The 52215-nt window shown below is 65.5% G+C and carries 63 protein-coding genes, 2 tRNA genes and 1 riboswitch (1 of these 66 only partly in view); of the genes, 25 read left to right on the forward strand and 40 right to left on the reverse strand.

The features are described from left to right. The 3 genes in view from G6N67_RS38420 to prpD are tightly spaced (each overlapping or abutting the next) and all read right to left on the reverse strand, a layout consistent with a single transcriptional unit that may run on beyond the window. Positions 1 to 478 carry the beginning of a bifunctional 2-methylcitrate synthase/citrate synthase gene (locus G6N67_RS38420; protein WP_036442450.1) on the reverse strand. The gene continues 650 nt to the left of window position 1, outside the view, so the window shows 478 of its 1128 coding nt (coding positions 1-478); it begins with the start codon at positions 476 to 478; the stop codon falls past the left edge of the window. Further along, positions 475 to 1380 carry a methylisocitrate lyase gene (prpB, locus tag G6N67_RS38425; RefSeq protein WP_036442448.1) on the reverse strand — a complete coding sequence of 302 codons (906 nt, stop codon included), beginning with the start codon at positions 1378 to 1380 and terminating at the stop codon, positions 475 to 477. The genes G6N67_RS38420 and prpB overlap by 4 nt, the downstream gene beginning before the upstream one ends. Beyond that, positions 1380 to 2885 carry a 2-methylcitrate dehydratase PrpD gene (gene prpD / locus G6N67_RS38430; RefSeq protein WP_036442446.1) on the reverse strand — a complete coding sequence of 502 codons (1506 nt, stop codon included), beginning with the start codon at positions 2883 to 2885 and terminating at the stop codon, positions 1380 to 1382. Before prpD ends, prpB begins: the two co-directional genes overlap by 1 nt. Before the next feature lie 120 nt (positions 2886 to 3005). Between prpD and G6N67_RS38435 the strand changes: the two genes are divergently transcribed. Continuing rightward, positions 3006 to 4412: a short-chain fatty acyl-CoA regulator family protein gene (locus G6N67_RS38435; protein ID WP_036443296.1), complete on the forward strand. Its 1407-nt coding sequence runs from the start codon at positions 3006 to 3008 to the stop codon at positions 4410 to 4412. Positions 4413 to 4448: 36 nt separating this feature from the next. On the opposite strand, the gene metE is transcribed toward G6N67_RS38435, so the two are convergent. From metE to G6N67_RS38450, 3 genes are all read right to left on the reverse strand, one after another. Continuing rightward, positions 4449 to 6722 carry a 5-methyltetrahydropteroyltriglutamate--homocysteine S-methyltransferase gene (gene metE / locus G6N67_RS38440; RefSeq protein ID WP_036442444.1) on the reverse strand — a complete coding sequence of 758 codons (2274 nt, stop codon included), beginning with the start codon at positions 6720 to 6722 and terminating at the stop codon, positions 4449 to 4451. A gap of 143 nt (positions 6723 to 6865) precedes the next feature. Then, positions 6866 to 7030, reverse strand: a riboswitch (cobalamin riboswitch). 93 nt (positions 7031 to 7123) lie between these two features. Next, positions 7124 to 7786: a sensor domain-containing protein gene (locus G6N67_RS38445; RefSeq protein ID WP_230021859.1), complete on the reverse strand. Its 663-nt coding sequence runs from the start codon at positions 7784 to 7786 to the stop codon at positions 7124 to 7126. Between the two features lie 31 nt (positions 7787 to 7817). Continuing rightward, a complete protein-coding gene (locus G6N67_RS38450; RefSeq protein WP_051579296.1) occupies positions 7818 to 8381 on the reverse strand; it encodes an Rv2240c family protein in 564 nt (187 codons plus the stop codon). Positions 8382 to 8791: 410 nt separating this feature from the next. Here G6N67_RS38450 and G6N67_RS38455 point away from each other — a divergent pair, with 410 nt between their 5' ends. The 4 genes from G6N67_RS38455 (at position 8792) to G6N67_RS38470 (ending at position 11626) form a co-directional block, all read left to right on the forward strand. Next, on the forward strand, positions 8792 to 9487 hold the full coding sequence (locus G6N67_RS38455; RefSeq protein WP_036443551.1) for an MspA family porin: 696 nt from the start codon (positions 8792 to 8794) through the stop codon (positions 9485 to 9487). Between the two features lie 342 nt (positions 9488 to 9829). Beyond that, positions 9830 to 10516, forward strand: a complete 687-nt coding sequence (locus tag G6N67_RS38460) for an MspA family porin (protein ID WP_036443287.1) — start codon at positions 9830 to 9832, stop codon at positions 10514 to 10516. A gap of 30 nt (positions 10517 to 10546) precedes the next feature. Next, the gene (locus tag G6N67_RS38465; protein ID WP_229479201.1) at positions 10547 to 11167 is read left to right on the forward strand and encodes a hypothetical protein; all 621 of its coding nucleotides are present in this window, start codon (positions 10547 to 10549) and stop codon (positions 11165 to 11167) included. Between the two features lie 150 nt (positions 11168 to 11317). Beyond that, the gene (locus G6N67_RS38470) at positions 11318 to 11626 is read left to right on the forward strand and encodes a hypothetical protein (RefSeq protein ID WP_370466312.1); all 309 of its coding nucleotides are present in this window, start codon (positions 11318 to 11320) and stop codon (positions 11624 to 11626) included. A gap of 17 nt (positions 11627 to 11643) precedes the next feature. Here G6N67_RS38470 and G6N67_RS38475 read toward each other — a convergent pair whose 3' ends face one another. Continuing rightward, a complete protein-coding gene (locus G6N67_RS38475; RefSeq protein WP_131524871.1) occupies positions 11644 to 12027 on the reverse strand; it encodes a hypothetical protein in 384 nt (127 codons plus the stop codon). Further along, positions 12017 to 12568, reverse strand: a complete 552-nt coding sequence (locus G6N67_RS38480; RefSeq protein ID WP_081812863.1) for a signal peptidase II — start codon at positions 12566 to 12568, stop codon at positions 12017 to 12019. The genes G6N67_RS38475 and G6N67_RS38480 overlap by 11 nt, the downstream gene beginning before the upstream one ends. Before the next feature lie 109 nt (positions 12569 to 12677). On the opposite strand from G6N67_RS38480, the gene G6N67_RS38485 reads away from it, so the two are divergent. Further along, complete coding sequence (locus tag G6N67_RS38485; RefSeq protein ID WP_036442441.1) at positions 12678 to 13292, forward strand: class I SAM-dependent methyltransferase; 615 nt, start codon at positions 12678 to 12680, stop codon at positions 13290 to 13292. 9 nt (positions 13293 to 13301) lie between these two features. Next, positions 13302 to 14054 (forward strand): enoyl-CoA hydratase, encoded by a 753-nt coding sequence (locus G6N67_RS38490; protein WP_036442438.1) that lies wholly within the window; start codon positions 13302 to 13304, stop codon positions 14052 to 14054. A 2-nt stretch (positions 14055 to 14056) separates the two neighbouring features. Here G6N67_RS38490 and G6N67_RS38495 read toward each other — a convergent pair whose 3' ends face one another. The 8 genes from G6N67_RS38495 to G6N67_RS38530 form a co-directional block, all read right to left on the reverse strand. Further along, positions 14057 to 15250: a dihydrolipoamide acetyltransferase family protein gene (locus tag G6N67_RS38495; protein WP_036442436.1), complete on the reverse strand. Its 1194-nt coding sequence runs from the start codon at positions 15248 to 15250 to the stop codon at positions 14057 to 14059. After that, positions 15247 to 16305, reverse strand: coding sequence for an alpha-ketoacid dehydrogenase subunit beta (locus G6N67_RS38500; RefSeq protein WP_036442434.1), 1059 nt, complete (start codon positions 16303 to 16305; stop codon positions 15247 to 15249). Before G6N67_RS38500 ends, G6N67_RS38495 begins: the two co-directional genes overlap by 4 nt. A gap of 6 nt (positions 16306 to 16311) precedes the next feature. Next, positions 16312 to 17403: a pyruvate dehydrogenase (acetyl-transferring) E1 component subunit alpha gene (gene pdhA, locus G6N67_RS38505; RefSeq protein WP_036442431.1), complete on the reverse strand. Its 1092-nt coding sequence runs from the start codon at positions 17401 to 17403 to the stop codon at positions 16312 to 16314. A 238-nt stretch (positions 17404 to 17641) separates the two neighbouring features. Beyond that, a complete protein-coding gene (locus G6N67_RS38510; RefSeq protein ID WP_036442429.1) occupies positions 17642 to 18454 on the reverse strand; it encodes an HpcH/HpaI aldolase/citrate lyase family protein in 813 nt (270 codons plus the stop codon). Next, entirely contained in the window at positions 18454 to 18942 is a 489-nt protein-coding gene (locus G6N67_RS38515) for a MaoC family dehydratase (RefSeq protein WP_036442427.1), read from the reverse strand. The genes G6N67_RS38510 and G6N67_RS38515 overlap by 1 nt, the downstream gene beginning before the upstream one ends. Next, entirely contained in the window at positions 18939 to 20102 is a 1164-nt protein-coding gene (locus G6N67_RS38520; protein WP_036442425.1) for an acyl-CoA dehydrogenase family protein, read from the reverse strand. Before G6N67_RS38520 ends, G6N67_RS38515 begins: the two co-directional genes overlap by 4 nt. Further along, a complete protein-coding gene (locus G6N67_RS38525; RefSeq protein WP_036442422.1) occupies positions 20099 to 22096 on the reverse strand; it encodes an acetyl-CoA carboxylase biotin carboxylase subunit in 1998 nt (665 codons plus the stop codon). The genes G6N67_RS38520 and G6N67_RS38525 overlap by 4 nt, the downstream gene beginning before the upstream one ends. 2 nt (positions 22097 to 22098) lie before the next feature. After that, a complete protein-coding gene (locus G6N67_RS38530) occupies positions 22099 to 23652 on the reverse strand; it encodes a carboxyl transferase domain-containing protein (protein ID WP_036442419.1) in 1554 nt (517 codons plus the stop codon). A gap of 71 nt (positions 23653 to 23723) precedes the next feature. Here G6N67_RS38530 and G6N67_RS38535 point away from each other — a divergent pair, with 71 nt between their 5' ends. After that, positions 23724 to 24329 carry an SACE_7040 family transcriptional regulator gene (locus G6N67_RS38535; protein WP_036442417.1) on the forward strand — a complete coding sequence of 202 codons (606 nt, stop codon included), beginning with the start codon at positions 23724 to 23726 and terminating at the stop codon, positions 24327 to 24329. A 120-nt stretch (positions 24330 to 24449) separates the two neighbouring features. After that, the gene (locus tag G6N67_RS38540) at positions 24450 to 25238 is read left to right on the forward strand and encodes an MmpS family transport accessory protein (protein WP_036443276.1); all 789 of its coding nucleotides are present in this window, start codon (positions 24450 to 24452) and stop codon (positions 25236 to 25238) included. On the opposite strand, the gene G6N67_RS38545 is transcribed toward G6N67_RS38540, so the two are convergent. Then, on the reverse strand, positions 25235 to 26524 hold the full coding sequence (locus G6N67_RS38545; RefSeq protein ID WP_036442415.1) for an MFS transporter: 1290 nt from the start codon (positions 26522 to 26524) through the stop codon (positions 25235 to 25237). The genes G6N67_RS38540 and G6N67_RS38545 overlap by 4 nt on opposite strands. 33 nt (positions 26525 to 26557) lie before the next feature. Here G6N67_RS38545 and cmrA point away from each other — a divergent pair, with 33 nt between their 5' ends. Then, entirely contained in the window at positions 26558 to 27364 is an 807-nt protein-coding gene (gene cmrA / locus G6N67_RS38550) for a mycolate reductase (protein ID WP_036442413.1), read from the forward strand. 84 nt (positions 27365 to 27448) lie between these two features. On the opposite strand, the gene G6N67_RS38555 is transcribed toward cmrA, so the two are convergent. Next, positions 27449 to 29032 carry a helicase HerA-like domain-containing protein gene (locus tag G6N67_RS38555; protein WP_036442411.1) on the reverse strand — a complete coding sequence of 528 codons (1584 nt, stop codon included), beginning with the start codon at positions 29030 to 29032 and terminating at the stop codon, positions 27449 to 27451. A 114-nt stretch (positions 29033 to 29146) separates the two neighbouring features. On the opposite strand from G6N67_RS38555, the gene orn reads away from it, so the two are divergent. Continuing rightward, entirely contained in the window at positions 29147 to 29794 is a 648-nt protein-coding gene (orn, locus tag G6N67_RS38560; protein WP_036443273.1) for an oligoribonuclease, read from the forward strand. A gap of 41 nt (positions 29795 to 29835) precedes the next feature. Next, positions 29836 to 29911: transfer RNA gene (locus tag G6N67_RS38565), tRNA-His, on the forward strand. Between the two features lie 63 nt (positions 29912 to 29974). Here the strand turns inward: G6N67_RS38565 and G6N67_RS38570 are convergent. Then, positions 29975 to 30481 carry a hypothetical protein gene (locus G6N67_RS38570; protein WP_036442409.1) on the reverse strand — a complete coding sequence of 169 codons (507 nt, stop codon included), beginning with the start codon at positions 30479 to 30481 and terminating at the stop codon, positions 29975 to 29977. A gap of 401 nt (positions 30482 to 30882) precedes the next feature. On the opposite strand from G6N67_RS38570, the gene G6N67_RS38575 reads away from it, so the two are divergent. After that, a complete protein-coding gene (locus G6N67_RS38575) occupies positions 30883 to 31215 on the forward strand; it encodes a GNAT family N-acetyltransferase (RefSeq protein WP_229479140.1) in 333 nt (110 codons plus the stop codon). A gap of 180 nt (positions 31216 to 31395) precedes the next feature. On the opposite strand, the gene G6N67_RS38580 is transcribed toward G6N67_RS38575, so the two are convergent. Next, positions 31396 to 32166, reverse strand: coding sequence for an SDR family oxidoreductase (locus G6N67_RS38580; protein ID WP_036442405.1), 771 nt, complete (start codon positions 32164 to 32166; stop codon positions 31396 to 31398). A gap of 133 nt (positions 32167 to 32299) precedes the next feature. Here G6N67_RS38580 and G6N67_RS38585 point away from each other — a divergent pair, with 133 nt between their 5' ends. Further along, entirely contained in the window at positions 32300 to 32986 is a 687-nt protein-coding gene (locus G6N67_RS38585) for a DUF899 domain-containing protein (protein WP_036442402.1), read from the forward strand. Further along, positions 32983 to 33450: an SRPBCC family protein gene (locus G6N67_RS38590; protein WP_036442399.1), complete on the forward strand. Its 468-nt coding sequence runs from the start codon at positions 32983 to 32985 to the stop codon at positions 33448 to 33450. Before G6N67_RS38585 ends, G6N67_RS38590 begins: the two co-directional genes overlap by 4 nt. Before the next feature lie 6 nt (positions 33451 to 33456). Here G6N67_RS38590 and G6N67_RS38595 read toward each other — a convergent pair whose 3' ends face one another. Beyond that, positions 33457 to 34677 carry a L,D-transpeptidase gene (locus G6N67_RS38595; RefSeq protein ID WP_036442396.1) on the reverse strand — a complete coding sequence of 407 codons (1221 nt, stop codon included), beginning with the start codon at positions 34675 to 34677 and terminating at the stop codon, positions 33457 to 33459. Positions 34678 to 34833: 156 nt separating this feature from the next. Between G6N67_RS38595 and G6N67_RS38600 the strand changes: the two genes are divergently transcribed. Then, positions 34834 to 34906, forward strand: a tRNA-Lys gene (locus G6N67_RS38600). Positions 34907 to 34942: 36 nt separating this feature from the next. Here G6N67_RS38600 and G6N67_RS38605 read toward each other — a convergent pair. Continuing rightward, entirely contained in the window at positions 34943 to 35230 is a 288-nt protein-coding gene (locus G6N67_RS38605) for a hypothetical protein (RefSeq protein ID WP_179976790.1), read from the reverse strand. Between the two features lie 1030 nt (positions 35231 to 36260). Further along, positions 36261 to 36590, reverse strand: a complete 330-nt coding sequence (locus G6N67_RS38610; protein WP_163642467.1) for a helix-turn-helix domain-containing protein — start codon at positions 36588 to 36590, stop codon at positions 36261 to 36263. A 120-nt stretch (positions 36591 to 36710) separates the two neighbouring features. Here G6N67_RS38610 and G6N67_RS38615 point away from each other — a divergent pair, with 120 nt between their 5' ends. The 9 genes from G6N67_RS38615 to G6N67_RS38655 all read left to right on the forward strand — a co-directional run bounded on the left by G6N67_RS38615 (position 36711) and on the right by G6N67_RS38655 (position 40244). After that, the gene (locus G6N67_RS38615) at positions 36711 to 36959 is read left to right on the forward strand and encodes a helix-turn-helix domain-containing protein (protein WP_131524761.1); all 249 of its coding nucleotides are present in this window, start codon (positions 36711 to 36713) and stop codon (positions 36957 to 36959) included. A 127-nt stretch (positions 36960 to 37086) separates the two neighbouring features. Then, entirely contained in the window at positions 37087 to 37308 is a 222-nt protein-coding gene (locus G6N67_RS38620; protein WP_163642469.1) for a hypothetical protein, read from the forward strand. Beyond that, positions 37308 to 37565: a hypothetical protein gene (locus G6N67_RS38625; protein ID WP_036436372.1), complete on the forward strand. Its 258-nt coding sequence runs from the start codon at positions 37308 to 37310 to the stop codon at positions 37563 to 37565. The genes G6N67_RS38620 and G6N67_RS38625 overlap by 1 nt, the downstream gene beginning before the upstream one ends. Then, on the forward strand, positions 37559 to 37708 hold the full coding sequence (locus G6N67_RS38630) for a hypothetical protein (RefSeq protein ID WP_163642294.1): 150 nt from the start codon (positions 37559 to 37561) through the stop codon (positions 37706 to 37708). The genes G6N67_RS38625 and G6N67_RS38630 overlap by 7 nt, the downstream gene beginning before the upstream one ends. 223 nt (positions 37709 to 37931) lie before the next feature. Then, complete coding sequence (locus tag G6N67_RS38635; RefSeq protein ID WP_036436371.1) at positions 37932 to 38210, forward strand: hypothetical protein; 279 nt, start codon at positions 37932 to 37934, stop codon at positions 38208 to 38210. Positions 38211 to 38229: 19 nt separating this feature from the next. After that, positions 38230 to 38472: a helix-turn-helix transcriptional regulator gene (locus G6N67_RS38640; RefSeq protein WP_036436370.1), complete on the forward strand. Its 243-nt coding sequence runs from the start codon at positions 38230 to 38232 to the stop codon at positions 38470 to 38472. A gap of 70 nt (positions 38473 to 38542) precedes the next feature. Further along, positions 38543 to 38776: a hypothetical protein gene (locus G6N67_RS38645; protein WP_036436369.1), complete on the forward strand. Its 234-nt coding sequence runs from the start codon at positions 38543 to 38545 to the stop codon at positions 38774 to 38776. After that, on the forward strand, positions 38773 to 38934 hold the full coding sequence (locus G6N67_RS38650) for a hypothetical protein (protein WP_163642290.1): 162 nt from the start codon (positions 38773 to 38775) through the stop codon (positions 38932 to 38934). The genes G6N67_RS38645 and G6N67_RS38650 overlap by 4 nt, the downstream gene beginning before the upstream one ends. A 560-nt stretch (positions 38935 to 39494) precedes the next feature. Further along, positions 39495 to 40244 (forward strand): hypothetical protein, encoded by a 750-nt coding sequence (locus G6N67_RS38655; protein ID WP_163642471.1) that lies wholly within the window; start codon positions 39495 to 39497, stop codon positions 40242 to 40244. A gap of 20 nt (positions 40245 to 40264) precedes the next feature. Here the strand turns inward: G6N67_RS38655 and G6N67_RS38660 are convergent, their stop codons facing one another. From G6N67_RS38660 to G6N67_RS38735, 17 genes are all read right to left on the reverse strand, one after another. Beyond that, positions 40265 to 40603, reverse strand: coding sequence for a hypothetical protein (locus G6N67_RS38660; protein ID WP_131524757.1), 339 nt, complete (start codon positions 40601 to 40603; stop codon positions 40265 to 40267). Next, the gene (locus G6N67_RS38665; protein ID WP_163642473.1) at positions 40600 to 41187 is read right to left on the reverse strand and encodes a hypothetical protein; all 588 of its coding nucleotides are present in this window, start codon (positions 41185 to 41187) and stop codon (positions 40600 to 40602) included. The genes G6N67_RS38660 and G6N67_RS38665 overlap by 4 nt, the downstream gene beginning before the upstream one ends. A 228-nt stretch (positions 41188 to 41415) precedes the next feature. Next, the gene (locus G6N67_RS38670; RefSeq protein ID WP_163642475.1) at positions 41416 to 42405 is read right to left on the reverse strand and encodes a hypothetical protein; all 990 of its coding nucleotides are present in this window, start codon (positions 42403 to 42405) and stop codon (positions 41416 to 41418) included. A 195-nt stretch (positions 42406 to 42600) separates the two neighbouring features. After that, positions 42601 to 42819: a hypothetical protein gene (locus G6N67_RS38675; RefSeq protein WP_163642477.1), complete on the reverse strand. Its 219-nt coding sequence runs from the start codon at positions 42817 to 42819 to the stop codon at positions 42601 to 42603. A gap of 67 nt (positions 42820 to 42886) precedes the next feature. After that, positions 42887 to 43129, reverse strand: coding sequence for a hypothetical protein (locus G6N67_RS38680; protein WP_163642479.1), 243 nt, complete (start codon positions 43127 to 43129; stop codon positions 42887 to 42889). Positions 43130 to 43210: 81 nt separating this feature from the next. Next, positions 43211 to 43486, reverse strand: a complete 276-nt coding sequence (locus tag G6N67_RS38685) for a hypothetical protein (RefSeq protein WP_163642481.1) — start codon at positions 43484 to 43486, stop codon at positions 43211 to 43213. After that, a complete protein-coding gene (locus tag G6N67_RS38690) occupies positions 43486 to 43833 on the reverse strand; it encodes a hypothetical protein (RefSeq protein ID WP_036436365.1) in 348 nt (115 codons plus the stop codon). Before G6N67_RS38690 ends, G6N67_RS38685 begins: the two co-directional genes overlap by 1 nt. A gap of 423 nt (positions 43834 to 44256) precedes the next feature. After that, positions 44257 to 44391, reverse strand: a complete 135-nt coding sequence (locus G6N67_RS39565; RefSeq protein ID WP_268951241.1) for a hypothetical protein — start codon at positions 44389 to 44391, stop codon at positions 44257 to 44259. Position 44392: 1 nt separating this feature from the next. Continuing rightward, a complete protein-coding gene (locus G6N67_RS38695) occupies positions 44393 to 44713 on the reverse strand; it encodes an Asp23/Gls24 family envelope stress response protein (protein ID WP_131524753.1) in 321 nt (106 codons plus the stop codon). Beyond that, complete coding sequence (locus G6N67_RS38700; RefSeq protein WP_163642483.1) at positions 44710 to 44937, reverse strand: hypothetical protein; 228 nt, start codon at positions 44935 to 44937, stop codon at positions 44710 to 44712. The genes G6N67_RS38695 and G6N67_RS38700 overlap by 4 nt, the downstream gene beginning before the upstream one ends. A gap of 801 nt (positions 44938 to 45738) precedes the next feature. After that, positions 45739 to 46623, reverse strand: coding sequence for a DUF2637 domain-containing protein (locus tag G6N67_RS38705; protein WP_163642485.1), 885 nt, complete (start codon positions 46621 to 46623; stop codon positions 45739 to 45741). A 151-nt stretch (positions 46624 to 46774) separates the two neighbouring features. Then, a complete protein-coding gene (locus G6N67_RS38710; protein WP_163642487.1) occupies positions 46775 to 47542 on the reverse strand; it encodes a hypothetical protein in 768 nt (255 codons plus the stop codon). 28 nt (positions 47543 to 47570) lie between these two features. Continuing rightward, positions 47571 to 48053, reverse strand: coding sequence for a hypothetical protein (locus tag G6N67_RS38715; RefSeq protein WP_163642489.1), 483 nt, complete (start codon positions 48051 to 48053; stop codon positions 47571 to 47573). 418 nt (positions 48054 to 48471) lie between these two features. Beyond that, on the reverse strand, positions 48472 to 48705 hold the full coding sequence (locus G6N67_RS38720) for a hypothetical protein (protein ID WP_036436358.1): 234 nt from the start codon (positions 48703 to 48705) through the stop codon (positions 48472 to 48474). Next, positions 48705 to 48953, reverse strand: coding sequence for a hypothetical protein (locus G6N67_RS38725; protein ID WP_036436356.1), 249 nt, complete (start codon positions 48951 to 48953; stop codon positions 48705 to 48707). Before G6N67_RS38725 ends, G6N67_RS38720 begins: the two co-directional genes overlap by 1 nt. 3 nt (positions 48954 to 48956) lie before the next feature. Further along, positions 48957 to 49154: a hypothetical protein gene (locus G6N67_RS38730; RefSeq protein ID WP_163642491.1), complete on the reverse strand. Its 198-nt coding sequence runs from the start codon at positions 49152 to 49154 to the stop codon at positions 48957 to 48959. Further along, a complete protein-coding gene (locus tag G6N67_RS38735; protein ID WP_163642493.1) occupies positions 49121 to 49588 on the reverse strand; it encodes a hypothetical protein in 468 nt (155 codons plus the stop codon). Before G6N67_RS38735 ends, G6N67_RS38730 begins: the two co-directional genes overlap by 34 nt. Positions 49589 to 52215 lie beyond the last annotated feature (2627 nt).

Genomic DNA, 52215 nt, shown 5'->3' on the forward strand with positions numbered 1-52215 from the left:
AGCCCAGGTGGCTGTGCGGCGGGATCGGTTCCAGACCTCGTCGGCGGCGCATGTCGGCGGCGACGATCGTCGGCAGGACCGCGTACATCCGCAGCGCCTTGGCCAGGTTGGCCGACACGCTGCCGTCGTCCTCGTCGGGATCTTCCGCGCCGAGATAGCTGATGACCGTGCGGACCACGTCCATCGGATGACAGTTGTCGGGCAGCTTGGTCAGCAGCGACTGCATCGACCGATCGATGCGCCGCGACGCGCGCTCGCGCTGCATGAACAGCGCCAGCTCCTGATCGGTCGGCAATTCGCCGTGCCACAGCAGGTAGGCGACCTGCTCGAAGGTGCACTGCGCGGCCAGATCCTGCACGGGATAACCGCGGTAGGTCAGAGAATTCGTCTCGGGCACCACCTTGGAGATCGCGGTGGTGTCGACTACCACACCCGCCAGTCCCTTGTGGATCTTCGGCTTGTCATCGGTCAGGGTCATCGCGGCACTCCCTCCAACGAGAAGTTGTAGATCTCGGAGTCGAATTGGTTGTACTCGGGATAGCGGAGCAACTCGTAGAGCCGGCTGCGGTGTTGCATGTGCTCGAGCAGTCCGGATTGTGTTCCTTCTGTCTCGATTTCACGCAGACCGACTTCGACGGCATGCATCGCCATACGCAGCGTGGTGACCGGATAGATGACGACGTTGTAGCCGATGTCCGCCAGCACCCGGGCGCCGATCAGCTCGGACTTGCCGAACTCGGTCATGTTGGCCAACAGCGGCGTGTCGACCGCCGCCCGGAACTGCTCGAAATCCGCCGGGCCGGAAAGCGCCTCGGTGAAGATGAGGTCCGCACCCGCGCCGGCGTACGCCTTGGCACGCTCGATGGCGGCGTCTAGACCCTCGACGCCCGCGGCATCGGTGCGCGCACAGATGACGAAATTCGGATCTCTGCGCGCGGCGACGGCCGCCCGTAACCGCTTGACCATCTCCCCGGTCGGCACCACGGTCTTCCCGTCGAGGTGCCCGCACCGCTTGGGGTTCACCTGGTCTTCCAGATGCAGTCCGGTCAGACCCGCGTCTTCGAGCACGGTGACGGTACGTGCGGCGTTCATCGGTTCGCCGAAGCCGGTGTCGGCGTCGATGAACGTGGGAAGGTCTGTGGCCGAGGCGATCTGAGCGCCCCGCCCGGCGACCTCCGTCAGCGTGGTCAACCCGATGTCGGGTAGGCCGAGGTCGGCCGCAACCACCGCGCCCGAGACATAGACGCCGTCGAATCCGACTTCGGCTATCAGTTTCGCCACCAACGGTGAGAAGGCGCCGGGAAACCGTTGCAGACGACCCGATTCCAGACCGGCGCGGAACTGCCGGCGCTTGTCCGCGACCGGCGTGCGCGGGCCCATCACCGGAAGATCCCCGAGGGAATCGTCGGCGCCTTGTCCAGCACCCGTGGGTCGACTCGCACATTGAGTGCCGCCAGGCCGCCCGCCGTGGTCGTGGCGACGTTCTCGACCGCACTCAGGAACCGTTGCTGCTCCCGGTGTTCCACGACGCCGTCCGCCAGTTCGGCGAACTTGTCGACGTACTGCTCCCGACCGAACGGCCGGGCGCCCAACGGATGTGCGTCGGCCACAGCGAGCTCGTCGACTATGGTCTCCCCGCTCTTGAGTGTCACCACGGCCTTGGCGCCGAAGGCCTTCTCCGTGGGATCGGACGAGTGGTAGCGCCGGGTCCATTCGGGATCTTCGACCGTGGAGATCTTGCGCCACAACTCGATCGTGTCGGCGCGGTGCGCGCGTTCGGGCGCGTACGACCGCTCGTGATGCCAGGATCCGTCCTGCAGCGCGACGGCGAAGATGTACATGACAGAGTGGTCGAGGGTCTCCCGCGAAGCGTCGGGGTCGAACTTCTGCGGATCGTTGCTGCCCGTACCGATCACCACGTGGGTGTGGTGGCTGGTGTGCAGCACGATGGTGGCGACCTGGTCCAGATCGCCGATCCGATCCCGCATCCGACGCGCCAGGTCGATGGGCGCCTGACTCTGGTACTCGGCCGAATGCTCCTTGGTGTAGCTGTCGAGGATGGCCCGCTTGGGCTCGCCGGGTGCGGGCAGCGGCACGCGGTAGGTGTGGTCGGGGCCGGCGAGCAGCCAGGCGATCACGCCGTCCTCACCCTCCCAGATCGGGGCAGGCGACGCTTCACCACGCATCGCACGGTCGACGGCCTCGATCGCGACCTTGCCCGCCCATGCCGGCGCGAACGCCTTCCAACTGGAGATCAGGCCCTTGCGCGACTGCCGGGTCGCGGTGGTCAGATGCAGTGCCTGACCGATTGCGGCGTAGATGGTTTCGGCATCGAGCCGCAGCATCGTGCCCAAGCCGGCGGCGATCGACGGGCCCAGATGAGCGACGTGGTCGATCTTGTGTTGATGCAGGCAGATTCCCTTCACCAGGTCGATCTGCACCTCGTACGCTGTTGCGATGCCACGGATCAGGTCGGCGCCGCGCACGCCCAGTTGCTGTGCCACCGCGACCAGAGCCGGGATGTTGTCGCCGGGATGGGAGTAATCGGCGGCCAGGAACGTGTCGTGGAAGTCGAGCTCTCGGACAGCCACGCCATTGGCCCAGGCCGCCCACTCGGCCGGCACGGCGCCGTCGACACCGAATACGGTCGCCCCCTGACGAGTTCTGTGCGCCAGGGCTTGCGTACGGGCGACGGTCACGGGACGGCGGATCACCGAAGCAGCGGACACCGCGGCGTTGTCGATGATCCGGTTGACCACCATCGCCGCGGTCTCCGGCGGCACCTCCACCGGGTCCGCCGCGACTTCGGCGATCTTCCACGCCAGGTGCTCGGTCCGCGGAAAATCGTCGGCGCTACGCCGGGTTCTCACCTCATGTTCACGCATGATTCGCACGCTACGCAGACCGAATATTCAGCGGAAGAGCTTGTAAATGCGTATTTTTGTGTCCTTTGACGAGGACTTTTGCGAATGTTGCGAAAGCGGGTTGGAGTAGCCTCGGCAGTGGTGGCGAGAACATTCGCGGGTGCCCGCCTGAGGCGGCTCCGAGACGAGCGAGGCCTGACCCAGGTCGCGCTGGCACGCGCCCTCGGACTGTCCACGAGCTACGTCAACCAGCTGGAGAACGACCAGCGCCCCATCACCGTGCCGGTACTGCTCGCACTGGCCGACCGCTTCGACCTGCCCACCCACTACTTCGCGCCCGACGCCGACGCCCGGCTGGCCTCCGACCTGCGCGAGATACTCGCCGACAGCCCCGCCACGACCGCACAGATCGAGGAGCTTGTGGCCCGGATGCCCGAAGTCGGCCAGACCATGGTTAATCTGCACCGCCGCCTGCACGACGCAACGGCAGAACTCGAAGCGGTCCATGATCGCGCGAGCCTCGACGTACAGACCGGCACCCAACAACCCATGCCGTTCGAAGAGGTCCGCGACTTCTTCTACGACCGCCGCAACTACATCGACACGCTCGACCGCGCTGCCGAGAACCTGTTCGCCGAACGCCGTTTGCAGATCGGCGGTTTGGATCGGCAACTCGCCGACCTGCTGGCAGCGGAGGGTATCACCGTGGTGGTCGACGACGGTAACACCCTGGGATCCGACGTCAAACGTCGGTACGACGACCAAGCCCGCACCCTGCACATCGCACGGTGGCTGCTGCCCGGACAACGCGCCTTCCAGCTGGCCACTCAGATCGCGCTGCTGTCGCACTCCGAGCTGATCGATGCCCTCGTCGCCACCGACGACCAGTTGAGCTCGGAGGCAAGGGATGTCGCACGGATCGGGCTGGCGAACTACTTCGCGGGCGCGCTGCTCCTGCCGTATCGAATGGTGCTGTCGGCCGCCGAGGAATTGCGGTACGACATCGACCAGCTCGCCCGTCGGTTCGAGGTGGGTTTCGAGACCGTCTGCCATCGGCTCTCAACCCTGCAGCGACCTGATGCGCGCGGCGTTCCGTTCATCTTCGTCCGTACCGACAGCGCTGGTAACATCTCGAAGCGACAGTCCGCCACTGCTTTTCACTTCTCTCGCGTCGGTGGAAACTGCCCGCTGTGGGTCGTACATCATGCGTTCTCCCGCCCCGGCGAATTCCTGACACAGGTGGCCCAGATGCCCGATGGCCGCAGCTATTTCTGGATCGCGAAGACCATGGCCTCGACGCCCGGCCGCTACCTCGGCACCCGCAAGCGCTTTGCCATCGGCCTGGGCTGCGACCTGGCACACGCCGAAAAGCTCGTGTACTCGGTCGGCATCGACCTCGCCGACGCCCAAGCCACGGTGCCCATCGGCGCGGGTTGCCGCATCTGCGACCGCCCGGCCTGCCCACAGCGCGCGTTTCCCTATGTGGGCAGGCCGGTTCGGGTCGATCCGCAGACCAGCAGCGACCTGCCGTACTCCCCGGCCGGCTGACGGCCTGCGGTGGCGCCCGGCCGGGTCAGCAGGTTCCTAGCCCGCGCGGACCTCCGCCGCCGCGGCCACCAGGTGCTGCAACGACGCCGTCACCTCGTCGGTGGACCGCGTCTTGAGGCCGCAGTCGGGGTTCACCCACAGCCGTTCGGCAGGAACGGCTCTCAGCGCCTCGCGCAATGACGCGGCGATCTCGTCGACGCCTGGCACGCGAGGCGAGTGGATGTCGTAGACGCCCGGGCCCACGCTGTTTGCGAACCCGGCCTGGTTGAGATCGCCCAGCACCTCCATGTGTGAACGCGCCGCCTCGATCGAGGTGACATCCGCGTCCAGGTCGGCGATCGCACCGATCACTTCACCGAACTCCGAGTAGCACAGGTGCGTGTGGATCTGTGTCGTGTCCGCAACCCCTGACGTGGCCAGCCGGAAGGCCTCGACGGCCCAGCGCAGGTAGGCATCCTTGTCCTTGGTCCGCAGCGGGAGCAGTTCGCGCAGCGCAGGCTCGTCGACCTGGATGATCGCGATGCCCGCCGACTCGAGGTCCACCGTCTCGTCGCGGATGGCCAATGCGACCTGGAATGCCGTGTCCGCCAACGGCTGGTCGTCACGCACGAACGACCACGCCAAGATCGTGACCGGACCCGTCAGCATGCCCTTGACCGGTTTGTCGGTCAAAGACTGGGCGTAGCTGATCCATTCCACGGTCATCGGCTCGGGCCGAGATACATCGCCGTAGAGGATCGGCGGACGGACGCACCGGCTGCCGTAGGACTGCACCCATCCGTTCTGGGTCGCGAAGAACCCGTCGAGTTGCTCGGCGAAATACTGCACCATGTCGTTGCGTTCCGGTTCACCGTGCACCAGGACGTCGAGCCCGAGCCGCTCCTGCAGTGCGATGACGTCGGCGATCTCGGCCTTCATCCGGCGCTCGTATTCTGCCGCGTCGATCCGGCCCGCCCGCAGGTCGGCCCGCGCCACCCGGATGGCCGTCGTCTGCGGGTAGGAGCCGATGGTCGTGGTGGGCAAGGCCGGCAGTTTCAATCGCTCGGCCTGTACGGCACGGCGGGCGGCGGCAGGGCCACGCTTGGCCCCGGAGCCGACGATCGACGTGATGCGGGCCCGAATTCGGCCGTTGCGGAGCCGGCTATCGGCCTTCCGCGACGCGACCGCCGCGTCCGAGTCGGCGATCTCGGCCGATATGGCCTCGCGGCCATCCTTGAGACCGCGCGCAAGCGCGGCCACCTCGGTGACCTTCTCGGCCCCGAAAGCCAGCCAACTGCGCAGTGCCGCATCGAGTTCCACTTCACCGTCGAGCGTGTACGGCACGTGCAGCGTCGAGCACGACGTGGACACCGCTACGGCACCGGCACTTCCCAGCAGACCGGTGAGCTTGCCGAGCGCGCCCGCCAAGTCGGTGCGCCAGACGTTGCGCCCGTCGACGACACCCGCGACCACGAGCTTGTCTGCGAGCTCGGGCACGGACACGAACGCGGGTGAATCGCCTGCAACCAGGTCGATGCCGATCGCATCGACCGGCGTACGGGCCAGCGCCGGTAGCGCGTCGGCCAGGGCACCGAAGTAGGTCGCGACGAACAGTGCGGGGCGATGGCCGAGCGCACCGAGGCGCCCGTAGACCCGCTCGGCCAATTCCGGTGCGTTGCCGAGAAAATCGGTCACCAGTACGGGTTCGTCGAACTGAACCCACCGCACCCCGCGGGCGGCGAGCACGTCGAGCAGTTCTGCGTACACCCCCACGAGTTCGTCGAGCCGGTCGATGGGCGTGCCGCCACCGTCGACTGCCTTGGCCAGCGCCAGGAAGGTGATGGGTCCGACGATCACCGGCCGTGCCGGGATACCCAGCGTGACAGCCTCTTCCACCTCACCGAGCACCTTGGCAGGGTTGAGCGCGAAGGTCGTGTGCGGTCCGATCTCGGGCACCAGGTAGTGGTAGTTGGTGTCGAACCATTTGGTCATCTCCAGCGGCGCGGTCTCGTCGTCACCTCGTGCGGCCGCGAAGTAACGATCCAGCTCGTCCGCGATCGAACAGACCCGCGGAGGGAGCGCACCGACCAGCACAGCGGTATCGAGCATCTGGTCGTAGTACGAGAACGTGTTGACCGGGATCGAGTCGAGCCCGGCCGCGGCCAATGTTTGCCAGGTCTCACGCCGCAACTGCGCAGCGATGGATTCGAGCCCGGCCCGGTCGGTCCGGCCGGCCCAGTAGTTCTCGACGGCCCGCTTGAGTTCCCGGTTGGGTCCGATCCGCGGAGATCCGAGGACAGTGGCGGTGAAAGGTGTTGCAGTTGTGCTCATGACGACGTCCTTCAACGTGCGACGGGGATGGTCACCGCCAGGAGACGTCGAGCCGAGGACGGTACGCCCGCCACGAGTGCACCGCTTCGGCCACTGCCTGTTCCGCGAGGCGATGAGCCACCGGACGCGGCGCGCCCGGTACGGCTGGCAGGTCTTCGGACTCGCAGGCGCGCACCAATGTGCTCCTAGTGGCCGTCGCTTCCCAGCCCGGGAGGGCCAGTGCTGATGACGGCGGTCGTTCCTGCATACCGCTGCGGGACAGTCCCGGATTCCCACCGGGTTCCCTCTCACACCGCGCCTGTACCAGCGCGCGACGTTCGGTGTCGATCCCGGTCATCACCGGGGCCGACAAACCAGCTGCGCCGCCCAGACTACTCCGCCACGTTGCCGCGGTGACGGCCTCACCGACGGATGGCCGCCTTGATCGTGTCGGCCACCATGGTCGCCTGCGTGACATCCGACGCCGCGGGTTTGCAGGCCTGCACGTCGATGATGACATTGGTCTCGACGGCCAGCGCCCGCTGACACGCCCGTACCTGTTCGCCCGCGCTGCGCGTGAACGGCATCGACAGTTCGGAGTTCGATTCGGTGAGGGCCCCGCTGTGCCACTTGGGCAACTGCTGACCGTTGAGGTTGATGTTCACGTTGTGGTCCGAGCATTTGGCCCAGCGGTCGGCCGACTGACGATAGAAATCGCGGGCGTCCTGCTCCGAGGGGAACGAAACGATCGACTGCACAACGAGATTGTCCCAGTCATCGGCGTCAGGTGACCGCAGCAGCTGTTGCCGCATCGCGGTCCAACCGTCGCCGTAGATCGCCGATTCGTTGACCTGCCACACCCCGAGGCAGTTGAGGTTGGGCAGCAGGTTGCGATGGTCGCCCATCACGGTGACCACCGGGTGCGGAGTCATCCCTTGCGCGGCCATCAGGGTGTTCACCTCCTCGGGTTTGAGCAGCAGCGCGTCGAGGTCGGTGTCTCCGATCACCTTGGGCGCTGCTTCTTGCGCATTGCCCTTGTCAGAGCATGCGGCAATGGCCAGGGCGACGAGCAATATTCCTGCCACACAACGCAACACCTTGCCCCGACGTGGGGCCTCACGCATGGGTGCCCGCCAGCGCGCACGCCATCTGGGCATTGTGGGCGTCCTCGTTGAGCTCATTGGCGGTCACGTTCAAGGTGTCGCCACTGCCGCGCAGCCCCATCTTGACCAGCAGCTTGGTCGCATCCAGTGACCACGAGCGCATCGGACCGGCGATGTCGGGCGAAAGCCCAGGTGTCCCTGCCGCGCTCATCGCCTGTGCGGCCGACTCCCGAAGCGCGGTGCGGCCACTGACATTGGTCATGCTCACCACCGGATCCGAGTAATCGGGCCGCGCGGTGCCGTCGATCGTGTCCGCGAAGTCACCGTAGAACACCGAGGCATTGTCCAGCGCGTCGGCGAATGCAGTGCACGCGGTCACCGCGGCAGGGTCGGCATCGCCGGCAGGCGCGGGGGCTCCCGCCGGCAGCGGCGCCGCCGGTGGGGGTTCCACCGGGCCGGCGTCGGACTGGGTGGCGCCCTCCGGGTCGGCGAATGCCGGTGGCAGCGTGGCAAGTCCAATGGCCAGCGCGATACCGCAGGCCGCCAGTCCCCGCCCGCAAAGGTGTGATGTCCTCACCTGTACCTCCGTAGTAGATAGTCGCCACCCCGGCCGGGCACGGCACGGGTCGGCGCTATGCAATCAGCCGTTGCTGGCGTCGTCGCATTACGGTCTGCGGGTCACATGTCCGGATGGTGAACGGCCGACGAACACCCGAACGCGGCGTGCGGTCCATTGCGTGTCCAAATCCGCACAGCCTTGATCAAACACGAATTGCGTTGACCCGCAGGGTATTGACAGAAAACTCACAGCTTCCGGAAGCTGCCTGCCAGATGGCTACGTGGCGGGAACTATTGGGGCGTCGTTCACCATTTCGAAACCAACCCCATACATGATTCGTCGCGACAGATTCCTTGGTTCCCTTGGATTTTCCGGCGACGATGTCGATCCAGAGGGATTCAGACTCCATGAGAGGCGCAAGTTCACGCATGTTGAATCGTTTTGCCACCCTGGCTGCAGTCTGCATGTTGGCCCCGGTCGCGGTTGCGCCCCTTGCCTCGGCTGATCCGCCTCCGCCGCCGGACCCGGCCGTCCCGGTCGCCGACGCCCCGCCCCCACCGCCTGACACCGGCGCGGTGCCCTCGGCCGCCCCGGGCGTGCTGGACACCCCGGATGGCTGGCACGTCTCGGTCAGCGGCGCCAACGAGAGTCAGCTGCCGGTCGCCCCGCTCACCACCGCCGTATCGTCACGCGAGTACCTCGTCGCCGGAACGTTCACCGGCAAGATCTCGGGCTCCGGCAAGACCAAGCTCACGGGTGGCACGCTCGAGGCCGGCGAACAAATCGGCTGCGGCATCGTCTCGGACGAGATGGAAATCAACCCTGGCGCAAGCTTTTCCCCGTCGATCAAGATTCCGTTCACCGGTGCGGCCACCGACGTGGGCTTCGGTACCGGTATCAACCTCCAGGGCAAGGTGTACCTCAAGCCGGGCACCGTGACGATCGTTCCCATCGACAAGAAGTCGTTCAAGGGTTCGGAGACCCGCGTCACCATCACGGGTGTACGGATCAAGTTCGACCAGTGCGCCGGCCAGTCCTTCATCCGGTCGTACGCGACCCTGACGGCCTCGACCGAGAACACCGACGATGTGGTCACCTACCTCGGAGTCACCAAGGCGGTGTGATCTTGGCCGCGCCAAATGGCGTGGCGGGACCGGTTCCACATCCGGTTCTGCCGCGCCTTTTTGCGTTTGGCCGCGCCAAAGTTATTGACGTCCAATCATATTCGTTGCCATCAGTTCAGCTCACCACGAATTATATTGTTGCGCAGTCAATTTTCAGGAACCACACAGTCTGGGCACGCTCATTGGACGGGAGTGCGGTGTGGTCCGTTGGTCCGCCGTTCACCGATTCGAAACCAACCCCATACATGATTCGTCGCGACAGATTCCTTGTTTCCCTTGGGCTTTCCGGCGACGATGTCGATCCAGAGGGATTCAGACTCCATGAGAGGCGCAAGTTCACGCATGTTGAATCGTTTTGCCACCCTGGCTGCAGTCTGCATGTTGGCCCCGGTCGCGGTTGCGCCCCTTGCCTCGGCTGATCCGCCTCCGCCGCCGGACCCGGCCGTCCCGGTCGCCGACGCCCCACCGCCACCCGACAACGGAATCGTCGCGTCCGCCGAACCCGGTGTGGTGACGACGCCGGACGGGTGGAAGCTCACCGTGGCGGCGTCGAATGAAAGTCAGCTGCCGGTCGCCCCGCTCACCACCGCCGTATCGTCCCGCGAGTACCTCGTCGCCGGAACGTTCACGGGAACCGTGAGCGGCTCGGGCAAGACCAGCCTCAACGGCGGAACGCTCGACACCGGCTACCAGATCGGCTGCGGCATCGAGCTGGGTCAGGTGCGTCTGATCGGTTCGGTGGGCCTCAGTACCTCCGGTTCCACGTTGGGCGGCCTGATCCCGACCGGCCTGAGCGTGCCCCTCTCGGGCACCATCGAGATCCACCTCAAGCCGGGCACCGTCAACAACGTTTCGGTGGACAAGAAGTCGTTCAAGGCCGCGCCCGTCCGCGTCACGGTCAAGGATGTCCACATCAAGCTCGACGGCTGCGTCGGCCAGTCCTTCCTGCGCTCCTACGCCATCCTGACCAGCTCGACCACCGACACCGACGACGTCGTCGCGTACTACGGCGTCACCAAGGCCGTCTGAGACCTCATGAATCGGACACACCGTGTGGCGGTGGCCGGTCTTCTGGTGCTCGGCGCGGCGGTCGCCTCATCGGCCACCGCCGCCGCCGACCCGGAACCGGTCGCTCCGGCCGACCCCGCACTCCCCGCTCCGCCACCGCCGCAAGGCCCCGTGGTGCCCGGCATCGGTGCGCCGTTGGGCCCCAACGGACTTTCGCTCCTGGAACAGACCGGCACGCCCACCAACGGACCCCTCGGTCTGCCCCAGGGCGTCGATCTCAACCCGAACAATCTGCTCGCGCAGAATGCGACACCCGGCGGCCCTCCGGGCACGCCGCCGAGCATGCGGGCATTCAACAACGGGTACCTGGTCGAGCAGAACGAGGTGCCCTCGGCACCCGGTCAGGGCACAGTGGTCGGAGTGGCTCCGGGACAAGAGAATTCCGACATCTCGGGCCTCGATTTCCTCAGGCAGATCCATCGGCTCCACGAAAACGGGAACCTCAAGGGGTCACTGCTCGGGCAGATGCCCCAGCAGCAACTCGGTGAGCCACTGCCGGGCACGGCGCCGCCACCGGGCACCAATGTCCCGCCCGGTCTGGTCCAGAACCTCCCGCCGGCCCCGGACCCGGCCGCTCCCCCGCTCGATCCCGCTACACCTCCGGCGCCCTGACGACCGGGAACGGCTACCGGCCCTCCTGCACCCAGGCATAAACTCGTAGGTGACGGCCGGGGCCGCCGGCGGGCATGCGCCGGCACAAGATCCGGCCACTGGGAGGGTCTTGTGCCTGCTACCTCGATACGGCCGAAACTCGTTTTGGGCGTGCTACTTTCGGCAGCGCTCGCAGGCTTTCTCGGCACCGTGCCACCGGCTGCAGCCGATCCGACCTCAGAATCGGCTGACGCCGTCATGGCTCACCTGACCGATCAGGGCTACGACGTACAGATCAACTGGGTCGGCGGCAAGAGTTCGATGCCACTGACGGAGTGCCGGGTCACCGGGATACACAACCCGGATCGCTCGGCACCGCCGGCCGACAGATCGTCGACGACGGTCTATGTCGACGTCTCGTGCCCCAACGAGCCCGACGATTCGGGCGTCATCTTCGGTCCGTTCGGCATCTTCGGCTGACCGCCCAGACCCCGGCGTCAGAAGGCCCCTGCGGCGGGAACCGTCGTCGTCGCATACGGATTCGACATCGTGGTGGTGGGTGGCGCCGACGTCGTCGCCGGTGGTTCTGCCGGCTCCGGTGGCGGCGCCGTCGAAACCACCACCTCACTGGTGGTGACGGGGACGGTTCGCGGCGTGCCGGCCGACGTCGATGGCGTGGAATGCGCACGAGGCGGCGACGTGGTCGCCGAGACTGTCGTCGTGGCGTCCCCGGTCGTCGGCGGCAGCGTGGAGTGGCGCGAGGTCAGGACGACCGCGAGGACCAACACCCCGATCGCGGCCACGCCGCCGATACCTGCGACGGCCGCCGCAAGCGGTCGCTCATGCCACGGAGCCTTTTCTTCAGGACTGCTATCCAGCACTTGACCTGGTCTTCTGGTTTGCGGAGCCGAGCGGAGACCCGATCAGCGACAACGTAATCAAGCAGATCACCCCGCCGAGTACGGCGAAGTCGGCGACGTTGAACACTGGCCCCCAGCCGATGGCGAGGAAATCCACCACCTGCCCGCGCAGCGGACCCGGTGACCGGAACACTCGATCGACCAGGTTACCGGTGGCGCCCCCGAGCACCATGCCGAGCCCCAGCGCCCACCCCGCCGAACGCACACGCCAACCGAGCGCGCCGACTGCCACCACCGTGATCAGGACTGCCACACTCAGCAGGACGGCGTTGCCCGCGGCAATGGACAGCGCTGCGCCTGCGTTTCGGGTCAGCACGCACACCAGCCGGTCGCCGACCAACGAGACCGCGTGACCGGGCTCGAGTAGGCCGACCGCCAGTGATTTGGTTCCCACGTCGACCAGCAGAACCGCCGCGCCGACCACGAACAGAAGCCTCCGGCGCGTGGGCGCTGCCCCGATAATCGCCGCGGCGGCAGGCATGCTCGTCATGTCGGCCGTCACCGGCCCATTATCCGCCGGAACGTCACGACCAGCCACTTCACCGACGCATCCGGCGGGTGAACACTGAGGCCGCCACGCGTGCCGCGCGATCGATGGCACAGTCGAAGGGGTGACACCGCCCAACAACGACTACTGGAATCACAACACCGCCTACCATCCGTGGCTGACGAGGATCGCCGCCGGCCACCGCGGCGATGTCCTCGACGTCGGCTGTGGGGACGGCCTGCTGTCCCAGCGGCTGGCGCCCGTGTCGCGATCGGTGACCGCGATCGACCCGGAATCGAATGCGCTGCAACGTGCTTGGCTGCGCCTGGCCGACTACCCGAATGTCACGGTGACCCAGACGAGTTTCGAAGACTTCGACCCCGGAGAACGGCGGTACGACCTGATCACCATGGTTGCGAGCCTGCACCACATGGATCTCCGGTCCGGCCTCACCAAGGCACGCGGCTTGCTGACGCCGCAGGGCGAGATCGCCGTGGTGGGGCTGTCCGCGAACCGGGCACTGCGCGATTGGCTCTGGTCTGGACTCTGCCTTCCCGCGGTGCGGATCGGTTCGCGGCTGCACGGCGAAACCAGAGACGTCGGGGTGGCCGTCGCCAGGCCGACCGAAACCCTGGACGAGATTCGCCAGGTCGCGGACGAGGTCCTGCCCGGCGCTTCGATCCGCCGCGGGCTGTACTACCGCTATCTGCTGCGGTGGCCGGTCCCGCACAAGGACTAGGCTCAGCGCGTGTCCGAACTCGTCCTCACGCAGATCGACAACAACGTCGCACTCATCACTGTGAACGATCCCGACCGCCGCAACGCGGTCACCTTCGAGATGTCGGCGGGATTGTGTGCCGCGATCGAGTCGGTCGAGGCCAACCCCGACGTGCACGCGGTGATCGTGACCGGCGCGGGCAAGGCGTTCTGCGCAGGCGCGGATCTCACCGCGCTGGGCGCAGCGACCGAGGACGGGCTGCGCAAGATCTATGACGGTTTCCTGGCCGTCGCGCACTGTTCGCTGCCGACCATCGCCGCAGTCAACGGCGCGGCCGTCGGCGCGGGCCTGAATCTCGCGCTGGCCGCCGATGTCCGCATCGCCGGGCCTGCGGCCCTGTTCGATCCGCGATTCCAGAAACTCGGCATCCATCCCGGTGGCGGTGCCACGTGGATGCTGCAACGCGCCGTCGGCCCGCAGGTGGCCCGGGCGGCGCTGCTGTTCGGAATGCGGTTCGACGCCGAAGCCGCGGTGCGCCACGGCCTGGCACTGTCGATCGCGGGTGATCCGGTCGGCGCTGCCCGCGAACTCGCCGCGGGTCCGGCCGCAGCGCCCCGCGAGGTCGTCATCGCCACGAAGGCGTCGATGCGCGCCACCGCGAACCCCGGTGTGATCGACTCCGACCAACACCGGATCGCCGTCGACACCGAGCTGGGCCCGCAGGCTGCGTCGATCGAATCCCCGGAATTTGCACAGCGGTTGGCCGCGGCGAAGCGCAAGTAGCGCTACATCTCCAGCAGCGCCAACTCCGGCGCCTCGATCAGTCCGCGTAGCTCGCACAGGAATTCGGCTGCCTGCGCGCCATCGGCGATCCGGTGGTCGAACGCACACGTCAGCGACATCGTCGGGCGGGCCACCACGACGCCGTCGACCACCACGGGACGTTCCTTCAAGGATCCCATGCCGAGAATGGCAGCCTCGGGAAAGTTGATCACCGGTACGCCGTCATCGAGCCCGAGCGCACCGAAGTTCGACACCGTGAACGTCGAACCGGTCAGCTCGGCGGGCGTGAGGGTGCCGGCCCGGGCTCCTTCGGCCAACCGGTTCACCACCTCGGCCAGCTGCCGGGTGCTCAGACTGTGCGCGTCGCGCACCACGGGGACGAGCAAGCCGCGCGCCGTCGCCACCCCGAAGCCGAGGTGTATGTCGGGGTGTTGGTGAACCTGCGCACCACCGCTGGTTTCCACCCACGTCGAGTTCAGGATCAGGTGCCTGCGCAGCGCGACGACCACCAACCGCAGCGTCAGGATGAACGGCGTGACCGGCAGCTCGGGGTCGGTCGCGCGGATCCGGTCCCGCAGCCGCACCAGGGCTGAGCAGTCCACGTCGACACGGGCATGCGCATCGGGAATCTCGCGACGTGACAACGTCATCCGCCGCGCCATCTCGGCCTGGACACCGCGCACGTCGAGCAGCTCGGAGCTGCCCGCGGCAGCGAGCACGTCGTCGCGGGTGATGATGCCGTCGGGTCCGGATCCCGGGGACAGCGTGCTGAGATCGACGTGAAGTTCGGCGGCCAGCTTGCGCACCGGCGGTTTGGCCCTGGGCCGGCCCGCCGGCGGCGGAGCTTCCGACGGCGTCGCGGGAGCGCGTCTGCTGGTGTCCATGGTGTCGTCGGCGCCGTAGCCGACGAGGACCGGCTTGCGAGCGGCACCTGTCCCGTTGACCGCCGGCGTGGCCTCCGTCGTCGCGATGCGCACGAGCAGCGACCCGACGTTGAGCGTTTCGCCCGGCGCACCGCCGAGTTCGAGCACCTGCCCGGCGTAGGGGCTGGGGATCTCGACCTCGGCCTTGTTGGTCTCCACGGTGCACAGTGTCTGGTTCAACTCGACGGTGTCACCGACTGCGACGTTCCAACTGGTGATGGTCGCGTCCTGGAGCCCCTCCCCGAGGTCGGGCACCAGGAATTCCCGATTCACGGCTGCTCCATTGCGCGCTCGACGCAGTCCAGCAGCCGGTCGACACCCGGTAGCCACACCTTTTCCAGGCGGGCCGGCGGGTAAGGCGTGTCAAACCCGGTGGCGCGCATCACCGGAGCCTCCAGGTCGTAGAACAGCTCCTCGGAGATCCGGGCGGCCAGTTCGGCGCCGAACCCCAATGTGCGCGGGCCCTCGTGCATCACCACGACGCGCCCGGTGCGGCGCACCGAGGCCGCGACGGTGTCGAAATCGAGTGGGTTGAGCGTGCGCAGGTCGATCACCTCGAGGCTCCAGCCGCGGGCCGCCGCGGACTCGGCCGCGTTCAGCGCGGTGGCGACCAAACCGCCGTAGGTGATCACCGTGACGTCAGTACCGTTGCGGCGCACCGCAGCCCGGCCTATGGGCAGGCCGGGAGTGCTCGTGTCGACGGGCTCACGCGCCCAGTACCGCCGTTTCGGTTCGAGGAAGATCACCGGGTCGAGGCTCGAGATCGACTGCCGCAAAAGCCAGTACGCGTCGGAGGGCGTGGACGGCACCACCACTTTGAGCCCGGCTGTGTGCAGCCAGTAGGTTTCGGTGGACTCCGAGTGATGTTCCACCGCACCGATGCCGCCGAACGACGGGATGCGCACCGTCACGGGCATGGCGATGTCACCGTGGGTCCGCATGCGGTATTTCGCCAGATGGCTTGCGATCTGGTCGAAGGCCGGGTAGCTGAATCCGTCGAACTGGATCTCGGGCACCGGCCGAAAGCCCCGGATCGCCATCCCGATCGCAATCCCGATGATCGCCGACTCGGCCAGCGGGGTATCGAAACACCGGTCCCCGCCGAAGGTTTCGGAGAGCCCCTCGGTGACCCGGAAGACCCCGCCCAGCGTGGCGACGTCCTCACCGAACACCAGCACGCTCTCGTCTGCGGCCATGGCGTCGTGCAACGCCTGATTGATCGCCTGCACCATAGTCAGCTCGGCGGTCTTTCGCACCGACGTCAGGATCGGTTCCCACGGCTCCGGCGAATCACCTTGAGCGGCAGGCCGGTCGATGATCTGAGTCATGTGGGGTCACGCCTCCTTCGCCAACTCTGCCAACAGCTGATCCCGTTGCCGGGCCAGATCAGGAGTGATCTCGGCATACACGATTTCGAACATCTCGGCGGGGTCGAAGTCCGGGGCACCCGCCACCGCGTCCCGCAGTTCGGCACACAACCGCTTCGACCGGGCGCTGACGCGCTCTTCGAGGCGTTCGGTCCACACACCCACGTTCTGGAGGTACGTCCGGTAGCGCGCGATCGGATCGCGAGCCAGCCACGCGTTGACAGCGTCCGCAGACCGGTACCGCGTGGGGTCGTCGGACGTGGTGTGCGGACCCATCCGGTAGGTGATCGCTTCGATCAGCGTCGGGCCGCCGCCGCGGCGGGCCCGTTCGGCGGCCTCGGCCATCACCGTGAAACACGCGAGGACGTCGTTGCCGTCGACCCTGAGACCGGGCATGCCGTAGCCGATGGCGCGGTGCGCGATCGACGGGCCGGCCTGCTGATGCTCAACCGGCACCGAGATCGCCCACTGGTTGTTCTGCACGAAGAACACGCACGGCGCCCGGAACACCGACGCGAGGTTCAGGGCCTCGTGCGCGTCGCCCTCGCTGGTCGCACCGTCGCCCATGAAGGCGACCGTCACGGAATCCTCACCGAGGCGCTGCGCGGCCATCGCGGCGCCGACCGCGTGTAGGCCGTGGGTACCGATGGGGATCGCGACCGGGGCGACGCAGTGGTCGGTGAACTGCAGGCCACCGTGCCATTTGCCGCGCCACAACGCACCGATCTGGGCCGGGGTGATGCCACGCAGCAGGAACGCGCCGATCTCGCGGTACTGCGGGAACAACCAGTCGGTCTTGCGCAGGCAGGCCGCCGCGCCGACCTGCGCGGCCTCCTGGCCGTGACATGACGCGAACAGCGCCAGTTCGCCCTGCCGTTGCAGGTTGACGAACTCGGAGTCCAGATCACGCGTGACGACCATCGACTCGTAGAGCCAGCCGAGTGTTTCTGGCGGCAGATCACGGCTGTAGCGCGTCTCGCTGGTGGGTGATCCGTCGGCCTCGACGAGTCGCACGGGATCAAGATCGACGCTCAGCGGCGCCGCAGATGGCTCAGCCATACCGCCTCCTGTTCGGTGACGGCATGTTCCGCCGTCGGTCCGTGAGGTGCTCAGCGCGGCGGCGATGGAGCAAAACCCCTGGTGAGGGGCCTCCGGCTAGCCGCAAGGGTGAGGCGCTAGCCGGACAATGCGCTCGGTACGTCGTAGCACTGGGGCATCACCGCCATTATGCGCCCGAATCGGATACGACCGCGTCCATCGGCGGTAACGGATCGGCTGCGTGTCGCGCGGTGGCCGGTCAGCCGGGCGGCGCGAGTGCGACGATGCGCTCAGCGCGTCGCAGCACCGGCGCGTCGACCATGAGCCCGTCGTACTGGAAGACGCCACGTTCTCGGGCCGACCGGTCCAGCACCGCTCGCGCCCACACGACCTGCTCATCGGTCGGGGCGTAGCCCGCCCGGATGACAGCCACCTGGGTCGGATGAATGGCGACCTTGGCGTCGAATCCGACGGCCACCGCATCGTCGGTCTCGGCCCGCAGCCCGTCGAGATCCTTGATGTCCAGGTACACCGAGTCGAGCGCGAATTTGCCGAACGCCTTGGCCGCCAGAAGGGCCTGTGAGCGGACATGCTGCGCGACGTCGCGGTAGCTGCCGTCGGGCCATCGATTGGCGGTGCCGCCGGTCACGGCGAACAGATCCTCGGCACCCCACATCACCGCGAACGCGTTGTCGGGCTGCACCAGCTGGACCACGTTGAGCGCGGCCAGCGGGGTCTCGACGAGAACCACCACATCCAGCGGCGCCAGCGCCCGCACCTGGTCGGGATGTTCGGACTTCGCCAACATCACCGTGGTGTAGTCGGTCGCCGCCACGGCCTTCAGGTCGAGCGCATGATCGGCGGTGCCGGTGGGATTGACCCGCACGACGGTGCGGGCCGGGTCGAGCCGCGTGGCGATCAAGGCTTGCCGTGCGGCTTCGCGGTCCTTGGCCGCGACACCGTCCTCGAGATCGAGGATCACCACGTCAGCCGCCGCGGCCGCCTTCTCGAACCGCTCGGGCCGATCCGCGGGGCAGAACAGCCAGCCGGGGCCGGTATTCGCGATCGCCACTACGCCTCCTCTGCCGGACGCATGCGCACCATGGTCTTGCGCGACGCTGTCGCGACGACGTCGCCGTGCTGGTTGCGCCCGGTGTGCGCGAACGTGACGATGCCTTCCCCCGGGCGGCTCTTGGATGCGCGCTTCTCGGTGATCTCCGTTTCGGCGTAGAGCGTGTCGCCGTGGAAAAGCGGCTTGGGAAAGGCGATCTCGGAGAAGCCGAGGTTGCCGACGATGGTGCCTTGGGTCAGCTGGGCCACCGAGAGGCCGACCAGCGTCGACAGCGTGAACATCGAGTTGACCAGGCGGGCGTTGAACGGCGGCAGCGCGTCGGAGAACGCCGCGTCGAGGTGCAGCGCCTGGGTGTTCATGGTCAGCGTGGTGAACAGCACGTTGTCGGCCTCGGTGATGGTGCGACCCGGCCGGTGCAAGTAGCGCACGCCGATCTCGAACTCCTCGAACCACAGCCCGCGCTGCTCGATCACCCGCTTGTCGCTCACAGACCGGCCTCCCGCGCGATCAGCATGAGCTGCACTTCGGTTGTGCCCTCGCCGATTTCCAGGATCTTGCTGTCGCGGTAGTGCCGCGCGACGGGGTACTCGTTCATGAAGCCGTAGCCGCCGAAGATCTGGGTGGCGTCGCGCGAGTTGTCCATCGCGGCCTCGCTCGACACCAGCTTGGCCACGGCCGCGGCTTTCTTGAAAGGCTTGCCGGACAACATGAGTGCCGCGGCGTCGTAGTAGGCGGCACGTGCGGTGTGCGCGCGCGCTTCCATCCTGGCGATCTTGAACGCGATCGCCTGGTAGGTGCCGATCTTGGCGCCGAACGCTTCCCGCTCCTTGGCGTAGCGCACGCATTCGTCCACACAGCCTTGCGCGACACCGACCGACAGCGCGGCGATCGCGATCCGGCCCTCGTCGAGGATGCGCAGGAAGTTGGCGTAGCCGCGGCCGCGCTCGCCGAGCAGGTTCTCGGCGGGCACGCGCACGTCGTCGAAGCTCAAGGGATGGGTGTCCGACGCGTTCCAGCCGACCTTGTTGTAGGCCGGCTCGGCCGTGAAGCCCTCGGTGGGCACCGGCACCAGGATCGACGAGATCTCTTTTTTGCCACCGGCCTGCTCGTCCGTGACCGCGGTGACCGTCACCAGTTTCGTGATGTCGGTGCCGGAGTTGGTGATGAACTGCTTGGAGCCGTTGATCACCCAGCTGTCGCCGTCGAGCTTCGCGGTGGTCTTGGTGGCCCCCGCGTCGCTGCCGCCACCGGCCTCGGTCAGGCCGAACGCGCCGAGTGCCTTACCGCTGGCCAGCAGTGGCAGCCACTCCTGCTTCTGCGCCTCGTTGCCGAACCGGTACACCGGCATCGCGCCCAGCGACACGCCGGCCTCCAGTGTGATGGCCACGCTCTGGTCGACCTTGCCGAGTTCTTCGAGCGCGAGGCACAGCGCGAAGTAGTCCCCACCCATGCCGCCGTACTCCTCGGGGAACGGCAGGCCGAACAGGCCCATGTCGGCCATGCCCGCGACGACCTCGTACGGAAACGAGTGTTCTTCGTCGTGTTTGGCGCTCACCGGCGCGACCACGCTCTGGGCGAAGTCGCGGACGGTCTTGGCCAATTGCTCGTAGTGGTCGGGCAGCGTTCCGGTCGACAAAAAGTCGCTCATGATTCGTTCTCCTGTGTGTGAGCGGTGATTCGGGCCAGCGGCTGACCCACCTTGACCTGGTCGCCGACGGCGACGAGAAGTTCGGCCACGCCGTCGACGGGTGCGGTGAGTGCGTGTTCCATCTTCATGGCCTCGACGGTCACGACGACGGTTCCCGCGGCGATCTCGCTGCCGTCGTCGACGCCAACGGCGACAACGGATCCCGGCATGGGGCTGACGAGCTCGGCGTCGCCGCTGTGCTCGTCGTCGGGACGCACGGGCGCTTCGCGGACCTCGTCCACGAACCACGTGCGGCCACCGCCGGAGAGCCAGACGCGGCCATCGGTGGTCGCGGTCAGATACTCGGTGCGCAGGCCGTCGAGTGTGACGGCGAACCGGTCCCCGGCGAAAGCGACGCTGACGGTGTGGGTTTCGCCGTGTTCGACGGTCGCGACCGCGTCACCCGGGCTGCCTGTGAGGTACACGTGATCGGTTCGGTCGCCTGCGGACAGCCGGAAGGTGGCGGGCGCCCGTTCCCCTGTCCGCCAGCCCGACGGCACCTCCCACACGCTGTTGCCGGCCGCCGACCAGTGCCGAATCCACTGGTATGCCGCCGCGGCGATCAGTTCCCGGTCTCCGGCCGGCGCCGCCGCGAATTCGGGGGCGCGGCGGTCCAGCAGACCGGTGTCGAGCCGGCCCGCCACGACGTCGGGGTCGGCGATGAGAAAGCGCAGGAACTCGATGTTGGTGGTGACACCCAGTACCGCGGTGTCCGCCAGCGCCCGGTCCAGCCGGTGCAGCGCCGCTGCCCGATCCCCCGCGTAGGCGATCACCTTCGACAGCATCGGGTCGTAGTCACTGCCGACGACCGTGCCCGCGGCGAGCCCGGAATCCACCCGCACCCCGGCGCCCACGGGCTCACCAAGGCCGAGCACCGGTCCGCCGGTGGGCAGGAACCCTGCGGCGGGATCTTCGGCGTACACGCGGGCCTCCACGGCGTGCCCGGACAACACGATGTCGTCCTGGCCGAGCGTCAGCTTTTCCCCCGCCGCGATGCGAATCTGCTGTTCCACCAGATCGATACCGGTGACCATCTCGGTCACCGGATGTTCCACCTGCAGCCGGGTGTTCATCTCCATGAAGAAGAACTCATCGGGTTGGTCGGCCGAGACGATGAACTCCACCGTGCCCGCGCCGGTGTAGTCGACACTACGCGCGGTGTCGCACGCGGCCGCACCGATCCGGGCCCGGGCCTCGGCGTCCAGCAGCGGCGATGGCGCCTCCTCGATCACCTTCTGGTGCCTGCGCTGCAGGCTGCATTCACGCTCACCCAGGTGGATCACGTTGCCGTGGGCGTCGGCGAGCACCTGAACCTCGATGTGGCGGGGCCGCAGCACGAACCGTTCCAGGAACAACGTGTCGTCGCCGAACGCGGCGCCGGCCTCGCGGCGCGCACTGACCAGCGCGGCAGGCAGTTCGCCGGCGTCGTGTACGACGCGCATACCCTTGCCGCCGCCCCCCGCGGACGGCTTGACCAGCACGGGGAATCCCACGTCGGGAGCCCCGGCGATCAGGTCGTCGTCGGTCAGGCCCGGGCGCGAAATCCCCGGTACGACAGGGACGCCGAATGCCGACACCGCGGCCTTGGCGGCGATCTTGTCGCCCATCGTGGCGATCGCGCCGGCAGGTGGCCCGATGAACACGATGCCCGCATCCTGTAGCGCTGCCGCGAATTCGGCATTCTCCGAAAGGAATCCGTACCCCGGATGCACGGCCTGGGCGCCCGTGCGGCGGGCCGCGGCCACGACGGCTGCGATGTCGAGATAGCTCTGCCGGGCGGCCGCCGGGCCGATGCACACCGCGACGTCGGCCTCGGTCACGTGCCTGGCCCCGGCATCGGCCTCGCTGAAGACCGCGACCGAGCGGATCCCCATGGCCCGCAGCGTGCGGATGACCCGCACGGCGATCTCACCGCGGTTGGCAACGAGGACTGTGTCGAACAATGAGTCTGTCATCATCACATCCGGAATACGCCATAGGAGACCGGCTCGAGCGGAGCCTGGCCTACAACCGAAAGAGCAAGTCCAAGAACAGTTCTGGTGTCAGCAGGGTCGATCACACCGTCGTCCCAGAGCCGTGCGGTCGAATAGTACGGGTTGCCCTGGTGCTCGTACTGAGCGCGGATCGGCGCCTTGAACTCCTCGACCTGCTCGTCGGTCATGTCGCCGCGCACGGTCGCCAGTACAGAAGCGGCCTGTTCCCCGCCCATCACCGAGATCCGCGCGTTGGGCCACATCCACAGGAACCGCGGAGAGTATGCCCGGCCGCACATCGAATAGTTGCCCGCGCCGTAGGAACCACCGATCACCACGGTCAGCTTGGGCACCCGTGCGCAGGCCACCGCCGTGACCATCTTGGCGCCGTGCTTGGCGATGCCGCCCGCCTCGTAGTCACGCCCCACCATGAAGCCCGAGATGTTCTGCAGGAACAGCAGCGGCGTCTTGCGCTTGTCGCACAGCTCTATGAAATGCGCACCCTTGAGCGCGGATTCACCGAACAGCACGCCGTTGTTGGCGATGATGCCGACCGGATGCCCGTGGATGCGCGCGAATCCGGTGACCAGCGTGGTGCCGTATTCGGCCTTGAACTCGGTGAAGTTCCCGCCGTCGACGATGCGGGTGATGACCTCGTGCACGTCGTAGGGCACCCGGGCGTCGACCGGCACCACGTCGTAGAGCTCGTCCTGATCGGCCACGGCGTCGACGGTCGGGGTGACCTGCCACGGCGGCGGGTCGGCGGGCCCGAGGGTCGCGACGATGTTGCGCACGATCCGCAGCGCGTCGCGGTCGTCGTGGGCGAGATGGTCTGTCACGCCGGAGGTCTTCGAGTGCAGATCCCCGCCACCAAGCTCCTCGGCGGTCACCACTTCCCCCGTCGCGGCCTTGACCAGCGGCGGGCCGCCCAAGAAGATCGTGCCCTGATTGCGCACGATCACGGCTTCGTCGCTCATCGCGGGCACGTATGCGCCACCTGCGGTACACGAACCCAGCACGGCGGCGATCTGCGCGATGCCTGCCGCGCTCATGGTCGCCTGGTTGTAGAAGATCCGGCCGAAGTGCTCGCGGTCCGGGAACACCTCGTCCTGCCGCGGCAGGAACGCGCCGCCGGAATCGACGAGATAGATGCACGGCAGGCGATTCTGCAGGGCGATCTCTTGCGCCCGCAGATGCTTCTTGACCGTGATCGGGTAGTACGTACCACCTTTGACCGTCGCGTCGTTGGCGACGATGAGGCATTCCCGGCCGGAGACGCGCCCGATGCCCGCGATCATGCCGGCACCCGGGCACTCGTCGTCGTACATGCCGTTGGCGGCCAGCGGCGCGATCTCCAAAAACGGACTGCCCGGATCGAGCAGGCCGTCGACGCGGTCCCGCGGCAACAGCTTGCCGCGGCTCACATGACGCTCCCTGGCCCGCTGCGAACCCCCGAGGGCCGCGGTGGCGAGTTTGGTGCGCAACTGCTCGACCAAGGCCAGATGCTCGTCACGGTGCGATGACAATGTCGGCTCCATTTGAGTTAATGACGACTAACTCGTGGTATGTTAGTCACCATTAACCGAGTTGTCTACCCTCCGGAGGCGCCATGTCCACCAGCGCCGTCACCCGTCGCAGCCAGGCCAAGTCCGACCGCCGCAGCCAGCTGATCGCCGCCGCCGAACGCCTCGTGGCCGAGCGGGGCTACCTCGCGGTGCGCCTGGAGGACATCGGCGCAGCCGTCGGCGTCAGCGGCCCCGCGATCTACCGGCACTTCCCCAACAAGGAAGCCCTGCTCGTCGAACTCCTCGTGGGCATCAGCACCCGGCTGCTGGCCGGCGCACGCGCCGTCGTCGAGCAGACCGACGACCCGGCCGAGGCGCTCGACGGCCTTGTCGATTTCCACCTGGACTTCGCGTTCGGCGAATCCGACCTGATCCGCATCCAGGACCGCGACCTGAGCCATCTGCCGGAGTCCGCGAAGCGACAGGTGCGCCGGTCCCAGCGGCAGTACGTCGAGATATGGGTGTCGGTGCTGACCCGGCTGCATCCGCAGCTGCCCGAGGACGACGCAAGGGTCATGGCGCACGCCACCTTCGGTCTGCTGAACTCGACCCCTCACAGCGTGAAACCGGCTGCCCCCAAAGCACAGTCACGTGCGGTGCTGCGCCGCATGACGTTGGCGGCGCTCACCGCGTCGCACGAGCCCGCGTGACGCACTGCGTCATCGATTCGATCAGGTGTGCGAACACCTCGTGCGCACCATCGAGCCCTCAGGGCTGCAACGACGGCACACTGAGCAGGCGCACAGGTACCCTGCAGCCATGAGGTGGGCATGACGGAATCACCACGCCGCGAAGGGTCCGAGCCGACTCAACCCCTTGGTGGCGGCTATCCCGTGGACTATCCGGATCCGGCGTACGCGAACCAGCCGTACAACCCGGCGTATCCGGCCGTGCCCAATGCCGGGCCCACCGCGGGAACCAATCCCACCCAGCAACTGCCGCCGTATGCCCCGTACGGGTACGACGCCAACACGAGCTCCCAGTACGGGGCGGGGTATCAACCCCCGGGCAGCCCGCCACCGCCGCCCGAGCCCGACGACGACGGCCCGCGCCCGTGGCTGTGGATATTGGCCGGAGTCGCGGTGCTCGTGGTGGTCGGCCTGGTCATCGCGCTCGTCATCGCCAACAGCTCCCGGCAGGAAACCGTGGTGGCCCCGCAGCCGGTGACCCCCGAACCCAGTCCGACGAGGACCACCACGGCCCCGCCGACCACGTCGCGCTCACCACGGCCGGTGCCGGTGCCCCCGTCAACGTCGCCGACCACGCCGACCACCCCCGGCGCCACCGAGACTGTCACCTACGAGGTGGCCGGTGACGGGCGCGCGATCAACATCACCTACGTCGACAGCGGCAACATGCTGCAGACCGAGTTCAACGTCATCCTGCCGTGGAGCAAGCAGGTCGAACTGCCCGAGCCGGCCACCCAGACCGCGAGCGTCAGCGTCATCAACTTCGGTCCCGAGGTCACCTGCACCGTGTCGGTCAACGGCGTCGAGACGCAGCACCAGACCGGTACGGGGTTGACGGTCTGTGTGGGCGAAGGCGGACCGCCGCGTTAGTCGCGCACCAGGTGCGGCACACGCACCGCGAGCATCCCGGCCAGCCCCAGCGCGAGCACGACGCACAATCCGCCCATGCCGGCGCGGTCGGTGCCGAACAGGTCGATGAACGTGAAGAACAGCCACGGCGCGAGGAATGAGGCCGCGCGGCCGACGGTCGTGTAGAGCCCGAACGCCACACCCTCTTTGCCGTCGGCGGTGATCCGCAGCATGAGCGTGCGGGCCGAGGACAGCGTCGGCCCGATGAACAGGCACAGCAGCAGACCACACACCCAGAACGCCACCGGGCCCGACAGTGTCAGCAGCGTCATGCCGACGATGATCAGGCAGACCAGCGATCCGACGATGACGGGTTTGGAACCCACCCGGTCGTCGAGCAGGCCCCCGCTGACGGCGCCGAGCGCGGCGATCACACAAGCGCTCATCCCGAACAGCAACACATCGGCCTCGGAGATGCCGTACACGTTGACGCCCAGCACCGCGCCGAACGCGAACACGCCGGCCAGCCCATCGCGGAACACCGCGCTTGCCAACAGGTAGTACACGACGTTGCGGTCGCGTTGCCATTCGCCGCGGATCTCGGCCCACAGCCTGCGATAGGCGCCGATGAGGCCGACCCGATCGGCCGGGCCGACGGCAGGCACCCGCGGAACCACCACGAACACCGGCAGCGCGAACAACAGGAACCAGACGGCGGTGAGCAGCATCACGGCGCGCACGTTCTGCCCGTCTTCGGCCGGGATCCCCAGTAGCCCGCGGCTGTCCCCGTCGCCCGCGATGAAACCGACGTAGGCCAGCATCAGCAGCACCACACTGCCCGCATAGCCCAACGCCAGGCCGAGCCCCGAAATCCGCCCAGACGTGTCCGGCGTGGACAACTGCCGCAGCATCGCGTTGTACGGGACCGTGGCCAGCTCGTTACAGGCCGCGGTGCACGCCAAAAGCACCAGTCCCGGCAACAGATAGCGGTAGTCGTCGCGGATCAGGGTCATGGCCGACGTCAGCACCACCGCCGCACCGGTCATCACGGCCAGCACCCGCCGCCTGCGCTGCGGTGCGTCGACCCAGATTCCGGTGACCGGCGCCAGCAGGGCCACCGCGAGACCCGCGACGGTCATGGCCCGGCCCAGCCAACTGGCGGGCGTGGTGTCGCCGGGGAGGTCCGATCCGACACTCCCGGTCAGGTACACCGAGAACACAAAAGTCACGACGATTGCGTTCAGGCCGGTAGCGCCGCAGTCCCACAAAGCCCAAGCAAGCACCCGTGCACGCCCGGGGTTGGTCATGACCGACACCCTATGGCTTCTACGATTGCGACCATGCCAGTACCCGCACCCAGTCCGGACGCCCGTGCCGTCGTCACCGGCGCCTCGCAGAACATCGGCGAGGCGTTGGCCACCGAACTCGCCGCCCGCGGCCACCACCTGATCATCACCGCGCGGCGCGAGGATGTGCTGACCTCATTGGCGCAGCGGCTGACCGAACGCTACGGCGTGACCGTGGAAGTGCGGGCCGTCGACCTCGCCGACCCGGCCGCAAGGGGTGTGCTGTGCGACGAACTCGCCCAGCGCGAGATCTCGATCCTGTGCGCCAATGCGGGCACCGCAACCTTCGGGCCGATCGTCTCTCTGGATCCCGAAGGCGAGAAGGCCCAGGTGCAGCTCAATGTCCTTGGCGTACATGACCTTGTCCTCGCGGTGTTACCAGGCATGGTGAAGCGTCAAGCCGGCGGCATCCTGATCTCCGGCTCGGCGGCGGGCAACTCACCGATCCCCAACAACGCCACCTACGCGGCGTCGAAGGCGTTCGCCAACACCTTCAGCGAGTCGCTGCGCGGTGAGGTCAAGAGCGCGGGCGTGCACGTCACCGTGCTGGCGCCGGGCCCCGTGCGCACCGAGCTGCCCGACCCGTCCGAACAGTCGCTGGTCGAGCGGCTGATCCCCGACTTCCTGTGGATCTCGACCGAATACACCGCGAAGCTGTCGCTGGATGGCTTGGAACACAACAAGATGCGCGTGGTGCCCGGGGTGACGTCCAAGGCCATGTCGGTCGCCAGCGGCTACGCGCCACGGGCCATCGTGACGCCGATCGTCGGCGCGGTCTACAAGAAGCTCGGCGGCGACTAGCTTTCTCTGCCTCTACCCCGCGGAACTGCATTCCCGGTCGTTAACGACGACAGTTAACGACCGGGAATGCAGTTCCGGCGAAGCTCAGCGACGGCGCCGGCCGGTGCCGAAGATGCTGCGCGTGATCTCGCGGCCGATGACAGTGCCCGCCGAGCGCATCGCGCTCTTGAACGCCGGGCTGGCCGCCATCTTCTCGAAGAAGCCGGGCTCCTCCGGCTGGGCCGGCGCCGGCATGGTCGGCACTTCGGCCGACGCCTCGACACCGCCGAAGCCGCCCGCGTCGCCGCCCGCTGCCTCTGCCGGCGGCGGGGCCAGCTTGGCGGCCAAGCGTTCGTAGGCCGAATCCCGGTCGACCGTCTGGCCGTACGTGGCCTGCAACGGGCTGGCCTGCGCGGCTGCTTTGATGGCGTCGTCGCCGATCGCTCCCATGAGCGATCGCGGTGCCCGCATCCGGGTCCACGCCACCGGTGTCGGGGCACCGTGCTCCGAGAGCACCGTCACGACGGCCTCACCGATTCCCAGTGACGTCAGCGCCTTCTCCAGGTCGTACACATCGGTCTTCGGGTAGGTGCGCACCGTCTTGGACAGTGCCTTCTGATCGTCAGGTGTGAAGGCGCGCAACGCATGCTGGATGCGCGCACCGAGCTGGGACAGCACGTCGTTGGGGACGTCGGTGGGTAGCTGGGTGCAGAAGAACACCCCGACGCCCTTCGAGCGGATCAGCTTGACCGTCTGCTCGACCTGCTCCAGGAACGCCTTCGACGCGTCGGCGAACAACAGGTGGGCCTCGTCGAAGAAGAACACCAGCTTGGGCTTGTCGATGTCCCCGACCTCGGGCAGTGTCGTGAACAGATCGGCGAGCACCCACATCAGGAACGTCGAGAACATCACCGGGCGTGCGGCCTGGGCGCCGAGCTCGAGCAGGCTGATGACGCCGCGGCCCTGGTCGTCGAGCCGCAGCAGATCCTTCGGTTCGAGCTCGGGCTCACCGAAGAAGGTGTCGGCGCCCTCGGCCTCCAGGTTCACCAGGGCGCGCAGGATGACGCCCGCTGTGGTGGCCGAAACGGCGCCGAGCGCTTTGAGTTCGGGCTTGCCCTCGTCGCTCGTGAGGAACTGGATGACCGAACGCAGATCCTTGATGTCGAGCAGCGGCAGACCCTTCTGGTCGGCCCAGTGGAAGATCAGCCCGAGAGTAGACTCCTGAGTTGCGTTGAGGCCCAGCACTTTCGACAACAGGATGGGGCCGAAGCTGGTGATCGTGGCACGCACGGGCACCCCGACGCCGCCGGTGCCAAGGGACAGGAACTCGACCGGGAACGCCGTCGGCGCCCAGCTGTCGCCGGTGTCCTTGGCGCGCTGTTCGGTCTTCTCGTTGGCCTCCCCCGGCTTGGACAAGCCCGACAGGTCGCCCTTCACGTCGGCCATCACGACGGGCACGCCGGCCGCCGACAACTGCTCTGCGAGCACCTGAAGCGATTTCGTCTTACCGGTTCCGGTGGCGCCGGCGATCAGCCCGTGCCGGTTGACCGTCGCGAGCGGAATGCGGACCTGCGCAGCGGGGTCGACGGCGCCGTCCACCACGACGGTGCCCAGTTCCAACGCCTGGCCCTCGACCGCGTAGCCGGCAGCGATCTGCTGCGCGGGGGTGGCTGTCGATTCGGTGGTCATGTCGCGGTCCCTCCCATGTGCGCGAACGAGCGAACGAACTCGGCATCTGACACTACTTGGCAACGGGTGGGTGTGGGCGGCTGGTTGACGCCGGTAGGCATACTGTGGATCCCTGTGCGAGACGAACTGGTATGGATCGACTGCGAGATGACCGGGCTTGATCTCAAGTCCGACCGGCTCATCGAGATCGCGGTACTGGTCACCGATGCCGATCTGAACATCCTCGGCGACGGCCTTGACGTGGTCATACACACCGATGACGCGGCATTGTCGTCGATGGTCGACGTCGTCACCCAGATGCACACCCGGTCGGGCCTGATCAACGAGGTGCGCGCGTCGACAGTCGACCTCGCCACGGCCGAGGAGATGGTGCTCGACTACATCCGCGGCCACGTCAAGCAGGCCAAGACAGCGCCGCTGGCAGGCAACTCGATCGCCACCGATCGCGGTTTCATCGCCCGCGACATGCCCAAGCTCGACGATTACCTGCACTACCGGATGATCGACGTCAGCTCGATCAAGGAGCTGTGCCGCCGCTGGTACCCGCGGATCTACTTCGGTCAGCCCGAGAAAGGACTCGCGCACCGCGCGCTGGCGGACATCCACGAGTCCATCCGCGAATTGAAGTACTACCGCGCCACGGCCTTCGTGGCCCCGCCCGGGCCTTCTACCAGCGAAATCGCGGCGATCGCCGGGGAACTTGGGCCGCCGACGGGCGACGCGTCGGATAACGATTCGGCTGTAGAGCGTCCGAGCGGTTAGTATCTACGACGCTGCGTGTGCCGAAAGGCTCGGCAGCGATGGTGGCTGTAGTTCAGTTGGTAGAGCACCAGGTTGTGATCCTGGCTGTCGCGGGTTCGAGTCCCGTCAGCCACCCCAACTGAGAACATCGCCCCACCCGCAGATCCGGCGGGTGGGGCGATGTTTGTTTTCGGGGCCGCGCTAAACACCCAAAGCGCTACGCACCGCGGACTGCACAGCGCGGCGCTGCACGACGATCTCGTCCAGAGTCTCGATCGCCGCACGGGTGCCTTCATTTTTCAAAAGCACTCGCCATTCTCCGAGCAGGTTCAGCGATAACGTCGCACGGTCGTTGAGTTCGCGCAGCACCGGTTCGGGCCAGGAGGCGTCGACCTGCTGCAACTGCTCGGCGGTCGGTTCGGCGACGCCAAGCCGACCGGCCAGGATCGCGGTGATCGGGCCGTCGACACGCTGCCAACGCAGATGGATGCCATGCAGTACCCGGTAATCGGCGAGCCGATGACGCCGCTCCGAGAGCGCCCAGAAGTACATGCACAGCCCAATGATTCCTGCCAGTACGCCCAGGATTACGTACAGGATCGCGGACTGGGCCGCCGGACCGTAAGACGTGTCGTCCATCAGGAAGTTGACGCGTTCAATTGCCACCCCGAAGCCGATGACCGCCAGCAGCATGCCGATGATTTCCATCGTTCGATGCTATTGCGCCCAAAGGTGCCCGATTGTCAGTTGTTGGGCGCAACCGGCCCTCACTGCAACCGTTGATCGGGCGGGCGGGCGAACGCGACCGCTAACAGCTTGCCCGTGTTGAATTCGGTGCACCGTCAGTAGACTGCCACGGGGAGATTGCCGTGCCCTGGGAATCCAAAGGCGCTCAAGGTAATCCCTTGCCCGTGCACTACGACGTCCAGCACATCCACGCCAATGTCTAACCTGCACACCGTTAAACACCAATTGCCCACACGAGGATGATGAGGTCTCGACACGTAATCACCACAGGCGCTGCCGCCGACGTCGCGACGCTGCGGTGGACCTGGGCACAAGAAAACAGCCCTGACGCCGCGCTCGAAAACCTTCCTGCGGAGTCATTCGTGGCCGACGTTACCTCGTGGATGCAGCAGCGGTCGGTGTGGACGGCGCACCGCGACGGCCGCGCAGCAGGCATGGTCTGCCTGACGCAACACCAACGGATGCCCAGCCCGGTCGCACGGTCCGGCGGGATCTGGGGATACCTGGGCCATCTCTACGTGTTGCCCGCGGCCCGCGGCCACGGCATCGGCCGGGCGCTCATCGAGACAGTGCTCGCCGAAGCCCGTCGGCAGGAGTACGCGAAGGTTGTCCTGTCCCCAACCGAGTTGTCGATTCCGCTCTACCGCCGATGCGGGTTCAGCGACGACCATTCGCTGATGTTGTGGCGGCCGTAGCCCACCGCCCGAATCGCGGCTGACGTCGTGTCGACGCGACGACGACCACGTCAGAGTGCATCAGGCCGCGAGCTGTTCGTGCGCGCACGACAGCACCGGGTTCGTGACGCACCGCGGCGGCGTCATGGCGCATGACCTCGAGATCAGCGCCACCCTGGGCGTTTGGATACCCTCGCCCGGCTATCTGGACTCAGCAGACGTTTTCTTGGTCCTGGGCGCCAGTTGCACGTATTCGGTTACCACGCTCGGGTTTTCGTGCGCCGTGGTGACCAGCGACACCACGGTGTTGGCCACATCCTGCAGGGCCGACATGCGTTCGGGCAGCTGCCCCTGCTCGACCCACGAATCGAAGAGCTGGGCGAGCAGATCCCGATCAGCGCCACGCAGGATCTCGGTGCCCTCGGTCGGGCCGATGCCCACCCGCAGGATCGACAGTTCCGGATGCTCGCTGCGCCACGAGTGCAGGATCTCGTCGAGGGCGGCCTTGCTGGCGCTGTAGGCGGCCACCCCGGCCCGCGGGCGGCCCACATCGTGACTCGACGCGATGAGCACCACGCCGTTGGCCGAGAGGTGCGGCAATGCGGCGCGCAGCACGTTGTTGGCGCCGAGCGTGTTGACGTTGAAGGCGTGCAGCCAGGTCGCGACGTCGGTGTCCGCGATATGCGCGAACGGGACTACCGTGCTGGTGAACACCACCGCGTCCAGTCCGCCGAGCGCATCCGCCGCCTCGGCCACGACTCGGTTGATCGCGCTCGCGTCCTCGACGTCGAGTTCGAACGCCGATCCGCCGATCGACTCGGCAAGTGCGGTCAGCAAGGCCAGCCGCCGGGCCGCCACCGCAACTTTGGCGCCCCGCGCGGCCGCACTGACCGCGACCGCGTGGCCGATGCCCGACGATGCCCCGACAACCAGGAGGCGCAACCCCGCGGCATCGGTACGTTCACCACTCATCTAATCGGCTCGCTTTCCGTGGCTCATGTTGCTTAGGTCAGCCTTTGTTGTTCCGGGACAGTACCGGGTGCGATGAGTTTGGTCCGCACGGCAGGTCAACACCGAGGAACCCGATTTCTCCGAGGAGCAGCCGATGACCACAGCAAAACCACCGGTAGTCGACCAGCAGACCTGGCGCGCCGCACTCGATGACCTGCGCCGCAGAGAGAAGGCCGCGACAAGGGAACTGGATGCCATCGCCGCGGCCCGCCGGCGCCTGCCGATGGTCGAACTGCCCGACTACACGCTGATCGGGGCGGACGGACCCATCCGGCTGGCCGATGTGTTCGGCGGCCGCTCGCAGCTCATCACGTATCACCACATGTGGACCGACGGTGCCGAGTGGCAGTGCGGCGGGTGCACGGGCTTCACGTCCCAGTTCACCCGGCTGGACTTCTTGGACAACTACGACGCGCGCTTCGTGATCGTCACCAACGGACCGATCGACGAGGCACTCGCCTACCGTGACAAAGTCGGGAACAAGATGGATTGGTACTCGTCAGCCGAGAGCAGTTTCGGCGCCGACATGGACGCCGCGCCCGGTGACGGCTTCGCGGTCAACGTGTTTCTGCGCGACGGCGACCGCGTCTACCGCACCTGGCACACCAACGGCCGCGGCACCGAGCAGCTCAGCCACAGCTTCGCGCTCGTCGACCTGCTGCCATGGGGCCGCCAGGAGGAATGGCAGGACTCACCCGAAGGGTGGCCGAAACAGCCGACCTTCTCGGGCTGGCTCGACAGCCCGGACGTCGCCCGTCTGTATGGAAAGGAAAACGCATGACCGACCAACGATTCGTCGTCACCCGCACCATCGCCGCCGACCCCCACGCGGTCTTCGCCGTGCTCGCCGACCCGGCGCGCCACCAGGACACCGAGCCCGGCGACTGGGTGCGCGACGCGATCGATCCGGAGCCCATCACCGCGGCAGGCCAGATGTTCGTGATCAACATGTTCCTGGAGCAGGCCGGCGGCCACTACGTCATGCACAACCTGATCACCGATTACGTGCCCGACCGCACCATCGGCTGGCTGCCCGGGCAGCTCGACGAGTCCGGTCGGCACGCGCCGGGCGGATGGTGGTGGCGTTACGACCTGGCACCCAAAGGTGACGCCACCGACGTCACCCTCACCTACGACTGGACCGACACCCCACAGAGCTTTGCCGACCAGATCGGCGGCATGCCACCGTTTTCCGAGGATTACCTCGCGGAATCCCTTGCGGCTCTTGAGCGTGCCGTGAACTGAGCCCGATCAGGTGCTGGCGTTACCGGCGCGCCACTGTTCCCAGGGGATGTTCCAGTCCCCGAGGCCGTCGGTACCCGGCAGCACCGCGCCGACGGTGTTGACCACCTCGACGATGTCGCCGCGCTTGGTGTTCTCGTAGAACCACCGGGCGTTGGCGGTGCTCACGTTGAGGCAGCCATGGCTGACATTGCTGTAGCCCTGGCTGCCCACCGACCACGGCGCACCGTGGACGTAGATGCCGCTGTAGGACATCTGCGTGGCGAAGTCGACTTCGGTGCGATAGCCGTTGGCCGAGTTGACCGGAACCCCATACGTCGACGAATCCATGATCAGGTGGTCGAACCGGTCACCGATGATGTACGTGCCGTTGTTGGTCGGAGTGCTGTTCTTGCCCATCGAGATCGGCATGGTCTTGATGACCTCACCGTTGCGGCGGATGGTCAGGGTCTTGGTGTTGTCGTCGGCTTGTGCGATGAGCTCATCGCCGATGGTGAAATGCGTCGACACGTTGCCCTGGCCGAACAGGCCGTCGCCCAGTTCCACGCCGTAAGTGTTGACCGTGACGTCCACCGTGGTACCGGGCTTCCAGTATTCCGCAGGGCGCCAACGCACTTCGCGATTGTTGAGCCAGTAGAACGCACCCTCGACGGCCGGCGTGGTCTTGACCGTGATGGCCCGCTGCGCGGCCGCCCGGTCGGTGATGTTCTCGTCGAACCGGACCGCGACCGGCTGCCCGACACCGACGACCTCGCCATCGTTGGGCAGCACGTACGGCATCGTCAGGTTCTCCGGTGAGTGCGTCTCGAACGTCAGCCGCCGACTGGTCACCCCACCGAGCCCGAGCGACTGCGCGGTGAGCGTGTACTGCTCGTTGTAGTCGAGAGGATCCGTTGTGGACCACGTCAACCCGTCGGCACTGAGCGTGCCCGCGACGGGGGCGCCGCTCTCATCGGACATGCTGACGCTGCCCAGCACGCCGTTCTCGGCACTGACGGTGACCGGCGCGTCGACCGCGACGCCGACGGCACCGTCGGTGACCGACGCGTTGACCTTCGGCACCAGCAGGTCACCGAACGGGGTTCCCTTGTCGGCGATCACGGGCGGCGGGCCCGCCGACTCGCCGCCGCCGCACGCGGTGATGGCAAACATCACAGCGGGCACCATCGCGACCACCGTCCGCCGGATTCGGTTCCGGCGCGGACGGGCCACATCCTGGACCTGCCACATATCTAGCTCCACCTCGTCGTACGACAGCTGATCATGAAAATCTTGGCAATAGTCTAAGGGACGAATCGCCGGCAGGCCCCGCAGCAACGTCGAAGCGGGGCACCTCAGGGGCCGGATTTCACGCTTGGCCGGGACGCCTGTTATTGTTCCACACGCGCGCCGTTAGCTCAGTTGGTAGAGCAGCTGACTCTTAATCAGCGGGTCCGGGGTTCGAAACCCTGACGGCGCACAGAGAAACCCCTCCTGACCAGTGCAGGAGGGGTTTTTACTCTCCACCGACGACCCGCAATTTCGGGGGCGTTGACCGCTTATTGACCACTTTTGGCGCGAACTTGTCCAGCGCGGCGGTGTTGTCCGGGGCTTCCGTAGCCCTGTCGATGTAGAACTTCCTCGTGATGTCCGGGCTGCCATGACCAAGCTGCGCGGCTGCTGCTTCTGCCCCATGCTCACGTTCGATGGCGGTCGCGGCGGTCTTCCTGAACACCTTCGGGGTGACCCAACCGAACTCTTCTCCCCGGATTTCCTCCACGTCCTGTTGGTGTTGTTCACCCAACGCGGCGTCCCCGCCGATGATGGGAACACCAACATGAACGGATAGCCCCGTTCGCGCTGCCGTATGAGCGCCTGCCTGCCGAACTCGGGAAGCTTCAGCGTGCGGTACCCGTGAACGGACTTCGGCATGGGCTGCCGCTTGCCCTTCTTGTCCACCGTTCCAGCAATGGTGATGGTCGCGGGCTTGCTCATGTCGTCCAGACCGTGAACGTCGCTCCACCACAGCGCCAGGATTTCGCCCGTGCGCTCCCCCGTCGCCATCAGAACGTCCACCAGTTCAGCCATGTCGCTGTCACGCGGGCGTCCACCTCGGGGCTGCGGCGCGTCCTGCCAGTCACGGATGCGCTGCCGAAGCTCCTCCACATCCTCGGGCGTGAGGGTTCTCTTGCTCCCCTGCTTGCGCGGCGGGCTCTCGGTCTCCCTGACAGGGTTGTACTCCAGCAGGCTCCACCGAACCCCCAGCCCGCACACCTGCATGAGGACGGTACGGACTTGCCGCTTGCGGGTTTTCAGTCCAGCTAGGTAGGTGTCACACCGCTGCGTGTTCAACTCACGAAGGCGGACAGCCCCCAGTCCAGGTATCAGAATCTTGCGTGCGATGCCTATGTAATCGTCCACGGTGTCATCAGCCAGGCTTCCTTCACGAGAGCCCACCTTGGAGCGGCGCTTTCCCTCCAGGTTCTCCAGCCAGCGCTCCACCAACGCACTCAGCGGCGATTCACGGGTCAACTCCCCCGTACTGCCGTGGACTCCCTGTAGGCGCTCAGCCAGTTTCCGTTTGAGCTTCGCCTTCGCCTGCGCGGGGTGTCCCCGTCGCCGTCAAGGGCGGGTAACACCATCGCCGCCGCGATACCGCGCCTTGGTCTGCCACTTCCCACTCGGAGTCTGCCACGGGTCAGCGATTTCCCCGTACGTGCCGATTTCCAGCGGCGGTCGTCCTGCCATCAGTCCTTCTCCCCCTTCTTCCACGTCCAGGGCGGGTTTGCCGCGCGTCGGAAGCCTTCGCTCCCAATCGTCCATCAGTTCAGCCGTTAGGGCTGTTCGCCACGTAGCCACATATCCATGTCGCGGGCGGTTTCGGGCGACGTGCCCGACAGCATGACCTCGGCGTCGGGGTCACCATCATCGGGTAGCGGCATGAGCAACGTCATGGGTGATACACCCAAAGCCGCTGCGAGAGCGGTCAGTTGGTCAACGTTGACCTGTCGCCTGCCTCGCTCGATGTCCGTGATTCCCGACGACGACATGGGGAGCCCCTGCTCTTTCAACCCTGCCGCTAGTTCCCGAATCGTCGTGTTGGTAGCGGCACGCAACCGTGCCACGTTCCGCCCGACAACCTCCGAGGTCAGCTTTTCTGCCACACAGAGCATGATACGCACAAACAGCGACAGCCTCACCGCTATACACAGAACTACTCAAATCTCAAATCCGTGCTATGCTCTGTTTTACAGAGCACTTATCAACTATTCACGGAGCAACAAGTGACCGCACCAACCAAAACTGGAGGCAAGCTCCCCAGCATGGACGCCGCGCTCGAAGCGGTGAAGACCTCCCCCGCCATTTCCCTGGCTGAGCTGGCGGTTCTCACCGGGGTGTCCTTGGCGACGGCACAGCGGCACGCCGCCGCTGGAGACCTGCCCTCCCCGCTGCGGGTTGTCCGCATGGGTCAGCGATGGATTGTGCCGAGCGTCCACGTTCGTGAGCTTCTGGGACTTGAGGTCGCGGCGTGACCACCGACACCGGTCCTATCGACGCCGCCGTTGACCGAATCTTCTCCTCATCGCTAGAACCTGTTTCCGTGCACCAGGTACCAGTGCCGATCCGTACCTGGACTCTCTTGTCTTGTGGGTGTCCGTCGTGACCGAAGTGCGGGAAGTTCTTGCGCCGCTGGCACATCCACTATCAGCGTTGCGAGAGGTTGAGTACATCTACCGCGAGACCATCAGCGCGTGGCTACGCGGCGATGAGCCTACGTCCACCGTCACCGATGACCCCGTGACCGCCCGTGCGCTGAGCGATGACGACCTTCTCCACAAGCTGCGGGAAGCCATCGACCCGCCCTCTCTGATGGTGTTCTGATGTCCTATCACGTTCTGCAACTCGGCACCGGAGACGCGGCGTCCTACATATCGACCCGTGCCGATAACCCGATAGCCGCTTCCCTCATCGAACAGGGCGCGACGGTTATCCACACGACCGATAGCGGCGACGACGCAGACCATGTGGCACTGGCTCATGGGAGCACCGAACCACCGCTCACGACCACCGAAAAGCTCATTCTGGCGGCGGTGTACGTCGCCGCTGCGACCAGCGATAGAGGAGATAACCCTTGCTGAAACGACTGGCGGAGCGGGTCATCGCCGCGATGACCCGGAGAGCTGGACTCAACACCCCGAGCCCCACGCCGCTGTCGAGCGCGCCTATCGAGTTCGACCTTGACCCTGACCCGTTTCGTAGCAAGCCCTACCGCCCCGAGTAAACCCCGCGCCTTGGGTGAGCGGCGCGGGGTTATTTGTCCCTCTGACCCTGCACCCTGTTAATGTCGCATTAGCACCAATTCGACCGTCCCGCAAGGCAACACACCGTATTTGCGACTAACGTCACACCGTCATTCATAGATTAATGTGTCTATGAATGGTAATGTAGTTGTTGTAAGGAAAAGGGGTTGCCGCCCCACACAACACAATTCAGGAGATACGAGAATGTCCGCTTCATCCGACGCCTTCAGCGATTACATGGACGACTACGGGTACGCCGAAGGCGATAGCGCCGTGGAGTCCTTCATCGACACCGCCTCTGAAGACATCCTCGCCGCGCACGGTAGGGAGATTGCCGACGCCGTGACCGACCATCTACGAGAAATCGCTGACGACATCTACGAAGCTATTGAGTGGTACGAACACCCTGAAGTGCACGCTGACGTGTACTTCTTGCCTGGCGTGTCGAAGCTCATCGAGAGCATGAGCGACTACGCCGCGTAGACCATCGGAACGGGGACTGGTGGCAGTCCCCGTTCCCCTCACCCTGGAGACCATCATGAGCACCAAGGACACCCTGACATCGGCGGAAGCTGCTGAGATGCTTGGTGTTTCACCGAGCACCCTAGCGACGTACCGATACCGAGGAACCTCACCGAAGTACACCCGCATCGGGCACCGAACTGTCGTCTACTCACGCCGCGACGTGGAGCGCTACATCAAGGCGCGTGACGCTGCGAAGGCTTGGCGGGACAAGACCCGCTAGGAAAGACGAAACGCCCCGGTTGCCGCCGAGGCGCTTCAGTACAACACAATTCAGATACGGAGATACTACCATGCACTACCTCACCCCTCTCACCGCCGCTGCGGACATCCGTTCGATGCGGACGAGAATCACCGAAATCGAGCGCTGGCGAGACACCGCTGACGACCTGTTCACTGGCATGTCGTTCCAAGCTGCGGTGGAAATCGCGGAGGTGGAAATCGTGGCTCTGGAAACCGAAATCCTTTCCTTGTGTGAGCGTTTCGGGATCAGCGAAGAGCCGTACACCGAGGTGGTGGCAGCGTGAGCGGGCACGAGAATCCCTGCCCCGAAACCGAGGCGCTGCTGGCGAAGCTGGACGCGGCGGGTGTCGAGTGTGAGGTAGTGAGCCTGGCGGAGGTGGTGGAGTCCGACATGCCGTTGTTCTTCTACCCGAAGGACTTCACAGGAGGCGGCGCTGCGTAGACCCTCACCAAGGAGACCAAGAACCGCCCCCGGAGATGTCCGGGGGCGGTTTTCGTGTAGGTGACCAAAGCGCGGGAAGTGGTGTCCCCTGCACAAATTAGTGTCCGAACCCCTCTGTGTTTGCTGTTAACGTCAGAACAACACCACAACGACGGGGAGACACCATGAAACACAAAATCGCGCTGGTAGCTGGGGCGATGGCACTCGCGGCGGGGGCATCACTGGGCGCGGCAACCACAGCGGCGGCAGACCCAGCGGGATGGGTCGGACCCTTCAGCAGCGATTGGACATGCGGGCAGCGTGCCTCCCAGATGATGGGCTCGGCAGCGCCCGCGCAATGCACGTACCGTAAGAATGATTCTCGCGGCGCGGGGTACTACTTCGTCTATCAGCCATAGCGGTGACACGTCCCCACTGCCCACCCTGACATTCGGGGTGGGCAGTGGTGTTTCCGCTGGGTACCTACTGTTCGGGAGCCTGCAAGGCGGCGGTGTAGTGGGGACACCCCGACGTTCGCTGAAATCACGTGACTGTACAGCGCTGCGCCGTACAGTCCGACCATGAACACACCTTCCGCGTCCACACCACCACAAGCCCGTTTCGGGATCGCCGTCGCGGCGGCGGCGCGGAGAGTACACCCTCACATCAGCGCGGCGTCGCACGGTGACATCGTTGCGGCGCTAACCGCTACCGCACGGGACCGGGCTGGTGTCAGTTTCACCGTGGGCGCGGGATCGTGGCTGCGAAAGCTCTACACCGGAATGAACAAGTCATGGCTCTCTGTCACGGCGGAGGACGAGTCGGGCTGGCTGACCATCGACCGTGAATCCGATGAGTACACACCTACCGCCGACACCTCGTGGAGAATGGCGATTCACCGTGACTTACGCCGCCTGATTTCCTGGGCGAACTGGCTACCGACGAGGAAGTGGGTATCGAAGGGCGGCACGCACGGGTTTTCGCACGTGGCGTGCGGCTGCCGAAGCGCCGTTGCGCTGGATGAAGAGTATGCACGTGGCGACGTTGCGGAAGTGGTTCTGGAGAAGCTGGGACGGGACTCCGCTGTGATCGACGCCGTGAACACCGAAACGGACACGGTGCTGGCGGAGGTTTTCGCCGCGTCACCCGCCAACGGTGCGGGTCCGGTGCGGTACATCATCGCGGGGTCGAGCGGAAAGCCTGTCGCGGCGAAGCTCACCGACATCGCGTTGCCGTACGCCGCCGCAACGGTGTCCTCACGCTCGGGAAGGGACACCGCGCGAATCAACGTGTATCTCCGCCGTGGATTTTGGCTACGGCGTAACCTTTAAACCTGTTGTGCCACAGCCGATTACGAGAACATCCCGCCGCTCAGACCACTTGCCACCCTCACGAGAGCCCACACGCCAGCCAAGAGGATCGTCAGGACGAGGAAACCAGCGGCGGGCGGCACAATCGCCCGTATCGGATTCCCGCCGTTTCGCCCGCCGCCCGCTTCAAACCTGCCCGTGCCCTTCTGTTTCACCCAGGCTGCGAGCATCAAGAGAACGATGAAAATTCCCACCGATACCGTGAGCGAGCCCATGACGATCCTGTCAACGAGGGCGGTCAATGAGCCGTTTGAGGTGCCATCGGATCGGTTGCCGAGACCAGCGGCGATGAGGGTCACCGATGCGGGTGTTGTGATCACAATTCGCCTCCCATGATGGACGCCTCCAAGCGGCGGTCTTCTTCCTTCGCAAACCGCTCTTTGAGTGCCTCTTTCAACGCGGGACTTCGGGGTTTCCACGTTTCGAGTTCCGTGATCGGTAGTGACGCAATCTCCACCAGGCGCTCCGAAATGTACTCATCACGGGTCAGCCGTTTCTTGGTTCCAGTGGCGCGCGGCGCGGTATCAGGTAACCGGAAACCAGCGGGAAGGTTCATCCCGCCGCGCAGGGCGTTCACCACGTCATCCGATGCGGGCAACTGCGCGGCGGGGAAACCTGCTGCCAGTGCCCCCGCTGCGGCAACCGCGAGGGTCGTCGCGCGGTATCGAGGGTCGGGCTTCCCGTCGTACAGGGGCGGTGTCCACCTCGTCCAGTTGTCAGCCACCCACTGCGCCAAGGCGTCGGTGCCCTTCTTACCGAACGCGGCGCTTCCGAGAGCTGATTTCTGCACACTCAACAAGCTCACCTCACCAACGGGCACACCTGCAACGTCGAGTTGCCGCACAATCTCCCACCACACCGAAACCCGCCGCTGCGCTGAAGGGTCAGCGGTCATGGTGCCCAAGTACGGGCGAACCATCACCACAAGGTCGGGTACACCGAAACGGGACTTCGTGATCGCCGAAACCACCTGCGCGGCGAGGTCAACGTGACGCCGCATTTCCTGTGCGGGGGCATGGTGTGAGGTCACGTCCGCCGCGTGAAGGTAGCCACATCGAGGTGGGGTCACCGTCCACCAGGCGTGCAATCGAGGTGTAGAAGACGGTCGTGTCCACAGCCACCACCGAGCGCGTCACAGGTCACCCCCGGCCCTGATCTGCTCACCTTGGATGCTTGACACCTTGTCGCTGTTAGGCGCTGCGGGGTCAGCGGTCACAGGTACCTCAGGGGTTGACGGGTCGTTGTCGTGATCCCACATACGTGGTCGAGGCTTCACCGTCGAGGTACCGCCCGCTCCCACGAAGGTTTCGTCCATCGGGTCGAACTTCTCAGCGCCCGGAAGCAGGTTCCCGTTGCGGTCGGTCATCACCACCAACTCGGTGTCCACGATTGCGGGCGTACCGCTCTTCTCCCACCCCGGCGTGGCGTTGATACCCAGGCGCGGGTAGAACCACGGCAGTGCCTCGGCGCGGGACTTCGCATCAGCCCACACCGCCCGCTGCTCATCGGTCAGCGCGGCGGTCAACGGTGTCGAGCCAGGCGAATAGTTGTAAGGAGTCTGCACCTCGATGACCCCCTCGGTTTCACGTTCGATGTACATGGCGGCACCAGGGCGTACAAGACGTGCGCCGATGCGCCGCGCGGTGTCTCGCAGCCGTTCGGGCACGAAGTCACCTTGGATCGTCCGCTCACCGGGGACACCAAGCAGCACTGCCAGACCGAATTGGTTTTGAAGGGCTACCGGGATCGTGTCCGCGTACACGTCTTGCGCCGCCAGGAGAAGGACGATGCGCGCCTCACGCCCCACCTTGATGATCTTCGCTAGGTCGTCCATGAAGGTGATCAACGCGTCCTTCTTGTCCAGATCGTTGATTTCGGACTTCATGAGCCCGAACTCGTCCAGCACCAATAGGATCGGGCTGTATCGGTCGTACGGCCGGGTCTGTTTTCTTGTTGATCGCAGCTTCTGATCGCCGCCGTTCCAACTCGTCGCATACTTCGCGCACCATGCGCAGATGCTGCCGCCGACGTGCTGACCATCCGCACATTTGGCTGTCCAGCGAGGGAGGCGTAGTCCGAACCTTCCCGTCACCGCAATAGATTTCCGCGCCCAGACCGACACGGAACCAGTCAATGACGCCGCGAACCCAGACCGATTTACCGACACCAGGCTGACCCGCCGCGATGCAGTGTCGTGTGCTCTTGACGGTCGGCATGATTTCGTTCCCTCGCGCATCGACACCAACACACCAGGTTGCCGATGGGTACCTTTTCTTCGCCTCGTCCAACGACTTGGGCGGTTCGGCGGGCAGGAACGCTATGCCTGCGGGGAAATGGCTCGGGCGTCGCGGAACTGAAGGATCAGTTCACCGTTGTCGCCATCGACGGCAACCAAGTTGCGGGCGTTGTGGACACCGCCCGCGTTGAACGCTGACCTGAGACGGTCAAGAACCGCCCCGCCGATGTCCCCTGCACGACGGTGGTCGTCGTGAGCGAAAGTCAACTCCAGTCCCTCGGGCGTGATGTCGATACCCACTAGCACGGGGACGTGCACCACGGTGCGGGGCGGCTACACGGTGCCGTAAGCACCGCGCTCCTCCAGGTCAACGTCCTTGCCCTTCGTCCCTGTTGACTCCGGTCGCGCTGAGCATCTTGGCGAACACCTTGTCGTCGCGGATGTCCGCCAGGATCGGGTACCTATCCTCCATCTCCGCCAGCACTTCGTTCACCTCAGTCGCCCATGCGGCGAAACCGTCACGTGCACCGAGCTTGCTGCGGAGGGCGCTCGATGATGTCGTCTGGCGCGATTCCACCACCAGGTTGCAGCGCCAAAACGGGTCCAGCATCCGTGCGCTTCACACCCTCCACGCTGATGTTGATGCTGGACGGCATCGGCACTCGCCAGTGCCACACGATGATGGGGTTCGTTACCGTGCGCGCCACCGCTGTACTGCGTCACCGGGGTGGTGAGAAGCCTTTTCTTCCACCTCAGCGGACTTGCGGATACCACTGACGACACTCTGCGCGTCGCGCTTGACCTTCTCCTGCTCTTTCTCGATGAGCGCGGGGATGCCGTCAACGATTTTTCGCGCCTGATCAAACTGTGAATCGGCGCGGCGGCGCTGATAGTCCTGCTCCTTCAACCCGCGCATGTAGTTGTCGCGCGCGGACGGCACGTAGCCGTTGTTGCTGAAGAGACCCATCAGAGCCACGCTCCTTCCAATGACTCGGTTCGCTGTTGCCCGCGCGCAACAGCGGCGCGCGCCTTGGCGGTCTCCTGCTGCCGAAGGCTTTCGATTGCCTGCGCCCCGCTGCGCTGAACGCTGTAGAGCGCCTCGTCTCGCTCACGTTGCGCTGCCCATACGGGGTCACCGCCTCCTCTGCCGCCTCCGCGCGCGCCGCGTCCCCAGAAGTAGAGGAATGCGCCGAAACCCCCGAAGAAGACCCCGGAAATGAGCGTCATGGCGTCGCCGCCCATCAAACCGCCAAGGAGGAACATCGCACCGATGCCCATTAGGAGGATGCCGAACCACCGCGCTGCGCCCCGCATGGTCAGTCTCCGAACTGGACGCCGCGTCCCCAGCCACTGCGGGGGCGGTCATCGGTAGATGGGGAAGGCTCGGGCTGCACAGGATCGGTGTTCAGCCAGTCCTCGGTCTCGGGGAAATCCACCACCTCGGCGTCGATGTATCCAGTTCCATAGCCACCACCAGAGTTTGCTGAGTACCCGCCGTACCCTGCTGCTGACGCCGCTCAGCTCGGGCTGCATGAGCTTGACGGGCGGCTGCCGCTGCCCTCGCACCACCGTCAGCGGCTGCACTGACGGTCGGTGAGAGCGCCCTATCCATGGGACGTGTCAGGGCGGATACCACCGCCACGAAGCCCGCCAGGACGGCGACGAGGAAACACAATCCCGCTATCCCAGCAAACAATTTTCCAGGGGTCACCGCGCCGACAGCGCAGTCCTGGAGGGTCACAAATCCGCCATCAGGTCGGGGCGTTGGACGGGTGTGCATTTGGTCGCCGTACCGCCGAGCGCGGCGCTCAGCCCTCCCAGGAGGATGGCGGCGGCGAGGCTGCCCAGCGCAATTATCGTTGAGATTCTCATGTCAGAAACCTCCGTACATTGACTGCTTGATTTGGCTGCATTCGCGGGTCGCGCGGATGGCGATGATGAAGGCGACGGTGCCCACGATCCCGTTGACCACACCGATGGCTAGGAGTACGTAGCTCATCGTCGTCGGCTGCATCGTGTGGATGTACGGATTGGTGTGCGGGACAAGCGTCGCGCTGTACGCGGCGCTGATCACCAGCCCCAGGACGAACAACACGGCGAAAGTCGCCCACCAGCCCTGCATGCGCCGACGCGCGGCGTAGATGGGGTCATGGGTCATGGGCGGCTGCCCGTATGGGTCGTGAGGGTAGGTCATCGGTTCACGTCCTCTGCTGCCTTGACCTTCGCCGCCGCGTCCCGCTCCCGCGCCACGAGCCGTTCGCGCTCACGTTCTGCGATGAACTGTCCTCGTGGCTCATCGGAACGACGGGCGCGGCGAGCCACGATGAGGACGGCGATGAGGACACCGACGACAGCGGTCACCAGAAGGACGACGGGCGACACCGTGATAACCACCCCGGTGTCAGGCACATAGTCCACTCCGAAAATCGTCCGTTCCACGGACGCCAGCGCTGCGTCGAGCTTTTCGCCGTAGGGCGCGTTGGGGTCAGCGTTCGCGGCGATGTCGGTCAGAACGTCATCGAGTCCGCTAGGACGTGCATATGAGCCTCCAGGTGGTCGGGCAGTGGAATGGGCGTGGGTGTAGGTGTGGGTGACATTTCTTCTCTCTATATAGGTCTTGTGGTGGCTGCTAATGCGGCATTAGCAGTTCCGAGTTGGACCTAGTGCCGTCTCGGTGCTAGTTATGAGGGTAGCATGAATTAGCAAATTCTCCCCTGAAATCGGCGTGTCACCGTAAAACTTCCAGACGACCCACATTCCCCCAGCTCACAGCTCCAGCGATACATGTCATCAGGGCGGGGTGGGTGTATATATCGGAGCAACAGGCAAACCCTTTCGAGAGGCTAATCGGGGCGGCTTGGATGGGCGGGAATGGGGATTGTGGAATGGCGGTGGTGGGCATATCCGCTGTCCCCGTAATGTCCCCCGTAATCGGGGACATAACAAATGTCCCCGACCCGCTCGGCTTTCAAAATGGTGGGTATTTCGCGTGTTCAGAACTAGTTTTGAAGAACAACACACCGCTTTCGCTCATGTGATGGGGACAGTTCCCGCTGTCCCCGCCAGAAGGCGGCTCGTAACGCGGCGGGTGTAGGAAAGCCAGACAGCAATCAGCCCCACGGGAGAGGTAAGTGTGGGCTGATTGGGATTGGTGGGCGGTGGAGTCAGCCCACAACAGTGAGAGCGTGGCGCTCCTCTGCTTCCAGCTCCGCCAGGGCGTCACGGATTCGGCGAGCGGGATCGCGGCTCAGGCTCACCGCCCGCGACGCCTCGGATAGATTCCCGTCCGTCTCGAAGAACTTCGATGACTCGATGAACGACTCCCGGTGTCTGCTTCACCTTCGCGCGGTCGGCAACAGCAGCGGCGAACGACAAACTGTCGATGTCAATGTCGCTGTCATCGGCAGCGTCGTTGACAGCTTCGGCGACAGGTTTAGGCGTCGGCGGCAGTGTCGATGACGGGGTGTCGTTGACGGGGGTAGGTGTCGCCAGGCTGTCGATGGGCTGTCGCTGAACCGTCGATGGTGGGCTGTCGATGACCTGTCGATGGGGTGTCGGCGGCAGTGTCGGCACTGTCGCCGCGCCCCCGAACAGGCGAATCCGCGCCTTGGGCAGCAAGCCGATTGTGGCGATGGATTCCTCAACCTTGGACGCCTTCGCCTTCTTCACCCGCTTCATCGGCTTGTCGCCAAGGGCGAAAATCGCCAGCGTTGACAGTGCCATCACCACGTCGAACATGATCGGGAACAGCCACGCAATCCACATGGACGACATCACCGCGTAGTCCCGCGCGAAGTCCAACACCGCGATGAATGACAGGGTGAACGCGGCGCTGGCGGCGGAGACCGTGCCGATGATCAGCGTCCAGTACAGCCAGCCGTAGACCCCTGTGCGGAAAGTCTTCAGCAGCGCCTCGACAAGGGCGAAGAACACAAGCGGCGGGATCGCGCCCAGCGCGCCAGCGACGATCCGCGCCGTGAGGTCGTCGTCCGCGCCAAGAACACCGTGGGCAGTATTCACGGCTACCGATGCGATGACGGACAGGATCAGGATGGCGTGCCAGACCCTCACAGCGGTGCCGTGGTCTTTCGTCTCCGGTGTCATATGTGCTTCCTCTCCAAGCAACATCAGCTAACTCCTAACCTTCTCTCCAGAACTCGTTCCCGCCAACGTCGGCTGGGGACGTGACAGGTCGGTGGTCTCCGATGTCTGCGCGCCGTTGGTGATTCGGCAGGTATGTCCGCTTGACGTTCATCTACTTGCCCACTCCGACGCGGTTCGTGGCTGCGTCCACCAGCCCCTTGGTGCGGGCAGCGACACGAACGCCCATGTTTGCTACACGTCGCCCGAAATCGTCGGATTCCATGAGCGGCTCGAAGGACACGAACACCAGTCGGCTGCGGTGGGTGGTTCGGATGACGCCCGTACGCAGTCCCAACTGCCGTGCTTCCTCGAAGCGGTCGCGCGGTGCCACGGTCTCACCGCGCAAGGGGCGGTTGGACAAGCTCTTCTTCACCTCGTTGTTGGTCAAGGTCGGGCGCTTGCCCTCCTTCACCTCTTTCGCCGCGCGGTGCAGCTTCGCTGCGATGGTGACCAGCACCTCGCGGACGGCTTCCGGTGCGTCCGAGATACGGCTTCGGTCAACGGTGGTGTCCGATACCAGGTGCTCGATGCGTTCCGTCTTGGTGTAGATGGCTCTCACACCGTCCACGGTGGTCTCTGCCGTTTTCTCCAGCGCTGACAGGCGACGCTCGATGTCCCCCGAAACGGGGACAGTTGCAGGAGTCTCGGCAGCCTCGGTCTTCTCGACAGCCTTCCCCTCGGTCTTCGCCACCGTGCGGGTGCCCTCGGGCTTCGGGGCGGGGGCGGGAGAAGTGGTGTCCCCTGCGGGGGCGGTGTTGGTCTTCGGGGTCTGCGGTATCTCGGGCTTCGGCGTCTCGATAACCTCGGGATCACTGAACGACGCCAGGTCACCAACGTCACCGCCTGCCGCCACGGCGATGGGTGCAGGTGCAGGCGTCACCGTTTCTGGCTTCTCAGTCTTCGGCACCTCAGGCACAGGGAGCGCCGCGGGTGGTCACCGTGCTATCCGTGACGGTGATGAACTTGGCGGCTTCCAGACGAGCCATCACCTCGTCCACATGGTCTGCGGTGACCTTGCGAACCTCATAACGAAACTTGTCCACCGTCATCCGTCGCCCAGGAGGCAGCACGCGGTAGACCGCGTTCGTCTCACGGCGGATGTCGCGTAAGGCTTCCGGTGTCCAGCGGTCATCGTCGGGGTGCTTGAACCACCGCGTAGTGGAGTCGCCCAACGCGGCGATGTTCTTCCGTACCGCCGCGTCGGCGGCGGCGATGGCTGCCAGTTCCAGCGACTCGGTCGGTAGCGCGGACTTACGTCCACGCATCTTGTCCCCGGTGCGGTCGGTGAGCACACCATCACGTAGTGCCACCAGTTTGTGGGCGCGAAGGTAGTTCAACGCTGTGTGGGTGGTGGGCGCGGTGTGCTCGATGCGGTCGTGTAGTCCCTCCACAGAGGGTGCCCCCGCCGCTCTCCAGTTCCAGCATGATGGCTCGGGCTGCGCGGTACACGTCGGTGTCGTCAGCTATCGCCACGCCACGGTCGCCGCGTCGGGTGACCACACCCTCGTCCAGCAGTTCGGACAGTGCCGTCACGGCGGCAGGCTGGGCGGACTGCGCGATGGACGCAACGCCACGGATTAGCGCTTCACGATGAATGTCACGGCGCGCAGCTCGGATGTCAGCGGGGTCGGGCTTTAAGAAGAGAGCCATCAGGTGTTGTCCTTTCTGTTCTTCGAGCAGCGGCGATGGTGGTCATGTCTCGTAACGTCCTTCGCGGGTCTCGCGGAGGTGCTGACGGATGGCGCTACGCACAAGGTCGTTGATGCTGTCGGCTTGCCAGAACATCGACCCGATGTCCGCGTTGATGCTCTACGTCACCGCTGCCACAACCTCTTTCACAAGGTCGGGGCGGCGAACCACCATGTACACCGAAACCTTCACGAACGGGGCGTTGTCCGCTGTATGCAGCGCGTTGCCGCACATCACGAGCGGACGCCCGCGTTCGTCCCATCCGATGATGGGGCGCTCTACGTATTCACTGTGCTCATCGTCGGTGTACACGGCGTATGCGCCGTAAAGCTCGGGGGTGTGGATGGTAGGCATTACTCACCGCCCGTCCACACCGCGCGGGGACGGCGGTGGCTCGGAACTACCGCTATCGGCAGGGTGTACGTGCCGTCGTCACGACGGACGACGCGCCCCGTGTCGGTGGCCGCGGAGAGCGCTTCTGTCAGCCACGCTCGGCTAGCCGCGCTCAACGACTGCTGGAGCTGGCTACGCGTCATAGCGCCGTTGCGTTCCAGCCTGCGGACGATGGCAGGCACTACCTGCTCAGGGTCTCGAATGGTCATTTGTCAGCCTTCCACTACTCGGAGTTTGGTTAATCTGCGTCCTTGGTAAATGGCGAACCACAGCGCGCCGTCGTATCCGGCTCGCCCTTCTGCCGCCAGAGCGCGAAGAAGCTCGCGCGCAACCTTGCGCTGCGCCGTGGACAGGTGTTGCTCGACGCCGCTCTGTGTCAACTCGCCGCGTTCAGCCAGCACCTGGTACACGCGGTCACGCCACTGGCGAACTTCTTCTCTTCCAGGGCATCCCGTACTTCGTTTGCCGCGTTCTGCTCGATACCTGGCATGCCCCGTGCCTCGGCGTCGGCTTTAGCCTGCTCTTGGCACACCGACCACACACCTGCTGCCTCGGCGACGCACACTTCCAGCAAGATGCCTGAAAGCCACCAATCCAAGTCGTCGGGCTCGCGGTGCCCCCACAGGAACCCCAGGCACACGGCTATCTTGATGCGGGTCAGCAAGAGGTGCCCTTCCATCACCAGGCGATCAGCCTCTGCCTGCTGCTCGGGGGTTTTCGCGGCGTACGGGAATCGGTTGGTCATCGCGTCCTGCTCAGCCTGAAACGCCAAAATGTCCGCCGTCATTTGAGGTGACCAGTGAACCCAGATCGGGTCCGGGAGGTCGGTCAGGTCGGCGTCCATCCGAATTTCGTGGGGAAGCACGGAACCCATCGCCTGCTGCGCGGGAGTGTTACCGAACAGCGGGAACGGAAACTCCGTACCAGCGGGCGGTGGAGCCACAGAAGGGCATTCGCTTGACGGTCGGCATTCCGTCGCAGGTACCCAGAGAAAGCGCTGAGGAGTTCCGTCCTGGCTTGCGCCATGATCTGCTGAGCGGCGTACGGCTGCACACCCCATATAGCCGCCAGTCGTGCCATGTTCGCGGGGATAGACACGTTGCGGTCGCGGTCGGCGTTGGTCATACCTACGTCTGAGCCGATCCACAGTGATCGGAGCATGCCGCCCGTCTTCGACCCTTCACGGGCGAACTCGGCGTTCAGGGTCGCCACCTCGTCGGCGTGGATGGTCACGGAATGACGGAAGAAACGGGTCAGGTGTCGAGAGGCTTACCCTCTTCGTCCTGGACACCTTCACCTCGGCGAAGGCTTTGACGATGCCCTGCCCGGTGCCGTCTGCGATGGTGCCACCAGCGGGGCACCAGTTCCTTCGCGGCGCTCATGGTCGCCGTCGCCACCTCCGATGGTGGCGATACCTCTGCCACGTAGGTGTTCAGTGAGGTGCCGCCTGCCAAGGTCTTCCCTCTTTACCGTTGCGGCGAACCAGAACCACATTCGGCGGTATCTGGCTCAGGCGGTGCGCCATCACGGCTACCAAAAGGCCCCACGGAGACATACGTCCTTCGCTGCGCGCAACCTGATGAATGCGCTGAAGTTGCGGCTTTGCGTTCCAGAAATTGGTGGTGGTTTCAATGTCGTCCAGGAGGTCGCCGTCAGTTGGCTCTCCGAATGGGTTCGGACGGTCGTACGGGTCAGCGGAGTTAGTCCGTGTTACATTTGACTTAGACATTTGAAGATTCTTCTTCGGTGGAACCCCACTTGCTTGGCGGCGGGCGGGGTTTCGTCGTTTCTAGGGCTTAGCGGTCGGTCGCGGCGTGGAGACGGTGACCCCATATCAGGAGCGCGTCGCGCGGGCGAACTAGCCACACGGTCACCCTGCCCGTTGCCCACGCGCTGGGCTGGAAGCCTTCCTGTGCGAATCGCATGGAGGACTGCGCGCGCGTGACACCGAAGCGCTGCGCCGTTTCCGTCGCCGTCATGCGCGGCGCGTCAACGTCGAACAGGGCGTCTAGTTGTGTGTCGATGCCTACGCTCACGGCTTTCCTTTCATCCCGTCAATTGTTTGCTCAGTACGTCAACGCTATCTCCAGATTTCAGAATCGCCTACAAATTCGACACCCTCGAAACAAGTGCAAATGAGAAAGTGGTGTCCCCTACCTGTGTATATGTGTAGATATCGACGTAACACCCTTCGCCATCACCGCAGCGTGAGGGCAGGGCGCAACGGACTCCAAGAAGTTTGCTGTTATGTTGACGTATACAGGCAATCGAAAGCATGTGTGACCAAGGTCACACCGAGTGCGGGCGTCGGGGGCGCGGAAGCAAGGCTGGATACCGCCCAAACCGCCGCGCGGGTTTGGGCGGCGTATGGCTGCGTATGGCGATTTCGGGTCGAGGACGCTAGGCGGTTTTGGCGGTTTTGTCGATGACTAGGCGGCGGGGGGTAGCCTTGAAAAGTGGTGTCCCGCGACGCATACCCGCAGGTCAGAGGGCATGTAGGCGATTATGGCGGTATGGCGGTATGGCTGTCTTGAGCGCCGCGAAAACCCTCCGCTAACGCGCCGCCGCTCACAACGCGGCTCACCGAAACGCATATCCGCAGCTCAGAGTATATAAATATATAAGTGTCACGTCCCCAGGTATTCATAACGAGAGCAAACCCTAGCGGCGTAGGCGATTCATGGCTGGAGTCGCCATATCGGGGCTCAAGACAGCCATACCGCCATACCGCCATAAATGCGAGCGGCGAAATATGCCTGACCTGCGGATATCCTGCTGTGCGGCATGGCTAAACGGGGTCTTTATCGCCTAAACGACCCCAGAACCGCCTACAAAACCGCCTACAGCCGCCATAACCACCCGCCATGCGTCACCCACAGCCAAGCGCCCTCTTTCCCTCCCACCACCCTCACGCCGCGCCCGAAAACCCACCCGACCAGCCGATTCAGAGTCCCGTGTGGCGGGTGACCAGGTGACCGTGTACGCCGCGCAGTCCCGATATACCGCTGACCAGCGGAAACGGGACCATATGCCCGCTAGTGGTCACATGGTCACCACGTGTTCCACAGCCGCGCCCTCCTGCCCACCACCGCCCCCCGATGGGCAGGCGACCGCCGTTCAGGGCTCTCACAGGGCACACAGCCGCGATTCCCGCATCAGGTGTCCGATTGCCCGCCGCGACCCGCCCAGTGGCTCAGAGGGCGCACAGCGCCCCTCAGCGCCACCTTGCGCATCCCCGCAACGGATCGGTTGACCGCCGCCCGATGCCTGATGTGCGCCGTCCACGCACCACGGAAGTTCCCGGTGTGCGCATGATCACGCACAGCGGCAGTTGTGGCGTTTTGATTACAACTGCCCCGAAAAGGCTGCAACTGCCCGATGCCCGAGGGCAGGTAGACCACCTCTCCCGCGACCCCAGGAAAAGTCCCCATCGACCACCCCACCCACGCCCAACGCAGCGCCCTTCACCGT

Source organism: Mycolicibacterium mageritense, assembly GCF_010727475.1.
GTDB lineage: Bacteria > Actinomycetota > Actinomycetes > Mycobacteriales > Mycobacteriaceae > Mycobacterium > Mycobacterium mageritense.

Coding starts and splice junctions, on each gene's coding strand:
- prpB (WP_036442448.1), bottom strand. CDS start 1,380: ATGGGCCCGCGCACGCCGGTCGCGGACAAGCGCCGGCAGTTCCGCGCC.
- prpD (WP_036442446.1), bottom strand. CDS start 2,885: ATGCGTGAACATGAGGTGAGAACCCGGCGTAGCGCCGACGATTTTCCG.
- metE (WP_036442444.1), bottom strand. CDS start 6,722: ATGAGCACAACTGCAACACCTTTCACCGCCACTGTCCTCGGATCTCCG.
- G6N67_RS38455 (WP_036443551.1), top strand. CDS start 8,792: ATGTTGAATCGTTTTGCCACCCTGGCTGCAGTCTGCATGTTGGCCCCG.
- G6N67_RS38460 (WP_036443287.1), top strand. CDS start 9,830: ATGTTGAATCGTTTTGCCACCCTGGCTGCAGTCTGCATGTTGGCCCCG.
- G6N67_RS38500 (WP_036442434.1), bottom strand. CDS start 16,305: ATGACTCAGATCATCGACCGGCCTGCCGCTCAAGGTGATTCGCCGGAG.
- pdhA (WP_036442431.1), bottom strand. CDS start 17,403: ATGGCTGAGCCATCTGCGGCGCCGCTGAGCGTCGATCTTGATCCCGTG.
- G6N67_RS38520 (WP_036442425.1), bottom strand. CDS start 20,102: ATGAGCGACTTTTTGTCGACCGGAACGCTGCCCGACCACTACGAGCAA.
- G6N67_RS38525 (WP_036442422.1), bottom strand. CDS start 22,096: ATGACAGACTCATTGTTCGACACAGTCCTCGTTGCCAACCGCGGTGAG.
- G6N67_RS38530 (WP_036442419.1), bottom strand. CDS start 23,652: ATGGAGCCGACATTGTCATCGCACCGTGACGAGCATCTGGCCTTGGTC.
- G6N67_RS38535 (WP_036442417.1), top strand. CDS start 23,724: ATGTCCACCAGCGCCGTCACCCGTCGCAGCCAGGCCAAGTCCGACCGC.
- G6N67_RS38540 (WP_036443276.1), top strand. CDS start 24,450: ATGACGGAATCACCACGCCGCGAAGGGTCCGAGCCGACTCAACCCCTT.
- G6N67_RS38545 (WP_036442415.1), bottom strand. CDS start 26,524: ATGACCAACCCCGGGCGTGCACGGGTGCTTGCTTGGGCTTTGTGGGAC.
- cmrA (WP_036442413.1), top strand. CDS start 26,558: ATGCCAGTACCCGCACCCAGTCCGGACGCCCGTGCCGTCGTCACCGGC.
- G6N67_RS38555 (WP_036442411.1), bottom strand. CDS start 29,032: ATGACCACCGAATCGACAGCCACCCCCGCGCAGCAGATCGCTGCCGGC.
- G6N67_RS38570 (WP_036442409.1), bottom strand. CDS start 30,481: ATGGAAATCATCGGCATGCTGCTGGCGGTCATCGGCTTCGGGGTGGCA.
- G6N67_RS38580 (WP_036442405.1), bottom strand. CDS start 32,166: ATGAGTGGTGAACGTACCGATGCCGCGGGGTTGCGCCTCCTGGTTGTC.
- G6N67_RS38585 (WP_036442402.1), top strand. CDS start 32,300: ATGACCACAGCAAAACCACCGGTAGTCGACCAGCAGACCTGGCGCGCC.
- G6N67_RS38590 (WP_036442399.1), top strand. CDS start 32,983: ATGACCGACCAACGATTCGTCGTCACCCGCACCATCGCCGCCGACCCC.
- G6N67_RS38595 (WP_036442396.1), bottom strand. CDS start 34,677: ATGTGGCAGGTCCAGGATGTGGCCCGTCCGCGCCGGAACCGAATCCGG.
- G6N67_RS38625 (WP_036436372.1), top strand. CDS start 37,308: ATGTCCTATCACGTTCTGCAACTCGGCACCGGAGACGCGGCGTCCTAC.
- G6N67_RS38635 (WP_036436371.1), top strand. CDS start 37,932: ATGTCCGCTTCATCCGACGCCTTCAGCGATTACATGGACGACTACGGG.
- G6N67_RS38645 (WP_036436369.1), top strand. CDS start 38,543: ATGCACTACCTCACCCCTCTCACCGCCGCTGCGGACATCCGTTCGATG.
- G6N67_RS38655 (WP_163642471.1), top strand. CDS start 39,495: ATGAACACACCTTCCGCGTCCACACCACCACAAGCCCGTTTCGGGATC.
- G6N67_RS38680 (WP_163642479.1), bottom strand. CDS start 43,129: ATGCTGGACCCGTTTTGGCGCTGCAACCTGGTGGTGGAATCGCGCCAG.
- G6N67_RS38685 (WP_163642481.1), bottom strand. CDS start 43,486: ATGGGTCTCTTCAGCAACAACGGCTACGTGCCGTCCGCGCGCGACAAC.
- G6N67_RS38690 (WP_036436365.1), bottom strand. CDS start 43,833: ATGCGGGGCGCAGCGCGGTGGTTCGGCATCCTCCTAATGGGCATCGGT.
- G6N67_RS39565 (WP_268951241.1), bottom strand. CDS start 44,391: ATGAGAATCTCAACGATAATTGCGCTGGGCAGCCTCGCCGCCGCCATC.
- G6N67_RS38695 (WP_131524753.1), bottom strand. CDS start 44,713: ATGACCTACCCTCACGACCCATACGGGCAGCCGCCCATGACCCATGAC.
- G6N67_RS38705 (WP_163642485.1), bottom strand. CDS start 46,623: ATGACACCGGAGACGAAAGACCACGGCACCGCTGTGAGGGTCTGGCAC.
- G6N67_RS38720 (WP_036436358.1), bottom strand. CDS start 48,705: ATGCCTACCATCCACACCCCCGAGCTTTACGGCGCATACGCCGTGTAC.
- G6N67_RS38725 (WP_036436356.1), bottom strand. CDS start 48,953: ATGACCATTCGAGACCCTGAGCAGGTAGTGCCTGCCATCGTCCGCAGG.
- G6N67_RS38735 (WP_163642493.1), bottom strand. CDS start 49,588: ATGGACGCCGACCTGACCGACCTCCCGGACCCGATCTGGGTTCACTGG.